The sequence below is a fragment of the Cognatiyoonia sp. IB215182 genome (assembly GCF_033963905.1).
In the GTDB taxonomy this organism is placed as follows: Bacteria; Pseudomonadota; Alphaproteobacteria; order Rhodobacterales; family Rhodobacteraceae; genus Yoonia.
This window is the reverse complement of record NZ_JAXBMB010000004.1, coordinates 1-57,355: the sequence shown is the minus strand read 5'-3', so window position 1 is coordinate 57,355 and position 57,355 is coordinate 1. Positions and strand designations below refer to the sequence as shown.

Here is a 57,355-nt window from a genome sequence, read left to right as displayed (position 1 = left end):
TCCCAACAGACCAATACGGATCATGTCATTCCCCCTTGAACGCGCGCAGCACCTTCCGCGTTGCTGCAACAAGCGGATCATGCGTGTCCTTTAGGATTTGAACCCTGTCAAACCGACCGGGATCTGCATTGACCGCTATACGGAGCGCGGCACCAAATGCCATCCGCAGCTCTGTCCCGATGTTGAACTTACAAATGGCAGAGCCACGGGCAAGCGCAGTCCGCTGCGTGACCGGCACGCCCGAGCCGCCATGGATGACGAGCGGGATGTCTGTCACCGCTTCGATGGCGCGAATGCGCGGCTCGTCCAACCCACCCTCCTTATCCTGTTGCAGATGCACATTCCCGACGGAGATCGCCATTGCATCGACCCTAGTCTGACGGGCGAATGTCGCGGCCTCGTCCGGGTCGGTTCCCGCAGATTTTTCGCCATCTGCGTAGCCAACGAATCCAATCTCGCCCTCGCAAGAGATCGCCGCATCATGCGCCATTTCGGCGATGGCGGCGGTTTCGTCGATGTTCTGCGACAGCGGCTTGCGTGATCCATCGAACATGAGCGAAGTGAATCCGCTTTCCAGGGCCTCCCGGCATTCCTCCATCGTATAGCCGTGATCCAGGTGGGCGACGACCGGCACGGATGCGTTTTCCGCCAGATGCCTGAACATCTTGCCAAGGATCGGCAGCGGCGTATGCGCCCGGCACGATGGCCCCGCCTGCAGGATCACCGGCACATCTTCGGCCTCGGCGGCGGCGATATAGGCGTGCATGTCTTCCCAACCGAGCGTGACAAGCCCGGCAACGGCATAGCCATCGCTGAGCGCAGGTTGCAGGACATCGGCGAGCGAGACAAGCGGCATGATCAGCGGCGTTGATTGAAGATGTTCAGATTGGCGGAGCGCTTCATTTGAATTTCGCGATCATGTCCTTGATGCCGGGGATCGTCTCAAGCTGATCGGCATGGCTGGGCTGGAAATACTGGATCAACGACCGCTGCGACAGCCCGCCCAGGATCGTGAAGTAATACATCTGATACCCCGGCAGCACTGCGCAGGGATGATAGCCGCGATCAAGGCAGATCGTTGAGCCATCGACGATATGATAGGCGTCGCCCGGTTTGCCATCCTCACGTTGCAGCATCTGCACCCCCGAACCATGGTTGGGCTTGAACCGGAAATTGTAGGTCTCATCGTGCCGCGTCTCGTCCGGCAGACGGTCGGTGTCATGCTTGTGGCTTGGGAAACCCGACCAACCGCCTTCACCGACGGTAAAGAGTTCCGAGACCAGCAGGCGGCCCACCTTGTCGTGATACTTGGTACCCAGGATATGCTTGATCTTACGGTGCGTCTTGGTGTCGTCGGACCCGTATTGGACCAGATCCAACTCGTCCGCTCGCACGGCGAATGCCTCGAGCACCTTGTCGTAGCGCGCACCACAGATGAACACCTCGGCCTCGTCCGACTGGCAAACCATCTCGGCCTTGGCGGCGGTCGGCACATAGACGCCTTCGGGCTCTCCGTCCCAGACATCTTCAACACGATGCCCAAGTGCGCCCACCTTGAACCCTTCGATATCGACATCCACTGTGCCGGTCGCTGGAACGATACAGGTCTCGTAGCCCGGCACGCAATATGTGAACGCCTCGCCCTTTTTCAGCTTCACGATGTTGAAGTAGTTCAGCGGCACCGTGGGGTCATCCACATCCACGATGGGTTTATTCTGGTTGTCAAAAGGGGGGATATGCATCGGAAAGCTCCTTTATGACGGGGTGGTTGGGCCGGGGTGGCGGGCCAGAAAATCGGCAAGGTCGTTGGGGTAGGGCATGGCGGGCGCACAGCCCGGTTTGCCCACGACAATCGCCGCACAGGCCGACCCGCGCATCACTGCGTCTGGCACACTTAACCCCTCGGCGATGCCGGTCAGAAGGCCCGCCATGAAACTGTCACCCGCCCCGGTGGGTTTCAGCGCATCGACTTGATAGATGCCTGTGCGGGTCTCGCCTGCCCGGTCGATGGTGATGGCGCCTTCAGGACCCATTTTGTAGATCACCAGGCTCGCGGTTGTGGCGGCCAGCTCGCGCGCCTTCTCAAGTCCCTTGTCGATCCCGCCTGCCATGAAGCCGAACTCTTCATCATTGCCGACAATGATATCGGACAATGCGCCTGCGCGCGACAACACATCTGCGGCGACCTCTGCGGAGGGCCAGGAGTAGGGGCGGTAATCAATGTCGAAGATCACGGGCAAACCTGCCGCGCGCGCCAATGCAAAGGCCCTGAACGCTGCACTGCGCGACGGTTCAGCGGCAAAGACCGTACCCGCCGTCACAAGGGCACCGAATTGACTGTAATCAACAGCCGCCACATCATCCTCAGTCATATCGAAATCCGCCGCACCATTGCGGTAGATAACCGATTGATGATCCACGACGCGGCTTTCATACATCGCAAGCGAGGTCCGCGCCTCGCCACCTACGACCCGCACATGGGTTCCATTGACGCCGTAACGTTCAAGCATTTTCTGGCAGGCGCGTCCGACCGCATCATCCGACACGCAGGTGACTAGGGCCGCCTGACCGCCGAGTTTTACGATCCCCGCCGCAATATTGGCAGAGGATCCGCCCATATCCGCATGCATCACCGACATATCCTCGATCGCCGTGCCTGGCGGGTCAGGAAACAAGTCAAGGCCGACGCGCCCGACCACCAGAAAATTGTTCTTTTTGACGCCCGCGAAGATGTCCATCAGACGCCTTTGCGCTGCTTGTCGCGGGTGGCTTCCCAGTCCTTGTGGGCGGCAGTCACCTTGGCATTCTCGGACACATGTGGCGTACCGACTTCCCACCAAGTGTGACCTTGGTCCGTCCATCCCTCGTACGGATCAACCTGCATGACAATCACATAAGTCTTGTCGCTCGCCTTCGCGCGCTTGAACGCATCGCCAAGCTCGGCCGGATTGGCCACCGTCTCCGCAGTAGCCCCCATTGCCGCTGCATGGGCTTCGAAATCTACCGCGAATTGCGAGGTTGCGGTCGGCGTATCAGCGATCAGGTTGTTGTAGCTTTCGTTGCCCGTGTTGTTCTGCAGCTTGTTGATGACCGCAAAGCCACCATTGTCGAGCACCAGAACGATCAGCTTTTTGCCTGTTAGCACCGATGAATAGATGTCCGAATTCATCAACAGATACGATCCGTCCCCTGTGAACACGATGGTATCCTTATCCGGCTCCTGCTCAGCCTGCGCGATCCGCGCACCCCAGCCGCCCGCGATCTCGTAGCCCATGCAGGAAAAGCCGAACTCCACATCAACCGTTCCGATATCGAGCGTCCGCCAATTGGCCGTCACTTCCGCGGGCAATCCGCCCGCAGCGGCGACGATCCGGTCGCGCGGATCGCAGAGATCATTCACCACGCCAATCGCTTGCGCATAGGAATTCGGGCGATTGCCGTGGGCCACATTCTCGGCCACATAGGCATCCCACTTGGCCCGTTCCGCCCTGGCGAAATCAACCCAAGCCTTTGGCGCGCTGTAGCTATCCCTCTGCAACAGCTCTAATCCTCGCTTGGCGTCGCCGACAACGGGCAGTGACATATGCTTGATCGCGTCGTGCCTCGCGGCATTCAGCCCAATGAATTGCGCGTCCTTGGCAAAGGCGGTCCAGGAACCAGTGGTAAAGTCCTGCAGCCGCGTGCCGACCGCCAATACAACATCAGCCCGTTCCGCCAGCGCGTTGGCGCTGTCTGATCCCGTGACACCAATCGGGCCGATATTCAGCGGATGATCCGCCGTCATGTTTGCCCGCCCGGCAATGGTTTCGACAACGGGGATCTGGTGATCTTCGGCAAAAGCAGTCAACTCGGCGACCGCGCGGCTATATTGGACGCCACCACCAGCGATGATCAGCGGGCGTTGGGCACCATGCAATGCATCCATTGCGGCAGCGACCTCGTTTTGATCCGGGGTTATCCGGCGAATGTGGTGCACCGTCTTGGCAAAAAACGCCTCTGGATAATCATAGGTCCAGCCCTGCACATCCTGCGGCAGCCCGATGAAGGCGGGGCCGCAATCGGCGGGGTCGAGCATCGTCGACAGCGCGGCAGGCAGCGACTGGATGATCTGTGCCGGATGCGTGATCCGATCCCAATAGCGGCTAACCGCCTTGAAGGCATCGTTCAGCCCATAGGCGGGGTTGCCGAAATGCTCCAATTGCTGCAGCACCGGGTCGGGCAGCCGGGTCAGGAACGTATCGCCGCAGAGCATCAAAACCGGAAGGCGATTGGCATGGGCCAACGCTGCACTGGTCAGCAGGTTCGCCGTACCCGGACCGGCACTCGCGGTGCAGAACATGAACCGCTGGCGCAGCCAGGCCTTGGCATAGCCCGCCGCAGCAAACCCCATCCCCTGTTCATTCTGCCCACGATAAAGCGGCAGCGTGTCACGATGGGCATAAAGCGCCTCACCCAAGCAGGTCACATTGCCATGACCGAAGATGCCGAAACCGCCGCCGCAAACACGCATTTCCTGTCCATCAATACTGATAAACTGGTTGTCCAGATAGCGGATGATCGCCTGCGCCGTTGTCAGGCGAATGGTCGTATCGCTCATCTGATGGCTCCCCCCAAAGCGCGGGATGGCGCTTTTGCCGCTTGCGTGTTTTCGAATCCAAGGATACAAATTTTGCAACCGGTTGCAAACGGTTTTCGGGGGAGGAACTTGAATGGCCGAGATCGGCATCGGAATCGTGGGCGGCGGCTACATGGGCAAGGCCCATGCGGTGGCCATGTCCGCTGTCGGTACCGTCTTCAACACCGCACTGCGACCCCGGCTTGAGATGGTTTGTGCGACCAGCGCCGCATCCGCCGACCGCTATCGTGCGGCTTATGGTTTTGCCCGGGCCACCGACGACTGGCAGGCGCTCGTGAATGATCCGCAGGTCGAGGCTGTCATCATCGCCAGCCCGCAGCACACGCACCGCCCCGTGGCCGAAGAAGCCTTCGCCCTGGGTAAACCGGTCTTCTGTGAAAAGCCTCTCGGCCAGGATGTCGATGACAGCCGCGCCATGGTTGCCGCCGCCGAGGGCCATATCAACATGGTCGGCTTCAACTATATCCGCACGCCCGCCAGCCAATATGCCTATCAATTGATTCAGTCCGGTGAGATCGGCAAGATCACTAGCTTTCGCGGCGAGCATACCGAAGACTTCCTCGCCGATCCCCAGACCCCAACAAGCTGGCGGACTGCAGGTGCGGCGAACGGCACGATGGGCGATCTTGCCCCGCATCCCATCAACTGCGCCCTGCGCCTGATGGGCCCAATCCACAGCCTTCTGGCAGAAATCGAAACCGTCCATCAAGAACGGCCCGGCGGCAAGGTTACCAATGACGACCACGCGCATATGCTCGTCCGGTTCGAAAGCGGCGTGCTGGGATCGATCTATGCCAGCCGCGTCGCGACCGGGCGCAAGATGGGCTATGCCTATGAAATCACGGGCACAAAAGGTGCGATCCGCTTTGACGGCGAAGACCAGAATGCGCTGCATCTTTACAAAGCGACGGGGCCAGAGGCGCAGCGCGGCTTCACCAAGATCCTGACCGGCCCGGCCCATCCCGATTATGAGCCCTTCTGCCAGGGGCCTGGCCACGGCACTGGCTATCAAGACCAGATCATCATCGAAGCGCGGGATTTCCTGCGTGCGATTGAAACACGCCAGAACGTCTGGCCCACGTTCCGTGACGGGCTGGCAGTTAATCAAATCATCGCCGCCGCGCATGCCTCATCCGCCGCAAAAGCCTGGCGCAATGTCAGCGATTTCTAAGGGACACATATGACCATCCAAATTGGCAACGCGCCCTGTTCCTGGGGTATCGAATTCGCCTCTGACCCGGCTTATCCTGCCTGGCAATCGGTGCTGCATCAATGTGCCGAGGCGGGATATAAAGGCATTGAACTGGGTCCTATCGGCTACATGCCCGAAGATCCAGCCGTGCTGCGCGCAGAACTGGACAAGCATGACCTGTCCATCATCGGCGGCGTGGTTTTCCGCGCCTTCCACGACCCTGCCATGTGGGACGATGTCATGGATGCCTCGGTGCGCACTTGCAAGGCGTTGGCGGCCCATGGTGCCGAACATTTGGTGCTGATCGACAGTATCTCACCCCGCCGCGCACCCACCGCCGGCCGCGCGGATGAGGCCGAGCAGATGGACGCCGCCGAATGGTCCGCCTTCCGCGACAGGATCGCCACCATCGCCAAAATGGGGGCAGAGGAATACGGGCTGACCGTCGGCATGCATGCCCATGCGGCGGGCTTCCTCGATTTCGAGCCGGAACTCGAACGGCTGCTGGACGAGGTGGATGAAAGCATCCTGAAAATCTGCTTTGACACCGGTCATCATTCCTATGCGGGCTATGATCCGGTGGCCTTCATGAAGCGGCATATCGACCGGATCAGCTACATGCATTTCAAAGATATCGACCCGATCGTGAAGGCCGATGTGGTCGCCAACCGCACGGATTTCTACAAAGCCTGCGGGCAGGGTATTTTCTGCAATCTCGGTCAAGGCGATGTGGATTTCCCCGCCGTGCGGCAGGTGCTGCTGGACGCCGGTTTCGAAGGCTGGTGCACGGTTGAACAGGATTGTGACCCATCCCTGCCCGGCACCCCGCTGGAAGACGCGCGAGCGAACCGGCACTATCTGGAAAGCATCGGGTTCTAAGGCCCAAGGGAGGATGCGATGACACGGCTCAAATGGGGCATGATCGGCGGCGGTGAAGGCAGCCAGATAGGACCGGCGCACCGGCTGGGTGCACGGCTTGACGGGCTCTTTGAATTTACCGCCGGGGCGCTTGATCACCGCCCTGAACACGGCATCGATTATGGGCAAAGGCTTGGCCTTGGCGACCGCGCCTACGGCGGCTGGGAAGAGATGCTGGAGGGTGAGAAAAAGCGCGATGACAGGGTCGATCTGGTCACGGTAGCCACCCCCAATGCGACGCATTTCGAGATCACCAAGGCCTTCTTGGAAAACGGGTTTCACGTGCTTTGTGAAAAGCCGATGACCATGACCGTTGAGGAAGGGGAAGAGATCGTCGAAATCGCCAAGAAGACCGGCAATATCTGTGCGGTGAACTATGGCTACACGGGCTATTCGCTGGTGCGCCACATGAAGGCGATGATCGCGCGCGGCGATATCGGCAGGGTCCGTCTGGTGAAGGCGGAGTTTGCCCATGGGCATCACGCAGATGCCACCGATGCCGACAACCCGCGCGTCCGCTGGCGTTACGATCCGGCACAGGCCGGGGTCTCGGCTCAGTTCGCCGACTGCGGTATTCACGCGCTGCATATGGCAAGCTTTGTCACCGGGCAGGAGGTTGAAAAATTGTCAGCAGATACAGTGTCTTGCATCGATGTGCGGACGCTGGAAGACGACGCAATGGTCAATTTTCGCATGGATGGCGGGGCGGTCGGGCGGCTCTGGACCAGTTCCATCGCCATCGGGCGGCAGCACGGGCTGACGATCCAGGTCTTTGGCGAAACGGGCGGGTTGCGCTGGAGCCAGGAACACCCCAATCAGCTTTACTATATGCCCCTGAACGAACGGCTGCAGATTATTGAGCGAGGCGAGGCGAACCTCTCACCTGAAGCGGATCGGACCACTCGCGTGACCATTGGTCATGCCGAGGGTATGCCGCTTGCCTTCGCCAACATCTACACTGATCTGGCCGAGGCGATTTCTGCCCGCAAAGAGGGTCGGGTGATGGACCCAGCAGCCAATCTCTACCCACGGGCAGAGGATGGCTTGCGGTCCATGGCGGCCGTCTATGCAGTGGCGGAGTCGGGCAAGGCCGATGGCGCATGGCGCGATGCCCGCCCTCCAATGTTCAGGTAGGTAGAGGACGCAAGGTTCCGCGCTCGACCACTTCGCAAGGGAACAATCGTGCTTCGGGATAGCGGTCCGGCTCATCCAGCATGGCGACCATTAGCTCCACCGAGGAGTTGATGATCTGGGCGATGGGCTGGCGGATGGTCGTGAGGTTGATGTTTTGCCACCCGGCCATTTCCATATCGTTCAGGCCGATCAGTCCTACATTTTCAGGCACACGCAATCCTGCATCCTGTACGGCGCTCAGCACGCCGATGGACAAAACGTCATCGCCACAAAAATACGCCTCGGTCTGCGGGTTACTCGCCAAGAGACGCTGCATTTCGGCCCGGCCCGCGTCAAAGGAATATGCCGTGGCGAAAGAGTATGAGACGGCAATGTCAGGATGCATTGCCATTTCTTCCTGAAACCCCGCAAAACGGTCCTGCGTTGAGGTGGCCGATTCGGGGCCGCCCAAAAACGCCACGTTCTTATAGCCGCGCTCAACCAGTGCGCGGGCAGCCATGCGGCCACATTCGCGGTTGTCGATCCCCACTACATGCACCTGCGGCGTGGATGAGTAACGGCCAAAGCTGTTGACAACCGGCATGCCCGCATCTCGAAAAGCCTTGGAAAAGCCGGGCGGCAGGGTTGATGAGGCGACGACCACGCCATCAACCGAATATTGCCGCAGCATCCGCACGGAGTTTTCGGGGTCCGTTTCATCCGAAAGGTTGACCAGCAGGGGCCGCAACCCTCGCTCCTGCAGTTTTCGGGTAAAGAGATCAAACACTTCCAGAAAAATGGGGTTGTGAAAGTTGTTTGAAATCAGGCCAATCAGCTTGGTGCGCCGTGTTGTCAAACTTCGAGCAAGGACGTTTGGACTGTACCCGAGCTCAGCCGCCGCCTTTTCCACCTTGCGCCGCATCTTGCCCGAAACGGATGCGCCGTCGGTAAATGTCCGAGAGACGGCAGAGCGTGAAACGCCCGCGCGAGCAGCAACATCTTTGAGCGTGGCGGCCATGGTCTTGCAGCAGTTCCTGTTCTGAACCTTATCTAGATATCGCACCTTACGGTTCAGTGCAGTATCCGATTGATCAGATTCTTTTGCAACCGGTTGCAAAATGATCAGCTTCGTGCTTTGCTGCCCGACGGGAGGCGCAACGTCCGCCTTTGCCAATACGAACGGAATTCTTTGGGAGGAAGACCATGTCATCATTGATGAAAAGCCTGATGGTTGCGGCGACAGTTGTTGCAGCACCAGCGCTGACCGCAACAAGCGCAGCCGCAGAGGGGGAAACCTACATTCTTGTCAGCCATGCGCCCGACAGCGATAGCTGGTGGAACACGATCAAGAACGGCATCGCGCTGGCGGGCGAGCAAGTGGGTGCAGAGGTGGAGTATCGCAATCCACCAACCGGTGATATCGCCGATATGGCCCGCATTATTGAACAGGCGACAGCATCAAACCCTGACGGGATCATCACGACCCTCGCCGATTTTGACGTGCTCAAAGGGCCAATCACCGCAGCCGTGGACCAGGGCATTGATGTGATCATCATGAACACAGGCACACCTGAGCAAGCGCGCGAGGTGGGTGCCTTAATGTATGTGGGTCAGCCCGAATATGATGCCGGTTATGCCGCCGGGCTGCGCGCAAAATCCGAGGGTGTGACGAGCTTCCTTTGCGTGAACCACGCCATCCAACAGCCAACTGTCGGTGAGCGCTGCCGTGGTTACGCCGATGCGCTCGGTGTTGAACTGGGCAATGCCATGATGGATAGCGGCACCGACCCGGCAGAAATCAAGAACAAGGTGCTGGCTTATCTGTCGGCGAACCCCGAAACCGACGGTATCCTGACGCTCGGCCCAGTCTCGGCCGACCCCACGATTGCCGCGCTTGAGGAAAACGGGATGGCCGGTGACATCCATTTTGGCACCTTTGACCTCGGCGAAGAAATCGTGCGCGGCATCAAGGCCGACATCATCAACTGGGGCATCGACCAGCAGCCATTTCTGCAGGCTTACATGCCCGTTGTGATCCTTGCCAATTGGGACCGTTACGGTGTGCTGCCCGGCAACAACATCAACTCTGGCCCCGGCTTTGTCACCAAGGACGCCTTGGCCAAGGTTGAGGAATTCGCCGGCGAGTACCGCTAAGCGCTTGAAAGCAAAGGGCGGCCCTTGAACCTCGAGGGCCGCCTTGCGCGACTAAATCAGGAGTCCCAAGATGGCTGAGACCTCGCAAATTGACGAGCGGATCAAGGACATCTCGCCCCTGCGCCGCGCCCTGATCCGGCCTGAATTGGGCGGTATTGTCGGGACCGTTGCAGTCTTTACGCTTTTCCTGCTCTTTGCGCTCGACAGCGGGATGTTCAATGCGCAGGGCATCATGAACTGGTCGACCGTGTCGGCGCAATTCATGATCATCGCCGTGGGCGCCTGCCTTTTGATGATCGCGGGCGAGTTTGACCTGTCGGTCGGTTCGATGATCGGCTTTGCGGGCATGATGATTGCCGTTTTCGGCGTCGTTCTGGCCTGGCCGATGTGGCTGGCGATCATAGTCACATTCGCAATCTGCGTCACCCTTGGCGCGCTCAACGGCTGGATCGTCGTGCGCACGGGTTTGCCCAGCTTTATCGTCACGCTGGCCTTTTTGTTCATCTTACGTGGCTTCACCATCTACATCCCGCAAACGGTCGAGAACAAAACCATCATTGGCGGCATTCGCGACGCGGCGGAGGGCGATTGGCTCGCCCGGATCTTTGGCGGCAAGATCGGCCAGCCGATTTTCCAATGGCTGGGCGATACGGGTGTGATCGCGGTTTTTGAACGCGGCTCGCGCGCGGGCCAGCCGGTGGTGGACGGCGTCCCGATGCTGATCGTCTGGGCCATCGCCCTGATCATCTTTGGTCATGTGCTGCTCACGCGCACACGCTTTGGCAACTGGATCTTTGCGGCGGGTGGCGATGCGGATGCCGCGCGCAACTCCGGTGTTCCCGTCAATCGCGTTAAGATCCTGATGTTCATGTTTACGGCCTTCTGCGCGACGGTTCTCGCCGTCTGTCAGGTGATGGAGTTCGGCTCTGCCGGGGCGGATCGCGGTCTTTTGAAGGAATTCGAGGCAATTATTGCCGTTGTCATCGGCGGTGCGCTTCTGACTGGCGGCTACGGGTCGGTCATAGGAGCCGCACTTGGCGCGCTGATCTTTGGCGTCGTGCAGCAGGGCCTGTTCTTTGCTGGCGTCGAAAGCTCGCTTTTCCGGGTGTTCCTGGGGGTCATCCTGCTCTTTGCGGTGATCCTCAACACTTATATCCGCCGCATCATCACGGGGGAGCGTTAAGATGGCCGACCCTATTATCCAGATGAAGAACATCGAAAAGCACTTCGGCTCTGTCATCGCGCTGGCCGGTGTGTCGGTCGACATCTTCCCCGGCGAATGCCATTGCCTGCTCGGTGATAACGGTGCTGGAAAGTCGACCTTCATCAAGACGATGTCCGGCGTGCACAAACCCACGAGGGGCGAGATCATTTTTGAAGGCGCGCCACTGGATTTCGCCGATCCGCGCGATGCAATCGCAGCCGGGATTGCCACTGTGCACCAACACCTCGCGATGATCCCGTTGATGTCGGTTAGCCGGAATTTCTTTATGGGCAACGAACCGGTCAGGAAACGCTTTGGCATCCCGTTCTTCGACCACGACTATGCCAATGAGATCACGATGGCCGAGATGCGGCAGATGGGCATCAATCTGCGCGGCCCTGATCAGGCGGTTGGCACCTTATCCGGTGGCGAGCGTCAGACGGTCGCCATCGCCCGTGCCGTGCATTTTGGAGCGAAGGTGCTGATCCTTGATGAGCCGACGTCAGCTCTGGGTGTCCGCCAGACTGCGAATGTGTTGGCGACTGTGGACAAGGTGCGCAAGCAGGGAATTGCCGTCGTTTTCATCACCCATAATGTGCGGCACGCGATGGCCGTGGGTGACAGGTTCACCGTACTCAACCGAGGTAAGACATTCGGCACCGCCCAAAAAGGTGAGATTGCCCCGGAAGAGCTGCAGGACATGATGGCCGGCGGGCAGGAGCTTGCAGACCTCGAAGGCTCGCTCGGCGGTACCGTCTAACCTTTATCCGGGCGTGACCCGTAAAACCTGCCCGCGCCCGGAATCCGTCAGGATCAGCACGCTACCGTCTTCCAGAACCTCAACATCCCGCACGCGGCCCACGTCGGTCAGCAGGCGTTCTTCCCCAACCACGCGACCGTTTTCCATCTTCAGCCGCACCAGCGCGCCAGGGTTCAGCGATGCGATCAGCAGATCGCCCTGCCAATCCGCATAATCGCCATCGTAAAACATCATGCCCCCCGGCGCGATCACGGGATCCCAGTAATAGACAGGCTCTTCAAACCCTTCCGCCCGCGCGATCCCCTGGCCGATATCACTTCCCCGGTAATTGATCCCGTAGCTGACAATCGGCCAGCCATAATTCAGACCCGCCTGCGGCTGGTTCAGTTCGTCGCCACCGCGTGGCCCATGTTCGATTGTCCACAGACCACCGGGACCAATGGCAGCACCCTGAATGTTGCGATGCCCCGATGACCAGACCAGATCATTGCCCGCGCGCCCGACAAAGGGGTTGTCTGACGGCACAGACCCATCGGCATTGACGCGGATCACCTTGCCATGGGTCGTCTCCGGGTCCTGCACAAGCGTGCCTGTGTCACCCGCCCCGCGATCCCCTGTTGTGATCCACACGGTCCCATCATCCATCGGAATAATCCGGCTGCCGAAATGCCGCCCGTTTCGCGCCGGGTTGTCCTGCACGAAAATGTCGGTGGCACCCGTAATCTGCCCGTTCTGTTCCAGCACACCACGCCCGGCTGCGGTGACGAGCCCCCCACGCACCGACTTAGAGTAGGTCCAGTAAATCACCCGATCCTGCGCAAAACGGGGTGATACGGCAACATCCAGCAAACCGCCCTGCCCTTGCGCCGCGATCTCCGGCAGACCCGCCAGCGGCGCGCTGATCGAGCCATCCGCGTTGATCACCCGCATCCGTCCGGGCCGCTCTGTCACCAGAAACTGGCCACCACCCAGGGGCGCAATCCCCCACGGGTTCTCCAGATCATCGGCAAAGACCGTGACGGAGACAGGTGTTGACGGCAATGCGGGCGCGCGGCTTTGTGTCTCAAATGCCGGTGCAAAATCGGCATTGGGCCGGCCCTGCTGCACCTGTGCATAGGCGAAAACACCTGCGGCAATGATAACGGCACTGATGGAAAGAATGCGGATCATGATCGGTCCTCCTTCAGCCGCAAGATAGCCCAGCGTGCCGCATCGGCCACCGCCGGGTCTGGATCATCAACCAAAGGTGAAAGGACTTCGACCAGCGCGGGATCGCCCGCATTGCCGATCGCATATGCGACATTACGCACGAACCGGTCCCGGCCAATCCGCTTGATGGGCGATCCCGCAAACCGCGCCCGAAACCTGGCATCGTCCAGCGTCGCCAGTTCGGCCAAAGGCGGCGCGCGCAGATCGTCGCGCGCGGCATAGCGCGTATCGCGCGCCGCAGTCGCGAACTTGTTCCACGGACAGACCGCCAAGCAATCATCGCAGCCATAAATCCGGTTGCCCATCTTGGCACGCAACTCTTCCGCAACCGGCCCTTTATGCTCAATCGTCAGGTACGAGATACAGCGCCGCGCATCCAATTGATAAGGCGCGGGGAATGCCTCTGTCGGGCAGATGTCCAGACAGGCCGTGCAGGAGCCGCAATGACTGATTTCCGCCTGATCCGGCGGCAGGTCTACGGTCGTAAAAATCGCCCCCAGAAAAAACCAGTTGCCCAGATCCCGGCCCAACAAGTTGGTGTGCTTGCCCTGCCAGCCGAGCCCGGCGGCCTGTGCCAGTGGCTTCTCCATAACCGGGGCAGTGTCGACAAAAACCTTGATCTCCGCCCCTGGCACCTGATCGATTAACCATCGCCCAACGTGTTTCAGGCGCTTTTTGACCACGTCATGATAGTCCCGGTTCTGCGCATAAACGCTGATCGCGGCGCGGACGGACTGCTCCAAAACCTCCAGCGGGTCATGATCGGGCGTATAAGGCTCCGCCAGCATGATGACTGACCGCGCTTCAGGCCAAAGTGCCGTCGGATCACCGCGCCATGCCATCCGCTCCGCCATCCAGCCCATCTGCCCGTGAAACCCCGCATCCACAAATGCCGCCAGCCGTGCCGCAATCTCCGACACCGCATCGGGTCGACAGACACCCACTTTGGCAAATCCCGCCTCATGCGCGAACGAGATCAGCTCTGCCTTCACGCCCTCATTTCTCATGTTCCCAAATACCTTGGGGGAGTCCCGCAGGGACGGGGGTGAAACCCCCTAAAAATCCAGATCGGCATAATGCGCCGCCGGTTGGAACCCCGGCACCTCATCAGCCAGGATGGACCGGAACGCCGGGCGCGATTTGATCTTCGCATACCAATCCTTGACCGCCTCATGCCGGTTCCAATCGACATCGCTGGTGTAATCAAGACAAGACAATTGCGCGGCTGCTGAAAAATCCGCGAATGTCATATCATTGCCAGCAAGCCACCTGCGCCCCTCCAAAAGATAGGCCATGTAATCAAGGTGGTATTTGATCGCCTTCGCCCCCGCCTTCACATTCGTGCTGTCAGGATAGCCCGAGCCCATGACTTTACGGAACACCCGCTCGCCCGTGAGCTTGGTGGTGACTTCGTGATAAAACTTATCGTCAAACCACCCCACCAGACGCCGCGCCTCACACCGGCTTTCGGCATTTTTGGGCAAAAGCGGCGGGTTGGGATGCGTCTCTTCAAGGTACTCACAGATCGCAGTGCTATCAGACATCGTGCGGCTGCCCATTTTCAGCACAGGCACTTTCCCCGCCGGGTTCCGCCGCAGAAAATCCGGGCCCTGTTCCCAATACCGCTCTTCGACCAGGCCAACCTCGATCTTCTTTTCAGCCATGCAAAGGCGCACTTTGCGCGAAAAGGGCGAGAGGGGGTAATGGTAAAGCGTGTTCATCGATGGCGCACCGGTTTTTCAACCCTCATGCCGTATCGGGCTGCCCGGATCAATGGGGCAGGCGGTCATGCGCAAAGCCCTGCCTTTGGGGTCCCGCAATTTTTTGACCAAAAAAATGCCCCACAGCAGACTTTTCGTCACGAAAAGTCTGCCCTCTCACGCTTCAAAACAATCCGCCCGCCCGTCTGCCGCAATCGTCGCGGCCCCGCTCATGATCGCAGCAGCACGATTGCGGGTGAAATTGCTGGGGTTCGCGGCAGACCGGTTTTTCGGCGACGGCAGGATCGCCGCCAGCCGCGCCGCCTGGGTCGGCGTCAAATCCGCTGCATCTACACCAAAATAATGCCGCGATGCGGCCTGGACGCCAAACACCCCTTCGTCAAACTCCGCAATATTCAGATAAAGCTCCAATATCCGTCGCTTGCTCCACGCGGCCTCGGTCAGCGGTGTCCAAAGCGCCTCAATCGCCTTACGCGTCCAGGACCGGCCGTGCCACAGATACACGTTCTTGACGACCTGCTGCGAAATCGTCGAGGCCCCGCCGCGCCCGCGATCCACCGCTTCACGGATCGCTTTCACATCCAGCCCCCAATGCAGGCAAAAGTTCGCATCCTCCGCCGCAACGGCGGAGCGCGCCATGACCGGCGCGATCTCATCCATCGGCACCCAATCATAGGTCACACCACCCAGACGGCGGCTTTCGGACACCATGTAGGGCGTCGTCGGCGGTGCGATCAGCGCATAGATCAACGTGACCAGCAAGACAAAGCCCGCCACCGCAAAGATCGCACCCCAAAACAGACGCTTCAGCGAAAGCCACATCCGCGTCATCAACACGGGACGTTGCTTTTTGCTGCTGCGCTTCTTCGCTGCCGGCTTTCGGGCCGGTTTCTTCTTCGCTGTGCTACGCTCTGCCATCGGCCCCATAAGCCACGGGCAGTGTTAACGGGTCAAGAACGCGCGACGCCCTCGCGCAATTTTTACGCGAGGGCGTTGCCTTTACTCAGCCGGGATCGCCGTATCCTCAACGCTCAGCGGATGCGGCAGATGCACCAGCATCTCTTTCGGGCAAATCTGCAGGAAGTTCCCTTTCTCAAGGTCCCAATGCTGCAGGATATCCGCAGCCTTGCGGCTGCCCGTTTCCTCCAGATGCCGCTCAATCAGGCCTTTCAGCTGATCATGCCAATGATCGACAGTGACCGGGTTCGTCACCAGTGTTTCCATATTGATCAGCGGGGCAGAGGTCCCTTCGGGATCATAAAGATACGCCATACCCCCGGTCATGCCCGCACCAAAATTGGCACCAACTGAGCCGAGGATCACCGCAACACCGCCGGTCATGTATTCACACCCATTGGTCCCGCAGCCTTCGATCACCACATGCGCGCCAGAATTGCGCACCGCAAACCGCTCGCCCGCACGACCGGACGCGAACAGATACCCCGATGTCGCGCCATACAGGACCGTGTTCCCGATGATCGTATTCTCGGCCGCCACCAACGGGCTAACCATCGGCGGGCGCACGACAATCGTACCACCCGACAGACCCTTGCCGACATAATCGTTGGCATCACCAGAGACTTCCAGCTTCAACCCCGGCGCAGCAAAAGCCCCCAATGACTGCCCGGCAGAGCCGCGCAGCTTCACCGTCAGATGATCGGGCTGCAGCGCATTCCGCATCCCGAAATTCTTCACGATATAGCTCGACGTTCGCGTCCCGATGGTGCGCAGCGTGTTCTGCACTGCGTAATCAAGCTGCATCTTCTCACCATCATTGAGGAAGCGCGCGGCATCCTTCACGATCTGCGCATCCAGCGTGTCATCCACCGGATTGCGCGGCTTGTTCCGATCATAGGTGATGCTGGATGCGCCATCGACGGTGATCAGAAGTGGGTTCAAGTCCAGATCATCGAGATGCGCCGAACCACGTGACACCTGCGTCAGCAGATCGGCCCGGCCAATCACGTCATCCAACGACCGGGCGCCAATCGAGGCGAGGATTTCCCGCACCTCGGTTGCATAGAAAGTGATCAGGTTCACAACCTTGTCGGCATTGCCGGTGAACTTCTCACGCAGTTTCTCGTCCTGGGTACAGACACCGACCGGGCAGGTATTCGACTGGCATTGACGCACCATGATACAGCCCATGGCGATCAGAGCTGCAGTGCCGATCCCATATTCCTCGGCCCCCATCATCGCGGCCATGACGATGTCGCGGCCCGTGCGCAAACCGCCATCAGTGCGCAACGTGATGCGTTCACGCAGGTTGTTCATCGCCAGCACCTGATGCGCCTCGGTCAGGCCCATCTCCCACGGCAGACCCGCATATTTGATCGAGGTCGCGGGCGATGCACCTGTGCCTCCATTGTGGCCAGAGATCAAAATAACATCTGCTTTGGCCTTCGCGACCCCTGCTGCGATCGTTCCAACACCTGAACTGGAAACCAGCTTCACAGTGACCTTACAGCGCGGATTGATCTGTTTGAGGTCATAGATCAGCTGTGCGAGATCCTCGATGGAATAGATATCGTGGTGTGGCGGTGGCGAAATCAGCGTCACGCCCTTGGTCGAATGCCGCAGCCGCGCGATGAGGTCGGTGACCTTCATCCCCGGCAGCTGACCACCTTCACCGGGCTTCGCACCCTGCGCAACCTTGATCTCCAACTCCTCGCAGGCGTTGAGGTATTCCGCCGTCACCCCAAAGCGGCCAGAAGCCACCTGCTTGATCTTGGCAGACGGATTGTCACCGTTGGGTTCAGGGTTGAAATGCGCCGGGTCTTCGCCGCCTTCGCCAGAGTCCGACTTCGCCCCGATCCGGTTCATCGCGACGTTCAGTGTCTTGTGTGCTTCAGGCGACAGGGCGCCAAGCGACATGCCCGGTGTCACGAACCGCTTGCGGATCGCGGTGATGCTTTCCACCTCTTCAATCGGAACCGGCTTGCCCAAAGGCTTGATCGCCAAGAGATCGCGCAAATGGATCGGCGGGTTCGATTGCATGGATTTGGAATATTGCTGCCACAAAGCATACGAAGCATTGTTGCAGGCAGCCTGCATCATATGCATGGTCTGCGCTTCCCAGGCGTGTTTCTCGCCCGACCGACGCGCCTTGTAGAAGCCGCCGATTGGCAGGATATCCGTACCGCCTTTCCAGCCCTTCGCGTGCACCTCTTCCAGCTTGGCCTGAATACCGCTGACGCCGATGCCGGAAATGCGGCTGTGCATACCGGGAAAGTATTCGGCGACCATGGCGCGGCTCAGCCCCACGGCCTCAAAGTTCAGACCACCGCGATAGGATGACAGGACCGAAATCCCCATCTTCGACATGATCTTAAGCAGCCCCGCATCAATCGCGGCACGGTAGCGCCGCATCGCGTCGGTCAATGACCCTTCAATCAGACCACGCCGCACGCGGTCAGCGACCGAGTCCTGCGCCAGATAAGCGTTCACCGTCGTCGCACCGCAGCCGATCAGTACGGCAAAGTAATGCGGGTCGATGCATTCCGCCGACCGCACAGCCATCGAACAGAACGTCCGCAAGCCCTGCTTGGTTAGCCCGGAATGCACCGCAGATGTGGCCAAAATCATTGGCATACCGATCTTCGTCGCCGACTGGTTCTCATCCGTCAGCACCAGATGGCCGGCACCTGACCGCACGGCATCCTCTGCCTCTTCCCTGATCCGGGCCAGACCAGCGCTGAGCGCTCCCGGTCCGGGGGCAAAGGTGCAGTCAATGATCGCGACGCGGTCGCCGAAATGGCGGACCATTTCGTCGAACTCAGCATTGCCGACAAAGGGGCTCTCCAGCACGAGGATCTCCGTCTGCGACGAATCCTCATCGAGCACGTTCTTGAGGTTCCCAAACCGGGTTTTCAGCGACATCACCCGGCTTTCACGAAGCGAGTCAATCGGCGGGTTCGTGACCTGAGAGAAGTTCTGACGAAAGAAATGCGACAGCGGGCGATAGGTCTTCGACAGTACAGCCGACGGCGTGTCATCCCCCATGGAGGCGATCATTTCCTTGCCATCCTCGGCCATGGGCGCGAGGACCTGTTCCAGCTCTTCGATGCTATACCCAGCGGCCACCTGCCGCTTGCGCAGTTCTTCACCCTCATGCATCGCCGTTTCAGGAATGTCGCGCAACTGATCGTTCAACGCGACGACCTTGCCAACCCATTCGCCAAAGGGCAGTGCCGCTGCCAGCTTGTCCTTGATTTCGGTGTCGTGGAACAGCTTGCCCTTTTTCATATCCACCGCGATCATCTGGCCGGGGCCCAGCGCGCCCTTTTCAACAACAGTCGCCTCATCCACTTGGACCATACCAACCTCGGACCCTGCGACCAGCAGACCATCGCCTGTGACCACATAACGCAAGGGGCGCAACCCGTTCCGGTCGAGGCCACCGCAAACCCAGCGGCCATCGGTCATGGCGAGCGCTGCGGGGCCGTCCCACGGCTCCATCACCGCGTTGCAATAGCTGTACATGTCCTGCCAGGCTTGCGGCATTTCGACCGCCTGCTTTGACCACGCCTCTGGCACCATCATCGTCTTGGCCATGGGCGCGCTGCGGCCCGCGCGCACCAGTACTTCAAAGACTGAATCCAATGCTGACGAATCCGACGCACCTGACGGGATGATCGGTTTGATGTCTTCTGCCTTATCGCCAAACGCGCTGGAGGCCATGCGGATCTCATGGCTCCGCATCCAGTTCACATTGCCCTTCAGCGTGTTGATCTCACCATTATGGGCGAGCATGCGGAACGGCTGTGCCAGCGACCATTGCGGGAACGTGTTGGTGGAATAGCGCTGGTGATAGATGGCAAAGGCGCTTTCAAACCGCGCATCCGTCAGGTCAGGATAGAACTCCGCCACCTGCTCGGCCAGCATCATCCCCTTGTAGATGATCGACCGGCAGGAGAGTGAGCAGACATACATCCCCCCGATTCCTGCCGCACCTGCCGCTTTCTCAATCCGGCGGCGGATGATGTAAAGCTCACGCTCAAACGCTTCCTCATCCATCTCCTTTTCGCAGCGGATCAGGATTTGTTCGATCTCGGGCCGTGTGGCATTGGCCTTGTCGCCCAGACAATCGTTGTTCACCGGCACATGCCGCCAGCCATAGATGTAGTGGCCCATGCGCAGCACTTCGGCCTCGACAATCGTGCGGCAATGCTCTTGCGCGCCGAAATCTGTGCGCGGCAGGAAAACCTGACCGACGGCGATCAGCTTGTCCTGATCAGGCTCGTGGCCAGTCCGGTGGATCTGGTCGTAAAAGAACGGCACGGGGATCTGCACGTGAATACCGGCGCCATCCCCCGTCTTACCATCCGCATCCACAGCACCCCGGTGCCAGACAGCCTTGAGCGCATCGATGCCTTTTTCCACGACATCCCGCGACGGTGTCCCGTCAATCGCCACGACAAGACCAACCCCGCACGAGGCATGCTCATCCTCATCGCGGTAAAGACCGTTTTCCGCCATCCACTGACGCTTGGCTTCCTCTGCTGCGACCCAGGATTGATCATAGATGGTCATGATGGTTCTCCTTCAGAAAATCAGCGGACGAAATCGCCACGCCGCAGCCATGTTTGGGATTGGGGCTTAGAAAACCCGGCTCACCGGGAAAGATGAATTCAACCGGGCGGTTCGCGCGCTCAAAGCTGCCGTTGGGAGTGGTGACCGTCCCTGTGCCGGATATGAACATGCGCCAGTCACGGCTGATGAACTCATTGCCCTGCGCCGACCAGATTTCGTTGCCGGCCTCGTCATAGGCAGTGATATCATAGGTCGTTTCATCAAGGGTGACGCCGTCGATGGTGATCTGACGGCCCGTGAGCGTGTCTTGCCCGACATAACGTGTGTCACCAATCTCAGACGACAATGTCCGGAAATCGTAATCGTCCACGCCGTATTCAATCAGGTCCGACAGTGAGGCAGGCTCGGCTGGGTCACTTTCCAGCCGTTCACGATGGCCGCTGAGCACCTGGAAGCTGCTAATCCACTGGGTCTCCGCATCGATTTCGCCCACATAGGTCAAACCCTGTTCATCCATGCTCACGCGGCGCTGATGCCCCGCCGGGTCGCCTTCGCAGGTGAAGTGATGGTCGACGCTGCAGCTTTCGCTTTGCACGGTCAGATAGGCGTTGCAGCCGGTCGGTAGTTCAACCGTGCTGCCGCCCGATTGGGCCACGGCGGGACCCGCCAGACAGATTAGGATCACGGCATATCTCATGGGCGATACCCCGCGTCCAACAGGTTGCATTCATATTTTGGCTGGTCCGAGAAGAAGCCCGGTTCATCTGGATAAATGAATTCGACCGGCGACATATCGATCACATCCGACGGATCATCGGCGCTCCAGCTCTCACCGAAGAAGAACAGGCGATGGCGCTCACTGACGAATTGCCGCCCGCTGCCGTCGTCGAGCACATTGCCGTCACCATCAAGGGTCTGGCCGGTATATTCGGTGCGCAAGAGCGTCTCGCCATCGATTTCGATCGTTTCACCCGTCAGCATGTCAAAGCCGACATTGCGTTCGATGCCTTCCTCAGTTTCCAGCGTGAAATCCCAGGTATCAACCTGTGCCGCGAATAGTTCTGTCAGTGATGCCGGATCATCGGCTGGCATCTGCAGGCGTTCATTGCCGCTGATCTTGTAGGCCTCAACCCACTGAAACTCCCGATCCACCTTCTGAACGCTGAACAGGCCACCTTGCCCGAAGACGGCCAGCCATTGATCGCCGGGATCGTCCGCCTCACAGGTCCAGACATTGACCAGAACGCAGCCCTTGTGCTGTACGGTCAGCTTGGCCTCACAGCCCTCGGGTGCGGAAAAACTCTGCTGTGCCGCAACGGGCGTGGCAAGGGTAAGCGCGCTGAGGATCGTCAGAGGTTTGATCATATCTTCACCTGTAGGTCAGTTTTATTGACGTAGCTTGAGAGGTCGGTTTACTCGGCGGCGACCGTCGCCGCTTGGCCGAGATATTCCAACATTGCTGTGGCCGCATCGCGCCCATCCCGGATCGCCCAGACGACCAGCGACGCTCCGCGCACGATATCGCCTGCAGCATAGACGCCTTCCAGGCTGGTCGCGCCCGTGTTGAAATCGGCCTTGATCGTACCCCAACGGGTCACTTCCAGCCCATCCACGCCCCAGAGTTTGGGCAGATCCTCGGGCTCAAAGCCCAGCGCCTTGATCACCAGATCAGCGCCTTCGACATAATCGGAACCTTCGATGACCTCCGGCGCTTGCCGACCAGTCGCATCCGGTGCGCCCAGGCGCATTTTTTGCACCTTCACGCCGGTAACGGCATCACCTTCAAAACCCAGAGGTGCAGAAAGCCAGACGAATTCAACGCCCTCCTCCTCGGCATTCTGCACCTCGCGCTGCGATCCGGGCATGTTGGCCCGGTCGCGTCGGTAAAGACATTTCACGCTGGTGGCCCCTTGCCGCACGGCCGTCCGCACGCAATCCATCGCCGTATCACCGCCGCCAATGACGACCACGCGTTTGCCGTCGGCATTCAGCTCACCGCTATCAAATTCCGGCACATCGTCGCCAAAGCTCTTACGGTTACTCGCCGTCAGATAATCAATCGCATTCACGATCCCATCCGCGTTCGCATCCGGCAGGTCGCGCGTCTTGTAAACGCCGGTGGCGATCAGCACCGCATCATGCTTGCCGCGAATGGCATCGAACGACAGGTCCTCACCCACATTGCAATTCAGCACGAACTGCACGCCGCCATCCTCAAGCTGCGCTATGCGCTGCATGACCACATCCTTTTCAAGCTTGAAACCGGGGATGCCGTAGGTCAGCAGTCCGCCCCCGCGATCATAACGGTCATAGACCGTTACCTGCACCCCCTGACGGCGCAGCATATCAGCGGCAGCGAGGCCCCCCGGACCAGCACCGATGATCCCAACGCTTTCTCCGCGCTCCGCATGCGGGCGGATCGGCTTGACCCAGCCTTGCTCAAACGCGGTGTCGGTGATGTATTTCTCGACCGAGCCGATGGTGACTGTGCCGTGGCCCGATTGTTCGATCACACAATTGCCTTCGCAAAGACGGTCTTGCGGGCAAATGCGCCCGCAAATCTCGGGGAATGTGTTTGTCGCCTGGCTGATCTCATAAGCTTCTTGCAGGCGCCCCTCAGCCGTCAGGCGCAGCCAGTCGGGGATGTTGTTGTGCAGCGGGCAATGGGTCTGACAATAGGGCACGCCGCATTGGCTGCAGCGGCTGGCCTGCTCGGCAGCCTTCTCGCGTGCGTACTCTGCGTAAATCTCCCCAAAGTCTTCTTTGCGTAAATTCGGCGGGCGCTTCTCGGGCATTTCCCGTTCCACAGCCGTAAACTTGAGCATCTTCTGGCCAGCCATGCGGACTCCTCCCGAAATTCAAAGCGAGCCGCCTTTTAAAACGCGCATTGGCAAATGAAAAGGCAGTACTACTGACCTATATAGCAAAAACTGAAATCGGCAACCCGTCTGACTGTCATAAATCCTTAATAATTAGGACCGGTTCGTGACCTATATCCCCTCTTCCCCCTGAATCTCAACGGTTTAGGTTGCGGGCAGCGAATCAACCAAGCGGCCAGCATGTCCACTTTCAATCTTCTTCTGATCGCATTGATCCAGGGCCTGACCGAGTTTTTGCCGGTTTCCTCATCCGGCCACCTGATCCTGTTGCCGAATCTGTCAGGTTTCGAAGATCAGGGCCAGATCATCGATGTGGCGGCCCATGTGGGCACCTTGATCGCGGTCATCGCCTATTTCTGGGCGGACGTAAAACGCGCTTTCGCCGGTTTCCTGCGCCTGACGCGCGGCAAGGTCGATAACCAGGATGCATTCCTCGCACTCTGCCTGATCATCGCGACCGTGCCCGTGATCATTTTTGGGCTCTTCCTGCAACTCACCGGCCTCGCCGATCAGATGCGCGGCATCGCCCTGATCGGTTGGACGATGATCATCTTCGGCATCATCCTTTATTGGGCCGACCAGACCGGGCCAACCACGAAAACGGCGGAAAAATGGACCCTGAAAGACGCGCTACAGATGGGCGTCTGGCAGGCCATCGCCCTGATCCCCGGCACCTCGCGGTCCGGCATCACGATCACAGCAGGCCGCATGCTGGGCTATACCCGCAGCGACGCCGCGCGTCTGGCAATGCTGATGTCGATCCCAACGATCATCGCCTCCGGCACCTTGATCGGAATCGACGTCGCGGGCACCGCCGATGCCAGCGCCATACGCGATATCGCCCTTGTGATCGCCATGTCCTGTGCAGCTGCCCTGTTGGCCCTGACACTGATGATGCGGCTTCTCAAAACGGTCAGCTTCACGCCTTACGTGATCTACCGGGTTGCTCTCGGCATCGTGCTTTTGTGGGTCGCCTATACCTAGGCCTTGAGGTTCTTAGCCGATTCCTTGATCGCGTCATATTGACCCGAAGGCCGGAACCGCCACAGATAATCCGGCAGCACAGCCTCCATCGCCGTCGGGCGAATGCCGAGATCTTCGAGACCCTTCGCCTCGGCGGACACGACATTATCCACCGCAAGATTGCGCACCTGGTCAGCGGTCACCGGCCCGCGGATCAGTCCAAGCGACAGCGCGCGCGCCAAAGTAAAACCTGCCGCCATCATCCGCGCCGCCCAGAACGGGATATTCATGATCAGACGCCGCCTGCGAATGATCACCAGCATTTGCTGCATCAATTCCCGGAAACTGTTCACATCTGGCCCGCCGAGTTCGTAAATACCGCCCTCAGCCTCACCCAGAACGCCTTTGACCGCAGCCGCTGCCACATCATCGACAAAGACGGGCTGAAAACGCGTATTCGCCCCAACAACGGGCAGGATGGGGCCAAGGCGGCTCATCGCGGCAAAGCGGTTAAAGAACTGATCTTCCGGGCCAAAAATGATGGAGGGGCGCAGGATGACGGCACCCGGCATATGCTGTATGACCCCCGCCTCACCAGCCGCCTTGGTGCGGGAATACTGGCTCGCCGCCTGCGCATCTGCACCGATGGCCGAGACATGCACCATCCGCCCCACACCGAGGGACGCAGCAACCCGCGCAATCCGCTCGGCTCCCTCGGCCTGCACGGCGGCAAAGGTGTTCTTACCCACCTCATCCAGCACGCCGACGCAATTAACCACTGCATCCGACCCATCGGTCACAGCAGCCACGCTCGCATCGTCGCGAATGTTGCAAAAGACGGGCTCCACCTGTCCGACAACACCATAAGGCCGGACGAACATCGCCTCATTCACATTGCGCACCGCGACCCTGACACGCCAGCCCTCCTTGGCCATGCGGCGCGCGATATAGCGCCCGACAAAACCGGAACCGCCAAAAATAGTGACAAGCTGGGACATGGATCAGGCCTCGTTCAATGCTGGGCTTGGTTTATCGCTGCACCTCAGCCCAGACAAGGCGCAAAGCCCGGCTTTTGCACTAGCGCTCGGATTTGACGCGGGAATCGCATTGACAGCGAGATGAACCGCCCTTAAAGCCAGCCCTCACGTGACCTGCCCAGGTGGCGGAATTGGTAGACGCGCCAGCTTCAGGTGCTGGTGTCCGTATGGACGTGGAGGTTCGAGTCCTCTCCTGGGCACCACTCCTTCTCGTAAAGCCTTGTAGTTATAGGCTATTTTCATGGGTCACTCACCCGGACCCCTGTTTGAACCCCCGACCCAGCACAACTGACGTTGCCCCCTGATCCGGGCCGTTCGCGTGTAGAATCCTTTCCTGTTTCTTTCTGTTGATAGGGTTGCGGTCAAGACCGGCTGAGCGGAGCCATTGCGGAGCTCAAGCGAGGCCGGTCGGTTGAAACGTAGCCTTTGGGCAAACTCGGTTGAGGTTGATTAGCGCCGTCAGCATTGAGTCATCGAATTCCGTCTTTTTCTTGATCGCATCAATCTCGTTGAAATGGGTGATAAATCTTGGATCTGTTCTTCGCGCCGAAGGAGGAATTTTAAAGCTCGTTGTAAGTATCCAAATAAAGCTGCCAATCAGAACTGGAATTAACAGAGGGAGTAATTCCGCACCTCCACCATATTCCTGCATAGGAAGATGGAGAGCTTTCCAAATTCTAGGGAGGTGAACTTGCTCTTGAAGCGGGTGGTTTGACTTTCGTTTTGAACCAGAACTGAAGCAAAGGTGGAATGGATCAGTCACTTCGAATCGCGAAAGACGGCCTACCCTTCCATAATTGCTAGTACCGAAATCAAAAAGTGGTTGGGATAAAGCGCCTTGTTAGCTTCGCATAGCTGAAGGCGTCACCCCGAACACGCGACGCATCACCACCGTCATATGTGCGTGGTTTGAAAAGCCAGCGTCGAATGCGATGTGCGCCAATGGACGGCGGGTACCGATGATCAGATCCCGCGCGTGTTCTGCCCGCCGGCGCAGGATGAACCGATATGGCGTCTCACCCACCATAGACTTAAACACAGATGAAAACCGCGAGGATGACAAACACGAGGCGTTGGCGAGATCTGCAATAGAAAGCGTCGGGTCGCACAAACGCGCCTCAAGCAAGTCGATGGCACGATCAATCTCCGTCCGTTTTGATCGTCGTGGCCAGGTGTCGATTTCTGCGGTGATGTTTCCGTCCTTGGCCGTCATCTGGGCCAGTCCACGAGTTGCCAGACCCAGCGCGATACCTTCTGCGGTCAGCCGATCTGCTTTCGTATCGGACCATGCCGCGCGCATCAGGTGATGAATACCCGCACGCCCTAGGTCTGCGGCGACGGCATCAGGGCGATAGGAAGTGACATGATTTTGCGGTGACAAAGACAATTCATCAAGTTCACCCCAGCCTGACAGAACGTCATCGGAGACTTCAAGGACCAGACCGGGCAGCGGATTATCCACACGCGCCCAAAAATCGGTTCCTTTGGGATAAAACGCCAGCGTTTCCGCTACAAACCGCTCTTGCGAAATGCGATCCGAGTTGATTGCAATTTCATAAGGCGACGTGCCGAGGTTCACATCAAAGGTCGCCACCGATAACTTCAGGTGAACATCACATCTGCCCGGGGGCAATAGGATCAGGCGAATGCCATCCAGATCAATCTCTTGCGGCATTTCAGGGATACGTGGCGCAGGCTCAGACAGTTGACTGTTCTGGATAATATAAGTCATTGTATCCGTTATGAATACTTTCGGCTTTGGTCTTTCTCATTCATGAAAATATGCGACGGAGTTCTGATCCGCAACACGCTGCGACTAATCGTCGGCCTCAGGTCATAGATGAAGTATGATCCGGTCTTCTGACATCTTTTGACCCATGCCCGGCACACACGCGACTGCCCAAGTCTTCAGCCAAAATGGAACCCGTCCCGTTCAGTCAGATAGGTTTCGAAATAGTCCGAGAACGTCGTGACAAGCGGTGGAAGCGCCTCATACGGCGGGTAAAAGAGTGACAGCCATAAGGGCGGCACCTGCCATTCCGGCAAGACCTGCTCAAGCGTCCCGTCCTGAAGCGCTTTCGAAACGAAAAACTCTGGAAGAACCGCCACACCTACGCCCATTTGCACCATCTCCAATAACATATCGCCACTGTTGCTATTCACCCGCGCACCCGCGTTGACATCCCGGACAATGGCACCCTTCCGAAAGCGCCAGGTTTCGCTGCCACTGCCGCCATAGGACAGGCACAAATGCGGGTCGAGCGCGTCAGGCTGCCCTGGCCTTGCATACCGCTCAAACAAGGACGGTGCAGCGACGGCACACCGGGGCACTTCACATATCTTGCGCCAGATGGTCGATTTGTCCGCGGGCGGATCCGAAATCCGGATGGCCAGATCGCAATCGTCCTCAACCACATCGACCAATCGATCCGTCAGTTGGACGTTCAATGAGATGTTCGGATATGCCAGCCAGAAGCTTTCAATCAGCTTGGGCAGAACACGCAGACCAAATGACATCGGCGCGTTGATGGATAATCGCCCCCGGTGTGGCTGCATATCCCGGTCCAGATCGTCTTTCACCTGATCCAACGCTTCGATCAGGGGACGATAGCGTGCAGCCACAAGCGCCCCTGCAGAGGTGAGCGACACCTGCCGTGTCGTGCGCAGCAAGAGTTGTTGGCCAAGATCGGCCTCAAGCCGCGCCACAATGCGCGTGACTGAGGCTGGTGTCATATGAAGTGACTTTGCGGCGGCAGAAAAACTCTTGCGCGCGGCAACCTCAAGGAAAACGCGAACCGGCTTGATATCCTGCATCACCTATTATTGCGCCAGCGACAATAGATTATGCAAGTTCATTATTATTCATATCCCCAATTAAGGCCCCATCTTTGCTGTCATCGGAACACGGCACGCAGGAGGCCATCATGAAAAAGCACATAAAAGGATTGCATCACGTCACATCAATGGCGGCCGACGCGCAGGTGAACAACGCGTTTTTTACACAAACGCTCGGATTGCGCCGTGTGAAGAAAACCGTCAATTTCGATGATCCTGGGACCTATCACCTTTATTACGGCGATAAGACAGGTACCCCCGGCTCAGTCATGACGTATTTCCCCTTTGGTCAGATGCCCAAGGGCAAACGCGGCAATGGCGAGGTCGGCGTCACCGAATTTGCGGTCGCAAAAGACACGCTTGGATTTTGGCAGGACAGACTGTCGGAACAAGGTGTCACGGGCCTGTCTCGCAGTACCTTTCTTGGTGAGAACAGGCTGGCATTCGACGGCTCCGACGGCGACGGATTTGCCTTGGTCGAGACAGAGCGGTCCGGCCGGACTGCATGGACATCTGCCGGTGTGGACGAAGAGACGGGCATCCTTGGTTTTCACGGCGCGCGCTTTAGGCTGAATGATGCTGCGGCGACGGCCGAACTTCTGACCTTCATGGGATATGAAAAGGACGAAACCGACGGCAATGTCACGCGCTACCGGATTGAGGATGGCAATGCCGCCCGAACCATCGATCTGGAAGAACTTCCCGGCGCCAGCAGTGCCTATCAAGGCGCAGGATCGGTCCATCATATTGCCTTTGCGGTCGAAAACCGCGCTGCACAGGATGAGATGCGCAAGGCGCTTTTGGACACCGGTTATCAGGTCACGCCTGTGATCGACCGGGATTACTTCCATGCGATCTATTTCCGCACGCCCGGCGGCATTCTGTTTGAAATCGCCACGAATGAACCCGGTTTTGACCGGGATGAGGACACTGCACATCTGGGCGAGGCACTGAAACTGCCCGCCATGTATCAACCCTATCGCTCGCGGATTGAAAGCGCGTTGCCGGTCCTGGCTCAAAGGAGATAACACCATGTCACGCGAGAATTACCACACGCGTATGCAGGCCCCGTCGGGAAATGCGCCATTAATCTTTGCCTTGCACGGCACAGGCGGGGATGAGCATCAGTTCTTTGCGTTTGCACAAGGCCTCGTGCCGGGTGCGGGCGTGATATCACCCCGTGGGGACGTGTCCGAAATGGGCGCTGCGCGGTTCTTTCGCCGGACGGGTGAGGGCGTCTACGATATGGATGACCTCGCCCGGGCGACCGCCAAGATGGCTGCGTTTGTTGAAGACTGGAAAACGGCCTTTCCGGGCAGCCCCGCCTATGCGTTCGGTTATTCGAATGGTGCGAACATTCTGGCCGCGGTTATGATGGCCCGTCCCGACCTCTTCGCGCGGGTCGGTCTGATGCATCCCCTGATCCCCTGGGATCCCGCACCTGTCCCGGCGTTGGCAAGCACCCGGATACTGATCACCGCCGGCGAACGCGATCCGATCGGGCCGCTGCCACGGACCAAAGCGCTTGCTGACTGGGCGCATGCCCAGGGTGCAAGGGTACGGCTTGTCACCCATGAGGGTGGTCACGAACTGCGCCCCGAAGAGGCGGTTGCCCTGCAAGAGGAGTTTGCCCAGGCGCCGCAGCCCATCGGGGCCTGAACCAGCGAATACGCCTAATCTTTTTTACAATCCTCTCATCCGCTTGATCGCGGGTGAGACCGACACATCGTGCAAATGAACACGTCGCAAAAACCCGCTCGAAGGAGGTTCTTTCATGTCCAGACCTGATCAACCAAAGGCCGGAAACAAAGGGCCGCACGCGGCCCGGGCAGATGCACAATGAGTTGGATGCCTTATCTGCTGTCGCTTGCTGCGGGCATTGCTGTCGGCGTTCTTTACGGGCTTGTTTCCGTCCGGTCGCCTGCACCACCGATCATCGCGCTTCTTGGATTGCTCGGCATGCTGGCTGGTGAGGCCGCTGTGCAGTGGCTGCGCGGTCATCCCGGTGCCGTGACAGAGGCCCTTCACCTCAAATCCTTCTCAGTGGCCAGCCGCCATGATGAAGACCAAAACCCGAAAACCTGACCCCACTATCGGAGATACGACCCATGTCAAAAACAGAAGTTCTCACACCTGACAACAGCCAGCTGATCTTTATCGATCATCAGCCGCAGATGGCATTTGGTGTCCAATCCATTGATCGCCAGACGCTCAAGAACAACACCGTGGCGCTGGCCAAAGCTGGCAAGATTTTCAACATTCCGACCATCATCACCACCGTCGAAACCGAGAGCTTTTCGGGTCATACCTACCCAGAGCTTCTGGATGTTCAGCCGGACGCGCCGTTGTTGGAGCGGACCTCGATGAACTCTTGGGATGACCAGAAAGTGCGTGATGCGCTTGCCAAGGGTGCCGCTGAAGGCCGTAAGAAAATCGTCGTGTCCGGCCTGTGGACTGAGGTTTGTAACCTGACCTTTGCGCTGAGTGCGATGAACGACACCGATTATGAAATCTACATGGTCGCTGACGCCTCGGGCGGGACATCTCTTGATGCCCACAACTATGCGATGGACCGCATGGTACAGGCTGGTGTTATCCCGGTGACCTGGCAGCAGGTGCTTCTGGAATGGCAACGCGACTGGGCGCGCAAGGAGACCTATGATGCCGTGATCGCCCTCGTGCAGGAGCATTCGGGCGCCTACGGCATGGGTGTCGACTACGCCTATACGATGGTTCACAAGGCCCCCGCCCGGACCAAGCACACCGGCGAGACGCAGGCGCCTGTTCCTGCCGACACGCCCGTCGCAGCTGAATAAAAACAACAAAGGTCGCGCCCGTCGACAGGGCGCGACCTTCCCCAAAAAACCACCTAGATGATGGAGGACGGCACCGATGGCCGACACGATTCTGTATAACGGGAAGATCACCACGATGGACCCCGAAAGGCCGGAAGCGACGGCTGTGGCCTTGAAAGACGGGCTGATCGCAGAGGTCGGCTCGGACACCGATATCCTGCGCCTGAAAGGGGCTGAGACCAAGGTCATCGACCTTGGCGGCCAGCGGGTGATCCCGGGCCTGATCGATAGCCACACTCATATCATCCGGCAGGGCAACAATTTCGCCATGGAGCTGCGGTGGGATCATGTCCCGTCGCTGGCGGACGGTCTGCGTATGCTCAAGGAACAGGCGCAGCGGACGCCTGCAGGGCAATGGATTCGCGTTGTGGGCGGCTGGTCCGCCGATCAGTTCGCCGAAAAACGCCTGCCCACGCTGGACGAGATCAACGCGGTCGCCCCTGATGTGCCGGTCTACGTCCTCCACCTCTATGACCGCGCCTGGCTGAACAAGGCCGCGTTGCGCGCGCTTGGCATCGACAAGCATTTCTACGAACCCTTCGTGTCCGGCCGTCTGGAACGTGACGATCAGGGCAATCCAACGGGTCTTGCCATGGCGCGCCCGAACGCGCAGCCGCTTTACGCGCTGCTCGACATGGCGCCAAAGCTTGACTTTGAGCAGCAGGTGACATCGACCAAGCACTATTTCCGAGCGCTCAATGGCCTCGGCCTGACGTCAGCGCTTGACTGCGCAGGCGGGTTCCTGAACTACCCGGATGATTACGGCGTCATTACCGAACTCAACAAGCGCGGCGAGCAGACGGTGCGCATCGGCTATCAGCTTTTTGCGCAGCGCCCGATGTTCGAATTGGACGACTTCAAGCGCTGGAATGACATCGTGAAACCCGACGAAGGTGACGATTACCTCAAATGCGTCGGCGCGGGCGAGATGCTGGTGGCGTCAGCCTATGATTTTGAGGATTTCAGCTATCCACGCCCTGAACTGTCCAAACGAATGGAGGGCGACCTGCGCCCGGTGCTTGAATTCCTGTTCGAAAACCGTTGGCCGATCCGGTTCCACTGTACCTACGAGGAGAGCGCGCATCGGTTGCTGAGCGTCGTTGAAGAGGTCGGGCGCGACAAGGGCCTGGAAGAACTGAACTGGATCTTCGATCACGGCGAAACGGTTAGCGAGGCGACGATGGAGTGGGTTGCCCGTCTTGGTGGCGGGATCAGCTACCAGAACCGCATCGCGTTTCAGGCAAGTGCCTATCGCGACCGCTATGGTGAGGATGCGCTGCACGACGTGATGCCGGTCAAGAAGATGATGGCCGCAGGCACGCCGCTTGCCGCCGGGACGGACGCAACACGGGTCAGCTCTTACAATCCATGGCTGGCCATCCATTGGGCTGTGTCCGGGAAGGGTCGTGGCGGCGATGTTATCTGGCAGGCGAATAACAGGCTCAGCCGCGAAGACGCCTTGCGCCACTGGACGGCGGCGGGTGCCTGGTTCAGCCGCGAACAGGGCAAGAAGGGCCAGATCAAGGCTGGTCAATTCGCCGATTTGGCAGTGCTGGATCGCGATTACTTTGCGATCTCCGAAGATGACATCGTCAATGTCGAAGCTGACCTGACCTTTACCGGCGGCAAGATCGTACATGCCAAGGGCAACTTTGCCGATCTCGCGCCAGCGCCACTTGCCGAATTGCCCGATTGGTCCCCGATCCCGGTTTTTGGCGCCCCTGGCGCGCCCAAGCCGGCGGATGCATTCGCGCCTGCCTGACGCAAAAACAAACCAAGCGGGCCAGCTATGGCCCGCATCAAAAATTTCCAAAGGAACTCCCATGTCAGAGATTACGATTACCCGCACCGACACCGACACCAAGGCCAGCTACACAGCGACCATCGACGGTGTCGAAGGCGCAGGCGAACTGACGCTGTCGAAAGTGTCAGACACCCTGATCATCGCAGATCACACCGCCGTGCCAGACACGATGCGTGGCATGGGCGTTGCCGCAGCCCTGGCCGAACGGCTTTTTGCCGATGCACGCGCGGCCGGCCAGCGGATCGTGCCGCTCTGCCCCTTTGTGCGCGGCTATGCCGATAAAAGGCGAGAGGAGACATCCGATGTCATCCAGTGGTGAAGTAGCGGGCAAACCGGGCGCTTTTTCGCCATTTGGCCACAGGGCTTTTGCGTTGTTATGGATCGCCACGCTGATCTCCAACATCGGCACATGGATGCACGATGTTGGCGCGGGTTGGTTGATGACCACGCTTGATCCGAACCCCGCTGTCGTCACGCTGGTGCAGGCAGCGACAACGCTGCCCATCTTTCTGTTTGCGCTTTTTGCCGGCACCTTGGCCGACCGGCTGGACAAGCGGCGTATGCTGATCACCATCAACGTCATTCTGACAACGGTGATCGCGGCGCTGACCGTGCTGGTCTGGCAAGAATTGATGACACCGCTTTTGCTGATCCTGTTCACATTGGCCATCGGAACTGGTGCCGCGTTCATGGCGCCTGCATGGCAGTCCATTGTCCCGCAACTGGTGCCGCGCGACGTGTTAAAGCCTGCGATCAGCCTGAATTCCATGGGGATCAATATCAGCCGCGCGATCGGCCCGGCTTTGGCGGGCTTGCTGATTGCGAGCGTTGGCCTGGCCGCCCCATTTGCATTGAATGCGGCAAGCCATGTCGTGATCATAGCGGCACTCCTGCTTTGGCGTCCTGCAATCACAACAACGCCACGATACCACGGACCTATTCTGTCTGAAATGGCAACCGGCTTGCGGCATGTGCGGCATAACCCGCCGATGGTGGCCACATTGATCCGCGCGGTGGCATTTTTCATCTTTGCATCGGCCTATTGGTCGCTGTTGCCGCTGATCGCCAGAAACGCGGATGGCGGTGGGTCAGAGCTTTATGGCACGCTGATGGCGCTGATTGGGGTGGGTGCTGTGACCGGCGCTTTGCTCTTGCCAAGGCTGCAAGATGTGCTGTCCTCGGACCAGACCGTGCGGGCAGGCACCATCGGTACTTCGCTATCGCTGGTGGCGATGGCCATCTTTGGAACGCCAACGGCGCTGATGGGGGCGGCATTCCTTGGCGGGCTTAGCTGGATTGCGGTGCTCACCTCCTTCAATGTGTCCGCGCAGATGGCCCTGCCGAATTGGGTACGCGCCCGGGGGCTTGCCGTCTTTCTGATGGGGTTCTTCGGATCGATGGCCCTTGGGTCGGTCTTGTGGGGACAGCTTGCAGCGGCAACAACGCTCTCCGTGGCTTTGCTGACAGCGGCTGCGGGATTGATCCTGGGCATGTTTGCAACGGCCAGATACTCGGTCGGACAGGGTGAAACGCTGGACCTGACTGCGGCGTCGATCTGGCCTCAGGCACCTGACTTGCAGCAAGTCGACAGCATGGATCGTGGCGCCATGGTCAGCGTCGAGTACCGCATCGCCGCTGAAAATACCGATGCCTTTCTTGCAGCGCTTCATGACTTTTCCAAAGAACGTCTGCGAGACGGTGCGTCACGCTGGCATATTCACCAGAATGTCGAAGACCCTGAGATCTGGATCGAGACGTTTCATCTGCCAAGCTGGGCCGAGCATCTTGAGCAGCATGCGCGCGTCACCAAAGCCGATGCTGACCTGCAATCAAGGGTGAAGGCGTTTGACACAAATCCCGACGGCCCTGTTGTACGTCATTTTCTGACACCGCAAAGCAAAGGAGAAGGCTCATGACAACAAAGTTCAACCGGCGGCACATTTTGAAACTGACCATTGGCAGCACTTTCCTTGCGCCATTTGGTTACGCGCAGGATCGCAATTTGATCAGCGAACTGCAGGGCGGCGGCCATGTGATCTATTTTCGGCACGCCGCCACTACGTGGTCGGGCATTGATCGGATTGAATGGCCGCGCGAACGCCAACGCCTTTTGTCGGCAGACGGCATCGCGCAATCCGAACGGATCGGGCAGGCCTTTGCACAGGCGCAGATTCCCGTTGGAGAGGTCATCGCAAGCCCTTTTGCCCGCTGTCGCGACATGGCCGAAATCGCCTTTGGCCGCGTAGAAGAGCGGATGGAGTTGCTTGGCTTGCTGTCCGATGATGCAGGGCGCGCTGCCCGCGTTGCGTATTTGCGGGAGAAGCTGGAAACGCCTCCTGCGGCGGGTCTGAACCGTATCATCGTCGCCCACCGCTCTAACATTGGTGAGGTCGCCAATGTTTCACTTGCTGAGGGAGAGGCCGTCATCACGCGTCCAACCTCAGACGGGTTCGCAATCATCGATCAGTTGATGCCGGACGATTGGCCGGTCGGGTAATCTGCAGCGCGCGAGCCCCTCTCATGCGAAATGTCATGCTCCGTTGATCGAAGTGCCGCGACACCCTATGAAGAGTGTTCAGGCGCCATCGTTGCTGGACGCCCAGACGACGAAGAATGCATTACGCGTGCGACCGTGCGCTGCGTTAGCGAAGACCCAAAACTGATTGACGATTGAGTCCCGCAGACCTCCGGTTCGTGCAGCGCCATGTTTCCCGCCTGCAGCGAATGGCAAGTACGACGGGCCGCCCGCAGCATCGGTGACCTGTTGAGATATCGGCTCTGGGCCGTCTCCTTGTCGCACGATGGGAGCACGCCATCGCCACCTGATGTCTTAGACTGACCTCCGTATACTCTCCGAAAGACCCCTAACGACTGACGGCGAGATTAGCGTAGATGCCCGTCAGATCGACAAAATTGATCGATCTAGCGCAGCATGTGATCCTCCCGCTCATTGAGAGAATTTGATTAGCGACATAGCTCCGATCAAATCGGAGCTTTTTTACGAAGAAGCTAGGGTTCGCCGCCTCGCCTACTGTTTCGATCTGTTACACTACACTTGCATTTCTTGCAATTAACCGCTCGATTATTTCATTTTTTTCGACACAATTGAAACAGAATTGGCTCGGAGAAGAAGTGATCACGACACTTGGCCAGAATTCCTGTGGCCAGTGTCGAAGGTCATCAGGAGTCAGTAAAATGCGACATCTTCAAAGAAAAAATCTGCTTATCGGGACGGCGATGTCCCTTTTGGCGACATCAGTCTGGGCGCAGGATGTGCGTCTGACAGCGCTGGATGGGGATGTGACGATTTCGGGCGAGTTGCTGGCATTCGATGGCAACAGCTACACGATAAGCACCGTTCTGGGCCGGCTGGAACTGGACGCCAGCATGGTGCGCTGTGACGGAGAGGCCTGTCCGGCGGTTACGGCGCAGATTTCTGAATTCCGGATATCGGGCTCACCGACACTGGGTAAGGATCTGATCCCCGGTTTGTTGAGCGCCTATGGCTCCAGCAAGATCGACGCCTTTGCTTCCGTCACCCAATCAAACGGCCAACGCGGCGCCGTGAGTTATGAAGTCATGGACATTGCGGGTGACAAGATTGCGGCGGTCGACATTGGGGTGTCGAACACGACAGACGGTCTTGCAGATCTCTTACAAGGTGAGGCAATGATCGCGCTGGCATCGCGTCCCGCCCGCAACCGTGAAGCCCGCGCGTTTGAGGAGGCGGGGTTTGGCGATATCCGCGCGCCCCAGAACGAACATATCGTGGCCCTTGACGGGCTTTTGCTGGTGACCTCGCCCGACAATCCGGTCCGCGCAATCACCGAACAGAACGCCGCATTGGCCTTTGCCGGACGGATCACCAACTGGGCTGAACTGGGCGGTCGTGACGCACCGATCAACATCTATGTCCGGGACACCGATTCCGGCATTCGCGAAGTTTTCGACAACCTCTTGATGCGGCCAAATGGACTGCAGATTGGCCGCAACGTCACACTGATCCAAAGTGACGAAGTTCTGTCACAGGTCGTGGCGAACGATCCCAATGGCTTGGGCTTTACGAATTTTGCCGATGGCGAAGGGGCCAAGGCGCTAGCTATCGAAGGTGTCTGCGGGCTGCAGACCCCGCCAAACGCCTTTACGATCAAGACCGAGGAATACCCGCTGACCCGCCTGCTTTACATGTACACAGCTGATGAGCGTCTGCCCGTTCATGCCAAAGGCATGCTGGACTATGCGCTGTCCGAGGACGCACAGGCGTTGATTTCCGATGCAGGCTTTATCGACCAGACGATCCGCCAGGCATCGGTGGACAGTCAGGGCCTGCGCGTCGCATCAGCCGTGGTCGCCAACCGCGACTTTTCGACATTCCCGCAACTGCAAGAGATGATGAGCCAGCTCATCAGCTCTGACCGGTTGTCGACAACATTCCGTTTTGAGACCGGCTCCAGCCAGCTTGATGCGCGCGCGCAGGACGACATTGTGCGTCTGGCCAAGCTGCTCAGCAGTGATGCCTATCGCAACACAGAGGCGGTGTTCGTTGGTTTCACAGACTCGGTTGGTGATCCGGAACTGAACCGACAGCTTTCGGAACGCCGTGCTGGGCAGGTGGTACAAGCCCTGCTCGACGAAAACCCGAACCTGCAAGAGAATGTCGCCTTGCGTACTATCGGTTATGGCGAGATTTCCCCACTGGGATGCAACGAGACCAATACTGGCCGCCGGATCAACCGCCGCGTCGAAGTCTGGGTTCGTGATGTCGTTGCCAGAAACTGAATGCGGCGGTCACCCAACTGCACGCAAAACTTCACGGATTTGACATATCAGTGTCGCGATATCCGTCCAGCATCCTTCCAGATGAGGACATAACGATGAAATTTCTACGAAACCTACTGGCTGCGGCGGTGACCGTACTGCCTGCGCCGCTGATGGCAGAGTCGGATGCCTGCGACCCTGGTGAACAGGTCACCCGCTTTAGCCTTGTGACATCTCTTCAGGGCCATCCCAAAGGCGAAGCCGCCCTGGCCTTTGCCGAGCAGGTCAATGAACAGCTTGATGGCATCATGTGCGTCGAGGTCTATGGCAGCAGTGAGCTCTATAATGACGACGATGTATTCCAGGCCATGCTGGACGGCGACGTGCATTTTGCCGCCCCCGGTCTTGCGAAGTTCCAGCCCTATACCGACCAGTTTGAGCTGTTCAATCTACCGTTCCTCTTTGACGGCCCATTGCAGGTCATGGCCTTTCTGGAAACCGACATGGCCCAAAGTCTGACAGCCGGCATCAGCGATGACGGCTTTGTCGGGCTGGGGTATTGGGCCAACGGGATGCGGCAATATTCCGCGTCTGTCCCGATGCGCTTGCCCAGCGATGCCAGTGGTCTGAGTTTCCGTGTGTCCTCCAGTTCGCCGGTCACCGCCGAAGTGCTGCGTAGGATGAATGTGACCCCGGTGAAGCTGTCCTTCAGCAAGGTCTACGATGCGTTGGCCTCGGGTGAGGTGCAGGGCCAGGAAAACACCTGGGCCAATATCCAGACCAAGGAGTTCTATCTCGAACAGGCCGCCGTTACAGAGACAAACCATACCTATATCGGCTATCTGGTGGTCACGTCTCAGGCCTTCCTCGATAGTCTGGATCCCGAAACACGGCAGACCATCATCGACATAATGGACCTGACAACACATGAGCGGAACCGCTTTGCCTTCGAGATCAATCAGGCGCGCCGTCAGGATATTCTGGACGATGACGGGGTGATCATTACCCTGACGCCCGAAGAACTGGCAATCTGGCGGGCGGAGATGCTGCCTGTCTGGGATCAGTTCCGGTCGTCCATTGGCGGTGAGTTGATCGATGCAGCGGTCGAAATCAACGCGACGGTTGATCCGTTCAACTAAGTGCAAGGGCCGCGTTCTGCGAACCCTGCTCCATTTAACGCAGTTGTCGGGTCCTTGGACCCGACATTTTCATTTCAGCGGTCGCCGGGTGGTTCGAGCCCAAGCTCTGCCAGTATTGCCGCCGTATCCGCGCCAAGGTCCCTGGGCGGATCCTGTGGATGATGCGCCGTGTTGCCAATCCGGAAGGGCAAGGTAGGCGCCCGTCCACCCCCTGGCAGATCACAGAAAAACCCCCGCGCCTCAAGTTGTGGCACGGCGACAGCGGCGTCCAGCCCCCGCAGGGCGGCTGCGGCGACACCTGCCTTTCGTAATCGGATTTCCCAGTTTTCCGCCGTATCATTCTGCAAGGCGGTCAGCAGCGCCTGTTCCAGTTCTGCGGCATGGGAAGACCGGCCAGCATCCGTGGCAAAACGCGGGTCATCCAGCCACGCAGCCTGATCTAGCGCTGTAGCAAGTGCATTAAACTGATGAGGTTCGTTGACGCCGAGCGAAAGCAACCCGTCCTTGCAGGGAAAGGTGCCGGATGTGGGACTTCTGGAGTTCGCCGCGTTCCCCCGTGGTTTTGGAACGCGGCCCGTTGCGGTCATGTCTGTGACAGCCGAAGCCATCAGGACCATGGCTGTTTCATACATGGAGACATCGACCAATGTGCCTTGTCCTGTGCGCTCTCGCTGCAGCAGCGCTGCGCAAATGGCGAAGCCTGCGGCCAGTGCTGTGCCGTAGTCCATCACTGGCGCGCCGGCGCGGAGTGGGCCGGTGTCCGCAGTGCCCGTCATGGTCATCAGACCGCTGGCGGCTTGAATATTCACGTCGTAGGCGGGAGCGTTTTCCAATTCGCCGCCACGACCGTAGCCGGTCATCGCGCAATGGATCAGCTTTGGAAACCGTTGGTCGAGGTCTGCGAGGCCAAGCCGCTCCAGCGTCTGCGGCAGATGGTTTTCCACGAGCACGTCGGCTGTAGCCAAGAGCTTGTCCATGGCATGGCCTCCAAAATCGGTTTCGAGATCAAGAACGATAGACCGTTTCCCGGCGGCCTGCGTTTGCCACGCGGTCGAGCGGCCTTCTGAAGCTGCCTCCTTGTCAGTACCGCCGCGCCAGCGCATGGCGTCGCCACGCGGGCTTTCGACCTTGATCACCTCGGCCCCCAGAAGCCCCAGCATATAGCCGCAGGCGGGACCGGCCAGCACATGGGTGAAATCGATCACCCTGTACCCGGCGAGCGGTTGATGTGTCGCGTCTGTGGTCATGCAGCGACGGTGCGTCCCTGTCTGCGTTGCCCGATGATCCGCAGGATGACGACCAGCGCGCCGACAGCGAGGAAGCCGCCCGCGACCGGTTCCTTGAGGAAGATCAGCGCGCCGTCATCGCTGAGCAGGAGCGCCTGGCGGAAGCTTTCTTCCATCGGGCGGGCGAGCACGAAGGCGATGACAAAGGCCGCAGGTGCGAAATCGGTCCGCCGCATAGCATAGCCGATCACGCCGAAGAGAAGCGCGATGGCAACATCCAGAATGGATGCGCGGGCCGAGTAGCTGGCGGCGACTGCTGTGAGAAAGATGAACGGGTAAAGGTAGTTGGGTGGAATGCGCGCGATGGTCTTGCCGATCAGCGGCCCGCCCCAGAACCCCATGATCCCATAGGCGGCGATGCCCAGGAGGCCCGCAGCAAAAAGCGCGAAGACCAGTTCGCGGGATGAGAAGAAATCACCCGTATCGGTGATGATCATGTTACTGTCACTGAACAGAAGCGGGCCGACCTGAATACCGTGGATCAGGAAGACCCCGATCAATACCGCAGCGACGGTTGATCCGGGGACGCCGAGGGTCAAAAGCGGGATCATCGACGGGCCGGAGACGGCGTTATTGGCCGATTCCGGTGCGGCGATCCCCTCAATCACGCCTTTGCCCCATTTGTCCTTGTTGGCCGCACGACGCTTTTCTTCGCCATAGGCGACAAAACAGGCCACCGAGGACCCGAGCCCCGGCATCATCCCGATAAACGATCCCATGACCGATGAGCGGAACATGAGCGGGATGAGGCGCCGCACCTCGGCAAAGCTGAGCCGATCATTCTTGTGTTCATCGGCCAGACCGGCATCGACCAGCGTTTCCTTCCCCATGCGTTCGGCCTGGATGATGATCTCGGAAATCACGAAAACGCCGATCAATAGCGGTACCAGTGACATCCCGTCGCGCATATCCTGCGAACCAAAGGTCAGCCGGGGGGTGTTGGTGATGACGTCGGTTCCGATCAGTGCGACCAGCGCGCCAAGGATGGTGGACAACAGCCCCTTGACGATGGATTTGCCTACCACCGATCCGATAACGACAAAGGCCATGAGGTAGATGGCGAAGTATTCGGTCGGGCCGAAGGTCCGGGTGTATTGGGCGATCCAGACCGCACCGAAGATCAGGATGATTTCACCGGTGTAGTCGCCGAAAACGGAGGCCACGGTCGCTGTGCGCAAGGCGCGGTTTGGTTGCCCGCGTTTTGCCATCGGGTGGCCGTCCATCATGGTGGCCGCACTGGCCGCCGTCCCGGGCGTGTTGAAGAGGATCGCGGCGATAGACCCGCCGTAGCGCCCGGATTTGCCGATCACGTAGAGGAACGCAAGCGCGGGCAGAGGGCCGAGGTAGAATGACAGTGGGAGGAGCATCGCGATGGCCGCACTGGCCGTCAGACCTGGCAGGGCGCCAAAGACGATACCGACGAAGGCTGCCAGAAGGGTGAAGAAGATCGCCTGCGGGTCGCTGAAAAGCATCTGAAAGCCGCCGATCAGGTCTGCAAATGCCTCCATAATCAGGATCCCGGGGTGATCAGGCGCGATAGCCAGCGCAGATCAATCAGTGCACCGCGCGGGTCCAGGAGCCCCATCAGCCCCATGAAGACAAACTGATACACCACACCAGCGGCAAGCGCCGCAAAGATCAGCACCAGCGGGGAGCGCACCCCGAATACCCATAACATCAGCAAAGTGCCAAGGATCATCGCGACCAGGTAACCGGCTGCCCAGAATACAAACGTGGTGACCGCGCCTGCGCCGATAACGGCAAGAACACGGCTGACATCGCTGTTGCGGAAGCCGAAATCGGCCGGCTCCAGTTGCTCGGTCTGCTGGCGGGATCCGAATGCAGAAACGCCGATCAGCGCGCCAAGGCCCATCATCAGGCAGGCAAGGAAGACAGGCACGGCCCTTGGCCCGATTGCCTCGTATGATGCGGGATCAATGCGCCAGGCTTCCACTGCGAAAACGGCACCGACGGTCATGACAGTGGCGGCGACACCAAGGTCGATACGGCTGCGATAATTCATGATATTTCGAACAATCAAAATGTGCCGGGGCCCCGAAGGGCGCCCGGACACCAGGGAGAAATCATTCCTGGGCTTCTGCGATCTCGGCGATGACAGGCGCAAAGGTCTCCATCAGGCGGTTGAGGTTTTCTGTCCCATCTTCGGGGGACAGATGCATCGCGGCAAGGCCGGATCGACCCATGAACCGACCAAAGCCTTCCAGTTCAACCACAGCCTCGACAGCGGCGGAGACATCCCCGACCACTTCATCCGGCAGGCCGACCGGGCCATAAAGGCACATTGGCCCCGTGACGTTCAGCGCATCAAGCCCCTGTTCGGCAAAGGTCGGCACATCGGGATTGGCCGGATCCCGTTCAAGCGATGGGACACCGAGCACCTTGATATCCTCTTCGAATCCTTCAATCAGCTGGTTGCCATTGAAGCTCGCGGTGACGTCATCAGCGACCAGCGCATTGCGCGCGTTTGATCCGCCACGGAACGGCACGACCTGATGGTCGATCCCGTTCGCGTTCATGAACAGATGGCCCACAACCGCATGCATGGTGGCCGCGCCCGAGGTGGACCAGCGCACCGTTTCGCCATTTGCGCGCATCGCCTCAACCCATTCGGCGGCTGTCTGCGCGGGGTGTTCGGTCGGGATGTGCAGACCAGTGACAAGCTGTGTCATGCAACCAAGGTTTACCAACCTTTCGCGGGGATCGAATTCCGCCTCGGGCGTCGACAGGGACGCCCCCGACATGGTGCCGTTGTTGATGATGTAGAGTGTGTACCCGTCGGGATCGGCATCGGCGACGGTTTGCGCCGCCTGCAGGCCGGAACCGCCGGGTTGATTGACGATCACCATCGGCATGCCATTCATGCTCGGCGCCTCAGCGGCAAACGATCCGAAGCCGCGGGCGGATGTATCGGTGCCGCCACCAGCAGAAAAGCCGACAATCAGGCGAATGGGCCGTTCAGGATAGTCTGCGAAAGCTGCAGTTGTCATGGCTGCGATTGCTGTTGAAAGCAAAAAAGTCTTCATTCTTGATACTCCCTTGCAGGCCGCGTCTTGGGTGCGCAATGCCTGATTTTTAGAGGGTTACATGCCACCAACCCATTTACAATTGCTAAGTTTTTGGTTTTTCTTGCGCAAAATGCAAGAAAGGTAGACGGCATGAAACCTGATGCGCTGCGTGCCTTTGAAACAGTGGTTGAGCTTGGCTCATTGAATGCGGCGGCGCGGGTTCTGAACCTTTCTGAACCGGCGCTGTCACGCAAAATCGCAGCGCTGGAGGCAGAGCTCGACCTTGTTCTTTTTGATCGGTCGCGGCGCCAATTGCGTCCAACCGAGACTGGACGTGCCTTCCTGCAAGAGGTGCAACCGATCCTCTCCGGGCTTCGGCGCATCACCGATTTCGCCGATGAGATCCGCGCCGGTGCGCGGCGGCGATTGCGGCTGATTTCGATGCCACGTCTCAGCACGGCGATCACCGGCCCGGTCATCGCTGCATTCAAGAAGGCGCATCCCGACGTGGCGCTTTCGGTCGACATTCAGCCGCGACGCTTGCTGGAAACCTGGATCACCGGGCAGCGCTTTGATCTGGGCCTGTCAACGCTGCCGGCGCAGCACCCGGACATCGATACACGGCTCCTATTTGAGTTGCCCGCCGTTGCTGTCTTGCCGGTTGGTCACCGGCTGGCGGGCGCGACCGCCTTGACGGTAGAGGATCTGGCCGATGACCCATTCATTGCGCTGACCGTCGGCACGGCGTTGCGGCGGCAGGTCGAAGCAATCTTCGGTCATGCCAATGCCGTTCTGAAACCTGCGGTCGAGGTCAGCCAGACCCATCTGGCCTGTCAGCTAGTATCACTTGGTGCGGGCGTGACGATCTGTGATCCGATGGTGCCGACCGGTTTTCCGGGCCGCCTGGCGGTTGTGCCCATCACGCCATGGTATCCGATGGCCTTTGGGATGCACTTCCTGCGCGGGCGTCCCAGCAGCCCGGAAGCAAAGGCGTTGGAAGCGATTGTGCGTGAACGCGCTGACGCTTTTCTGGAGGAGACGGGGTTCACCCAATGATCGCGATCCGAAAAAAGTTCAACCCGCCGAAGATTGTAAGAACATCAATGGCGATCTGATGCCGCGCATCGCCCATGCCGCGCAACAGCTTTTGCCCCACCCAGTTGCCGGGTAGCGTTGCCAGACCGCACAGGACACCCAGCGCAAACCAACCGTCGCCCAAAAGGTCAGCCGAGCCATAAACGCTCGTCCGGGTGATGTTCATGGTCAGCGCGATGGCCGCCAGCGTCCCCACGAATTCCCGCCGGTTCAGCCCGTGGCCCGTCAGAAACGGGATCAGGAGCATGCCCGCCCCGATCGATGCGCCGGATGCAAGGCCATAGACACTCCCCGCGCCCATCAGTGACCGCCGCCCGGCCTTGATCTGTCGCCGTGCCGCCCAGTGGCGCAGCGGGACCGAGGCGAGAATGGTCGTGCCCAAAATGATGGCGATGACCGTCGCATTCAGAAAGACATAGATCGTGGCGGCGATGACGACGCCGGGAATTGTTGTCAGCATCACCGCGCGATAGGCGCCCCAGTGTAGCGCGTCGCGGTTAAAGAACACCCGCGCCACGCCGCTGATCGTCAGCGCCACCGCAAGAACCGGCACGGTCGCGACCACACTGATCAGCGGCGCGAGGATGATCGCCATCAGAAAACCGCCCCCAATACCGGTCGCCCCGTGGATTGCCGATGTCACAAATGCCGCGGCTAAAACCGCCGACAGGATCACCGGATCAAGGGCAAGGATGGCCGTCAGATCCATCGCGCGGCCTTCTGTTTGGCCGCGGGTCTTTGGTCAAGCCACATCATAGATCAGCCGCAGCCGGGCGCGGTGGGCGGCGCGGATGTGGGCGCGGGCCGCTTCCTCAGCGGCATCGGCATCACGGGCGGCGATGGCTGACAGGATCGCCTGATGTTCGGTGCGCGCGGCGTCGATCCGGCCTTTCATGGCGAGTGTCGTTGGCCCCAGCAATGTCAGCGCACTTGCGATCCCGTCCATCGCGGACAGAAGAAAGCGGTTATGTGCCGCCTGTCCGATGGCGCCGTGAAAGATCGCGTTGCGGCGGCTGGCCTCTGCCGCGTCCAGATCATCACTTTCGGGCGGCTGCGTGGCCAGCACCTCTTCCAGCGCTTCGATCTCGGTCTCTGACGCGTGCTGGGCGGCCAGCCTCGCGGCTGTCCCCTCCAACACCTCGCGGATTGTATAAAGTTCGGTGATCGAGCTTTGATCGAGCAGCCGGACAACCGCACCTTTATGCGCGGCATGCTCGACGATCCCGTCCTGTTCCAGCCGCCGGATCGCCTCGCGCACCGGGGTGCGGGACAGGCCCAGATCTTCGGCCAGTTCAACCTCGCGCAGCCGCTCGCCGGGGCGTATCTCGCCGTTCAGGATGCGCGCGCGAAGCTGTTGGTAAGCGGAGGTCGGGGCGGATGTCTTGGTCATGCGCTCAGAATTGATACTTTCTCAGCCCGCCGTCCACCGCAATCATCGTGCCGGTGATGTATGCGGCAAGAGGTGAAGCCAGAAAAACGGCAAGTGCCGCCAATTCCTCGGGCTCGCCGTAGCGGCCCACTGGAATTTCGGTGCGGGATTGTTCGGCGCGGTATTCTGGCGAGTAGTTCCGGCGGATCTGGTCGGACATGATCCGGCCTGGGGCGATGCAGTTCACGGTGATCCCGTCATTGCCCACCTCGCGGCTGAGACCCTTGGACCAGGAATGAATACCCGCCTTGGCGCAGAAGGCCCCGTTGACGCCTTCAGGTTCGGATTTGCCGGTGATGTTGATGATCCGGCCCCAGCCTTTGCTCTGCATATCCTTCAGGAAAGCATGGGCGATCTGCCTGGGGCGCGTGAAGTTCAACATGATCGCTTCGTCCCATTGTTCTTCGGTCGCGTCCTTGCCGAAGGGGCGGGATCCGCCTGCATTGTTGACGAGGATATCGATATGGCCGAGCGTTTGCTTCGCGCCATCGTAAATCGTTTGTGCGACCGCATCATCATAAAGGTCGGCGATCATTGTGTGCGCCTCGCCACCTGCGGCGGTGATCTCGGCCTTGGCGCTGGCCAGTGTCTCTTCATTCCGGCCTGTCAGCAGGACGCGCGTTCCCTCATCCGCCAGCATGCGGCCAATGGCCCGGCCTATCCCCGCATTGCCGCCCGTCACCACAGCGGCCTTGCCGCGCAAATCCAGATCCATCGACTCTCTCCGTTGCATTAAATTGCATACATCTGTATCCAATCTGAGAATCGCTGACAAGGAGCCACCCGCATGAATCTGTCCGAAGCCACGGTACGTGTGCTGCAAGCTGCTGGAACCAAAACCATTTTTGGGTATCCGGGCGATCCTTCGGTTGGTTTTCTGGAGGCGTGCCGCACCGAGGGGACAGAGTTCATTCTAGCCCGGCGTGAAGGCACTGCCGGGCTGATGGCCGAGGCCTGGGGTATGCTGACAGGACGTCCGGGGGCGGTACTTTCGACGCTTGGACCGGGCTCCACCAACCTTGTGAATGCGGTGGCTAATGCGCATCTGGACCGCGTGCCGATGGTAGCTATTTCGGGCCAGATCGACACGCAGCGGGTGGCGACATTTACCCATCAGGTGGTTGACCAACGCGCGCTGTTTGCACCCGTCGCAAAATGGGCGGCCGACCTGGCGCCCAACGCCGCCGACCCGGTTTTGCGCCGCGCGCTGCGTCTGGCAATGGCCCCGCGCCCCGGCCCGGTACACCTGACAATGCATGCCGATCATGTCACCGCAGAGGTCGAGGGCGACATTACCCCACCGCCATTGCAGGCCATGACCATGGCGCAGCTTGTCCATGCAGGCACCCCGCCTTCTGCAATGATTGCCAAGGCCAAACGCCCGATCATCCTATTCGGGATTTCCGCCATGCAGGAAGCTGCAGGCGCCGAGATCACTGGGCTTGCCGACCGGATCGGTGCCGCGATTGTCGCCGCCCCGATGGCCAAGGGGACGGTTGATGAAAACCATCCCCGCTTTGCCGGAACGCTCGACATGGCCTGTCAGGCGGTGATGTGGGAGTTTATGCAATCTGCCGATCTGGTGATCTGCGCTGGCTTCGACCCTGTGGAGTTGATCAAACCATGGTCCGTCAAGGCGCCTGTGCTGCATATCGATCAGGTGCCCAATATCGATCAGGTCTATGCCGCCGAGACCGAGATTGTCGGGCCGATCCGGCAAGCCCTTTCCATGCTGACGGATGCAGCCGAAGAAGCACCCGGCTGGCCCGAGGCCGATATCGCCGCCCATCGTGACAGGCTTGCTGCCGCCTTTGATGATGGTCGCGTGAGCGGCACGCTGAACCCGTCCGACGTGATCCGCATCGCACGGGATGTGCTGCCTGCCGATGCGATTGCCAGTGTCGATGTGGGATCGCACAAGCTGCTGGTCGGGCAGGGCTGGCGACCATCCGCGCCACGCCGGTTCCTGATGACAAACGGGCTGAGTTCCATGGGGTTCAGCCTGCCTGCCGGGATCGCGGCGAAGCATCTGCATCGTGATGCGCCGGTTGTGTCATTCACCGGTGACGGGGGTTTGGCCATGGTGCAGGGTGAGCTGCGCCTTGCCGCCACTTTGAAACTTGGGCTGAAGGTCCTTGTCTTTGTCGATAACTCCCTGAACCGGATCGAGTTGAAACAGATGGCCAAGCAGGTTCCATCCACCGGCACGATCATCGAAGAGACGGCCATCGAAACGCTCGCCGCCTCAATGGGCTGCAATGGTGTGATGGCCGATACTGAAACCGCGCTGGCCGATGCGCTGGCCGCTGATCCGGGCGATACGCCGCTTGTCATTGGCGCGCGGATCGACCCCGCCCAATACGCCGCGCAGTTCTGATGCAGATTGCGAGCCTGATCAACGGTGACTGGCGCGGCGATGGCACCGCCATCCCCGTGTTGGACAAATATCACTTGACGGAGGCGTTGGCGCTGCCCGCCGCGACCGACCGCGATGTCACCGACGCGATCGATGCCGCAGCGGCTTACAAACCTTTGCCACCGCCGGAACGGGCCGCCTGCCTGCGCCGGGCGGCGGACCTGATTGCTGCCTGCCGCGAGTTGATCCGGAAATCCATGGTGGTCGAGGCCGGTTTCACGCTGAAGGATGCCGATGGCGAGATTGACCGCGCGCTGGCCACCCTGCGCCTGTCGGCGGAAGAGGCGACGCGCATCACCGGCCACATGGTCCCCTTCGACGGGGCCATCGCCGGGCGCATAGGATTTACCATCCGCGTCCCGGTCGGCATCGTCGCGGCCATCACCCCCTTCAACGCCCCGCTGAACACGCCCTGTCACAAGGTTGGTCCCGCGCTGGCTGCCGGGAATGCGGTGATCCTGAAGCCCTCGGAAAAGACGCCAAGTGCTGCGGTCTATCTGGCGGAGGCGTTGTTGGATGCGGGCTTTCCTCCAAGCGCGGTCCAGGTGGTGCAGGGTGGTCCCGACGTGGCCAAGGCGCTGCTCGCCGATCAGCGCCCTGCCTTTTACGCGTTCACCGGTTCCACGAATGTGGGCGCTGCCATTCATGCAGCTGCCGGGCTGCGGCGCACGCAGATGGAACTGGGTTCCATTGCTTCCACCATCGTCCTTGGTGACGCTGACCTTGACTTTGCCGCCCGGAAATGTGCCGCCGCCAGCTTTCGGAAGGCGGGGCAGGTCTGCACCTCGATCCAGACGCTTTATGTGGCAGAGGACGTGCATCAGGAATTTCTCGACGGCTACATCACCGCCGCGTCGGGCCTGAAACCCGGCGACCCCAGCGATCCCTCCATCAATGTCGGCCCCATGATCTCGGTCGCCGCCGCCGAACGTGTCGGCACAATGGTCGAGGGCGCCGACATCCTGATTGGCGGCACGCGCGACGGCGCGGTGATGTCCCCCACCATCATCGCCAATCCGACCGACACCTATCTGGGGCAAGAGGCGTTCGGTCCTGTCGCCGCCGTCATTCCGGTCAAATCCGCAGCCGAGGCTGTCGCCCGGGTCAACGCCACGCCCTATGGTCTGGCCACGGGGCTATTCACCCGCGACATCACCGCCGCGTTTGATGCGGCACGGCAGTTGGACGTGGGCGGCGTGCATATCAACGAAACCTCGTCTTCACGCGTTGACCTGATGCCTTATGGCGGGGTCAAGGCGTCTGGTTTCGGACAGGAAGGCCCGCGCTACGCCATTCGCGAAATGACAGAGGAACGGCTCATCACCGTCTCGGGTCTCACATGACCTATGACGTGCTGATCGCGGGTGGCGGCAATGCGGCCCTGTGTGCCGCCATTTGCGCCGCACGGGAAGGGGCCAAAGTGCTGATCGCCGAGGCAGCGCCGATGGCCATGCGCGGTGGTAACACGCGGCACACGCGCAATTGCCGTGTTGCTCATGATGAGGGGAACGGCATCCTGACCGGCCCCTACCCCGTTGAGGAATATCTGGATGATCTGATGCGGGTCACCAAGGGCAATACCGATCCCGAACTGGCCGAGATGACGCTGCAACGCTCAAAGGAGGTGTGGGATTTCCTTGAGGAACAGGGCGTCCGGTTCCAGCCCTCGCTTGGCGGTACGCTCAGCCTGGGCCGGACCAATGCGTTCTTTCTGGGTGGGGGGCGGTCGATGCTGAACGCGCTGTACCGCACGGCAGAGGATCTGGGGGTCGAAGTACGCTACGAGACGCGCGTCGCTGAAATCCAGGTCGAAGACGGGTTTTTTCTGGGGGCAACATTGGAGGCCGATTGGGAGACGAATGCGCCACGGCGTGACGAGGTGCAAGCGCGGACTTTTGTGGCGGCAGCGGGCGGCTTTGAGTCCAATATCGAATGGCTCAAGGAAGGCTGGGGCGAGGCGGCCGAAAACTTCCTCATTCGGGGCACGCCCTATAACACCGGGGGTGTGCTGCGGCTCATGCTCGATGCCGGGGCCGACCAGATCGGGAGCGTGGATCAGTTCCATTCCGTCGCCATTGACGGGCGTGCGCCGAAATTCGACGGGGGGATTATTACCCGGCTGGATTGCGTGCCCTTCGGCATCGTGCTGAACGAAGACGGTGACCGCTTCTATGACGAAGGTGAGGATTTCTGGCCAAAGCGCTATGCCATCTGGGGGCGGCTGGTCGCCGCACAACCGGGGCAGGTGGGGCATGTTATCATCGATGCGAAATCGGCTGATCTGTTTATGCCCTCCGCCTTTCCGCCTGTCGTGGATGAGACAATCGAAGGGCTCGCCGCGAAAATCGGGCTCGACACCGACCGGGTCAGAAAGACGATCGATGCCTTCAACGCTGCCTGCCAGCCCGGCAGTTTTGACCATACCACGCATGACGATTGCCGTACCGAGGGTCTGGATCCGCCCAAGACCCATTGGGCCCGGCCGATCACGGACCCGCCCTTTCAGGCCTACACCCTGCGCCCCGGCATCACCTTTACCTATATGGGCGTCCGCGTGAACCGCGATGCGCGCGTGCTGTTCGATGGAGCGCCGTCCCCCAACATCTTTGCCACCGGCGAAATCATGGCGGGGAACATCCTGGGCGAGGGGTATCTCGGCGGGCTGGGCATGACCATCGGGACCGTTTTTGGCCGGATCGCCGGGGAACAGGCCGCTAAATCGCTGACTAACAGAAAGGCCGCTGAATGAGCCGCGTTGACCTGCCCAGCCTTGCCACCGCGTCGCAGGACGAGGTCGCCCGGCAGATGACGATCTGCAACGCCTGCCGCTATTGCGAAGGGTTGTGCGCGGTATTCCCGGCTATGGAACTGCGACGTGTGTTCGAAGGGCCGGATGCGGATTACCTCGCCAATCTCTGCCACAATTGCGGGGCCTGCTATTACGATTGCCAATATGCCCCGCCGCATGAGTTTGGTGTGAACGTGCCGCAGGCGATGACCGAACTGCGCGAAGAAAGCTATGCGCGGTTTGCGTGGCCACGAGCCTTGGCACCGATCTTTGCCCGCAACGGGCTTTGGATCGCGCTCATTTCCATGATCTCGGTCGCCGGGTTCATTCTGGGCTTCGCGCTCTGGTCCGATCCGGGCGCGCTGACGGCCAGCGGCAATTTCTATGCGGTCATGCCCCACAACGCGATGGTGGCCCTTTTCGGGCCGATCTTCCTGTTTTCGCTCTTCGCGATGGGGATGAGCGTGCGGCAATTCTGGCAATCCGCCCACATCGGCAACCGCACACCTGTCACGCTCCGCGCGCTCTGGCAGGCGATGCGCGACGCGGGCAAGCTGCGCTATCTCGACGGCGGCGGCATGGGCTGCATGACCCAATCGACACGGCCCGACCGGCACCGGCGGGTGTTCCATCACTTCACCTTCTACGGGTTCCTCCTCTGCTTTGCCTCAACGTCATCGGGCACGATCATGCATTACCTTCTGGACTGGCCGGCGCCCTATGGGTTCTGGACGCCACCAAAGCTCTTGGGCGTGCCGGGCGGTTTGGGTCTGGTCATCGGGGCGGCAGGGCTGATCTGGTACGACCTGAAACGGGATGATGCGCTGCGGCCCAAAGACAAAACCGGTATGGGCCCAGCATTCACATGGACCTTGCTTGCCCTCGGCGCGACGGGCCTCGCACTTTACTGGCTACGGGAGACGCCCGCGATGGGCGTGCTGCTGGCGCTGCATCTGGGCACGGTCTTCGCCTTCTTCCTGACCATGCCCTACGGCAAATTCATGCACGGGCTCTATCGCTTTGCGGCCCTGACCCGACATGCACATGAACAAGCCACGCACACCACCACCATCGCAACGGCGCCAATAGAAGGAAGGACACGCGCATGAATATCACTTTCATCGGATTTTCCGAAGCCGGACCTGCATTTGCCGATGTCATGATCCGTGGCGGCGCAACCGTAACGGCATTCGACCTCCGCTCGCTTGATCCGGAAAAGGCGGCCGACCAGCGCGCGCATACCGCACGTGTCGGTGCCCGCCATTCCGGCAGCATGGCAGCAGCAATCACCAATGCGGATATCGTGATTTCAACGGTAACTGTCAGCGCGGCACTCAGCGTCGCCCATGAAGCCGCCAAGCACCTGAAGCAGAATCAGGTTTTTTGCGACCTCAACTCGGTTTCACCGGAAACGAAATTGGCCATCCGGGATGCGATAGGGCCCTCAGGCGCGTCATTTGTCGAGGCTGTCGCGATGGGCCGAACGGCAGAGGGACGTTTGCCCCCCTTGCTTTTGTCCGGTCAATTCGCGCCTGCGTTGGCGCGTGACCTTGGCAAAGTTGGTGTTGACGTGACAGTGGCAAGCACGGAATGGGGCGCAGCACCCGCCGCAAAACTGCTGCGGTCAGTCGTCGTTAAAGGGTTTGAGGCCGTCTTGTCCGAAGCGCTAGAAGCGGCCGAAAAGACCGGCGCGCGCGAGCCGCTTCTGGCAACCCTCGCGGATTGGTTACCCGGTGTCGATTGGCCGGATTTCAGCAAGTATCATTTGGGGCGTATGCAGAAGCACGGTAGGCGCCGCAGCGCCGAACTGCGCGAATGTGCAGCCTTTCTCGAAACCCTCGAGGTATCGTCGGGCACGACAAAAGGCGCTGCGCAACGCCAGGAAGAGATGGCGTCAGGTCAGAACTTTGTTCGTTGAAAACGAGCAGCAGAAATCCAGTTTTTGGCCCTTGATCACAGGATCCGAACGAATTGGTTTGATGCGTCATCGCAATATGGTCGTAGGATCACACTGCGAATTGGACACTGTTCCTGCAACTTTTTGATAGCTCTGCCTTGGCTAGAAGCGCTTGAACGTAAGTGCGCGACGCAAAGCAAGGCTAGTGTGTCATGCGTTGCACTACACTCGATGGTCGTCTGTTTGGCATGCAACTCATCTCGATAGTGACGACGGTACTCCAGGATTGATGTTGCGACAATTGCTCGCCAAATCGCGTAGACCTGTGCCCGAGGCTGCGGTCATCGCGACGCGAATTGACGAATGCGTTATGATCGAAGCGGGACATGCTGAACTCCTGTGCCTGAGTTCAACCAGTTCGTCAAAGGCGGTTCTGTGCTCCGAAATCGGCCTTACTGCGGTAACGATGGTGGGACCCATTATCACTTTTTGTGTGAGAGTTGCCGTTGGTGCTGTAGCTTTGAATGGCAGCTGCGCGTCCACAGTAACCGTTTAGACCATGAAGGCCAAAAGCGGTTTGCCCAAACATGTTTTGGTTTCAGTGGGCGCTTCTGTCCGACGATGCGACCCTTGTTCCAGGCCGGTCGAAGCGCGCGAATAGCTGGCAGATTTGGTTTTTATGTGACTGATCCTGCGATCCGTCATGCCGTCCCATATCGGCAACCTGAAGTTGACAAATCATCATAACCCAAGAAAGCTACACTGGTCTCGATGTGCATGACGAGCGCAAAGTTCCAAATGCTGCATACCGCAGCAATGACAGGCAAGGCACACTAATCCGCCATTGAAGCACCCGGCCAAGTCAGGTTTCGCCCGAGAACTGTGACGACTATTTCGTTAGTCATCTTAGCGAACTTCCTGTGGGTCTGGGGGTCCCCCCTGCTTCATTCAATCAGCCTTTCAAGGCTTGAGGCGACATCCATGACTGACTTGACGTCGCCGATATCCGTATCTGCCAGCACATTTCCGTCTTCCAGAACAGCCTTGAGAACCGCAAATATTTCGGTCGCGGTTTTCGCGAGTGAGATTTCATCGTTCTTGATGACATTCGCTTCGGCTTTAGCCAAATCAACCGATAGCTTCATCAGGTCAATGCGTTGTGTAACGTTCAGCATTTTTTCTCTCGATTTGCCTTGTTCGACAAAACGATAGGCCAGCGCGAAGGCAAAAATGAGTGAGTCACTGTGAAGTTTGAGGGACCGACAATGCGCCAACAGCATTCAGACCGGTGTGAATACTCTTGGCCATGTCGTCTGGGACCTGCCAAATCTGCAACATTCCATCGACATACCGTCGGGGGTCGCCGACCTTCTGGTGGAAAACAGTAACAAGGTCCTGTATGCCCTCTCCGCCTTTCTGCCGATCAACTTGGCCGAGGCACATCAGGATCAGCATCTCTGATCCATTCCACATGGCCCGACCAACTTGCAGGGCACAAGCAAGTGCGGCCCCATAATTGCCAGTTCGAAAATGCAAAAGACATGTCCCTGCATGATACCAGCCGGGCGGATGGGGGCACAGTTCGATCGCCCGAGCATTCAGGCTGAAGCCCTGTTCCACATCGCCGCGCAGCGCCTCGCAGGCCGCCATGTCAGCCAGCATATCGGCGTAGTTCGGGTTCGCCTTCAGCGCTTTTTGCGCCGCATCGCGATACCCCTCAAACAGACCCAGATGAAAGCGCGTCAGAAACAGGGCATGTTGCCCGGTGGCGTTCAGCGGATCGAGCCTGACCGATTTCTCGGCGGCCTCCAACGCCCGCGTAAGTGGCGGCGGGTCTTGCCGGATATTGAACCCGCCGCGCAACTCATCGCCATAGACGATGGCGAGCATACCCCAGGCGCCAGCATAGTCCGGATCAATCTGAACGGCGCGTTCCAAAAGGTCGCGAACACGCGCGTGTTGTTCCGGCGTCGGATGGCGCCAATACTCGCTAGCCAAAAGCCTGCACTGGTAGGCGTCAAAGGCGTGGGTTTCTGCCTTACGCAGCGCCCTGCCGGTGCGATGGATCACGCCATGTGGATCGGCGATCTCGGTTGCGATGCGGGCGGCGACATCCTCCTGCACGGCGAACAGACTTTCCGCGCTCAGATCACGATCATAGGTCTCCGCAAAAATCTGTTCGCCGGTTTCGGCATCAACCAGCTGCGCCACAACACGCAGGTTGCCATCCCAATGCCGGATGCTGCCTTCGACCAGATAGCGGACCCCCAACTCCTGCCCGACAACGCGCGGATCGCGCGCCCGATCTCTGAAACGATAAGTGACATGGCGCGACAGCACGCTCACCTCGCGGAACCGGCCGATGGCGGCGATTAGCTCTTCCGTCAATCCGCTGGCCAGGTATTCCTGCGCCTTGTCACCGCTCAGATTGTCAAACGGCATAACGGCCAGCGATGTGCGCTTTTCGGGTTTTTTGCCGTCGTCCGCAGACGGACCGGAGTTTGCAGGATCAAACGCGATCTCAAATATCGGTGCATATGATCCGTTCGGGATATGAATGCGGACCGGGTCGTCATGCCCGTCCTGACTGTAGTAAAGATCAAGGCGGGTCCGCAACTTATTGGCCTGAACCCGCACAATGGTATCGATACCGGGGTCAAAATCATCCGGCTTGTCAAAGACATCGACACCCAGCGCGTATCCTTTGAGTTCGTCGGCACGCCCGGCAAGCGCTTCGTTCACCAGATGAGACAAGAACCGTTTCGTGCGTGTGGTGTCGCTAAACTGTGGACTGGCCAGAACACGTTTGAGCTGTTCAGCAACCACTTTGGGGTCGATGGATGTTGTGATGGCCGCTGACACGGGGGCGCCCTCCCTTGCCCGCAAATTCTAGTTCCGGCGCATAGGTTAACGCAAGGTTACCGTGACTCACTTAGGGCAAGCGGCGCGTTCTGGCAGGTTTGCGATGTGGCCCGGAGCTGCGGGTCAACGCAAACATCCAAACCCAACAAAGGAACACGCTATGACCACTTTTTCCGATTTTATCCAGAAAGCCAAAGACGACTACAACCGCGTTGAGGCTGAACTGAAAGCAACCGAACAAAAGATCAAGGACGCGGGCGAAGCGGCCGACACATGGACCAAGGATCAGGCCGCCAAGTTGAAAGCCGATCTTCAGGATGCGAAGCAGAAAGTCACTGATCTGGCTGAGCGGATTGACCGCGAAGGCGAGGAAGCCGTCACCGAAGCGCATAACCAGGCCAAGCGTCACTGGGATGCCCTGCACGCCGCCGTCGCGACCTATCGCGAACATGTCGCCAAAACTGTTGACGCATAAACCACTCAAATGGGGGATAGTAAAATGAAGAGGATTGCATTTGCATGCATCGCGCTGCTGGCGGCATCATCCGCCACAGCCGACACCAATACGCCCATTGCGGGGCAGACCGTGCTGGGGGTTGAGGTGAACGTCGTCACCATCAACGCCAATGGGCACAGCGCCAACAAGTTGCTTGGTGCCGATGTCCACAATGGCGCTGATGAGGTCATCGGATCAGTTCATGACCTGATTGTCGGCGTCGAAGGCGAAGTCAGCCTGGCCATCCTTGAGGTGGGCGGTTTCCTTGGCCTCGGCTCAAAATGGGTCGCCGTGCCAGCCCATCTGTTCGAGGCGGACGCTGACAGCAAAGTCATTTTGGCAGATGCGAGCGAGGCGGCGCTGAAAGCGATGCCGCCCTTCGCCTACGCAAACTGACGCGATCTGGAGGATGAAACCATGACAGTTTCTGAGACGAACGTTGACGGTGTCGATGCTGCTTTCACAGTGACGATGAAGAATATCCAGCCCGACTGGATGATCGCCCTCGGCGTTCTGACCGTTCTCACTGGAATCGTGGCGATCGCCTTCCCGCTTACCTCCACACTTGCGGTCGAACTCCTGACCGGCAGTCTCTTTCTCACTGTCGGCGCGTTCACAACCGTGCACGCCATCATGGACCGCAAGGCCAAGGGCATGTGGTGGGAACTGCTGATTGGCCTCGTGCATATCGTGGCCGGTGTCCTTTTCCTGGCAAACCCTCTTGGCGGCATCTTGGCCCTGACAATTATACTGGGGGCCACGTTTATGGCAGAGGGCATTCTGCGCATCATCATGGCTACGCAGATGGAAAGATCGCGCCATCTATTCCTGCTTATCGCGTCCGGGGCCTTATCGATTCTGCTCGGCATCGTAGTTTTTGGTGGCCTGGCGAATGGAGCTTCGCTCACACTCATTGGTGTTTTGCTCGGGGTCAATTTCATCTTCTCGGGCACGGCCGCAATCGTAATTGGCGTGGCGGGTGCCCAATCAGATAGCGAAGACCTACAAGCATGAGTTCGTAGGAGATAATCGCGCCCGGAAGCAACCTACGCTTCCGGGTGTGGTGCTATTGGCAGGTTTCTTTGAGCCTTGGTCGGCGTGACACGCCGCCCAACAAGTCGCGGGGACCGGACACTGGGATAGCCGCAGTGATGGGCAACAAAGTCAGCTGACCGACCGGCCCGGTCCGAAAACAAAGGTCCGCTCAGGGCTGGCTGGGGTCGTTGACAGAGCCCAAACATGGGTCATCTTGCTGCGGACCTTCCATGGCACCGTCGCATGTCGACTTTGAGCCAAATTTCAGAATGCAGCGGTGTGCGCAATTCTCAAAGATGCGCAGAGAGGGAGTTTT

Annotated in this window: 53 protein-coding genes, 1 tRNA gene and 1 pseudogene (1 of these 55 cut by a window edge); 27 read left to right on the top strand and 28 right to left on the bottom strand. The window is 59.3% G+C overall.

The features are described from left to right. The 5 genes in view from iolG to iolD are tightly spaced (at most 43 nt apart) and all read right to left on the bottom strand, a layout consistent with a single transcriptional unit that may run on beyond the window. Positions 1-24, bottom strand: partial view of an inositol 2-dehydrogenase gene (iolG, locus tag SLH47_RS08985; RefSeq protein WP_320239148.1) — the 5' end (the start) only. 963 nt of this gene lie to the left of the window's left edge; only the first 24 of its 987 coding nucleotides appear in the window; its start codon is at positions 22-24; its stop codon lies beyond the left edge, outside the window. 1 nt (position 25) lies between these two features. Beyond that, complete coding sequence (locus SLH47_RS08980; protein ID WP_320239147.1) at positions 26-856, bottom strand: class II fructose-bisphosphate aldolase; 831 nt, start codon at positions 854-856, stop codon at positions 26-28. Positions 857-899: 43 nt separating this feature from the next. Beyond that, the gene (locus SLH47_RS08975) at positions 900-1,742 is read right to left on the bottom strand and encodes a 5-deoxy-glucuronate isomerase (RefSeq protein WP_320239146.1); all 843 of its coding nucleotides are present in this window, start codon (positions 1,740-1,742) and stop codon (positions 900-902) included. 12 nt (positions 1,743-1,754) lie between these two features. Next, positions 1,755-2,738 (bottom strand): 5-dehydro-2-deoxygluconokinase, encoded by a 984-nt coding sequence (gene iolC, locus SLH47_RS08970; RefSeq protein ID WP_320239145.1) that lies wholly within the window; start codon positions 2,736-2,738, stop codon positions 1,755-1,757. Beyond that, entirely contained in the window at positions 2,738-4,597 is a 1,860-nt protein-coding gene (iolD, locus tag SLH47_RS08965) for a 3D-(3,5/4)-trihydroxycyclohexane-1,2-dione acylhydrolase (decyclizing) (protein WP_320239144.1), read from the bottom strand. Before iolD ends, iolC begins: the two co-directional genes overlap by 1 nt. A gap of 112 nt (positions 4,598-4,709) precedes the next feature. Between iolD and SLH47_RS08960 the strand changes: the two genes are divergently transcribed. Genes SLH47_RS08960 through SLH47_RS08950 form a run of 3 tightly spaced genes read left to right on the top strand, consistent with a single transcriptional unit; the run spans position 4,710 to position 7,880 of the window. Continuing rightward, on the top strand, positions 4,710-5,807 hold the full coding sequence (locus SLH47_RS08960; protein WP_320239143.1) for a Gfo/Idh/MocA family oxidoreductase: 1,098 nt from the start codon (positions 4,710-4,712) through the stop codon (positions 5,805-5,807). A 9-nt stretch (positions 5,808-5,816) separates the two neighbouring features. Next, complete coding sequence (locus SLH47_RS08955) at positions 5,817-6,707, top strand: TIM barrel protein (RefSeq protein ID WP_320239142.1); 891 nt, start codon at positions 5,817-5,819, stop codon at positions 6,705-6,707. 18 nt (positions 6,708-6,725) lie between these two features. After that, positions 6,726-7,880, top strand: a complete 1,155-nt coding sequence (locus SLH47_RS08950; protein ID WP_320239141.1) for a Gfo/Idh/MocA family oxidoreductase — start codon at positions 6,726-6,728, stop codon at positions 7,878-7,880. Here the strand turns inward: SLH47_RS08950 and SLH47_RS08945 are convergent. Further along, positions 7,873-8,877, bottom strand: a complete 1,005-nt coding sequence (locus tag SLH47_RS08945) for a LacI family DNA-binding transcriptional regulator (RefSeq protein WP_320239140.1) — start codon at positions 8,875-8,877, stop codon at positions 7,873-7,875. The genes SLH47_RS08950 and SLH47_RS08945 overlap by 8 nt on opposite strands. A 185-nt stretch (positions 8,878-9,062) precedes the next feature. Between SLH47_RS08945 and SLH47_RS08940 the strand changes: the two genes are divergently transcribed. From SLH47_RS08940 to SLH47_RS08930, 3 genes are all read left to right on the top strand, one after another. Next, entirely contained in the window at positions 9,063-10,013 is a 951-nt protein-coding gene (locus SLH47_RS08940) for a sugar ABC transporter substrate-binding protein (protein ID WP_320239139.1), read from the top strand. A gap of 70 nt (positions 10,014-10,083) precedes the next feature. Next, positions 10,084-11,196: an ABC transporter permease gene (locus SLH47_RS08935; protein ID WP_320239138.1), complete on the top strand. Its 1,113-nt coding sequence runs from the start codon at positions 10,084-10,086 to the stop codon at positions 11,194-11,196. Between the two features lies 1 nt (position 11,197). Next, positions 11,198-11,977: an ATP-binding cassette domain-containing protein gene (locus SLH47_RS08930; protein ID WP_320239137.1), complete on the top strand. Its 780-nt coding sequence runs from the start codon at positions 11,198-11,200 to the stop codon at positions 11,975-11,977. Positions 11,978-11,980: 3 nt separating this feature from the next. Here the strand turns inward: SLH47_RS08930 and SLH47_RS08925 are convergent, their stop codons facing one another. From SLH47_RS08925 to SLH47_RS08890, 8 genes are all read right to left on the bottom strand, one after another. Continuing rightward, entirely contained in the window at positions 11,981-13,147 is a 1,167-nt protein-coding gene (locus tag SLH47_RS08925; RefSeq protein WP_320239136.1) for a PQQ-dependent sugar dehydrogenase, read from the bottom strand. Continuing rightward, the gene (queG, locus tag SLH47_RS08920) at positions 13,144-14,193 is read right to left on the bottom strand and encodes a tRNA epoxyqueuosine(34) reductase QueG (protein WP_320239135.1); all 1,050 of its coding nucleotides are present in this window, start codon (positions 14,191-14,193) and stop codon (positions 13,144-13,146) included. Before queG ends, SLH47_RS08925 begins: the two co-directional genes overlap by 4 nt. 48 nt (positions 14,194-14,241) lie before the next feature. Further along, positions 14,242-14,907 (bottom strand): glutathione S-transferase family protein, encoded by a 666-nt coding sequence (locus SLH47_RS08915; protein WP_320239134.1) that lies wholly within the window; start codon positions 14,905-14,907, stop codon positions 14,242-14,244. A 156-nt stretch (positions 14,908-15,063) separates the two neighbouring features. Continuing rightward, complete coding sequence (gene mtgA, locus SLH47_RS08910) at positions 15,064-15,825, bottom strand: monofunctional biosynthetic peptidoglycan transglycosylase (RefSeq protein ID WP_320239133.1); 762 nt, start codon at positions 15,823-15,825, stop codon at positions 15,064-15,066. Positions 15,826-15,906: 81 nt separating this feature from the next. After that, the gene (gene gltB / locus SLH47_RS08905; RefSeq protein WP_320239132.1) at positions 15,907-20,439 is read right to left on the bottom strand and encodes a glutamate synthase large subunit; all 4,533 of its coding nucleotides are present in this window, start codon (positions 20,437-20,439) and stop codon (positions 15,907-15,909) included. Then, on the bottom strand, positions 20,426-21,136 hold the full coding sequence (locus SLH47_RS08900) for a hypothetical protein (RefSeq protein WP_320239131.1): 711 nt from the start codon (positions 21,134-21,136) through the stop codon (positions 20,426-20,428). Before SLH47_RS08900 ends, gltB begins: the two co-directional genes overlap by 14 nt. Beyond that, a complete protein-coding gene (locus tag SLH47_RS08895) occupies positions 21,133-21,804 on the bottom strand; it encodes a hypothetical protein (RefSeq protein WP_320239130.1) in 672 nt (223 codons plus the stop codon). Before SLH47_RS08895 ends, SLH47_RS08900 begins: the two co-directional genes overlap by 4 nt. 47 nt (positions 21,805-21,851) lie before the next feature. After that, positions 21,852-23,279, bottom strand: a complete 1,428-nt coding sequence (locus SLH47_RS08890; RefSeq protein ID WP_320239129.1) for an NAD(P)-dependent oxidoreductase — start codon at positions 23,277-23,279, stop codon at positions 21,852-21,854. A gap of 219 nt (positions 23,280-23,498) precedes the next feature. Between SLH47_RS08890 and SLH47_RS08885 the strand changes: the two genes are divergently transcribed. Continuing rightward, on the top strand, positions 23,499-24,302 hold the full coding sequence (locus SLH47_RS08885) for an undecaprenyl-diphosphate phosphatase (protein ID WP_320239128.1): 804 nt from the start codon (positions 23,499-23,501) through the stop codon (positions 24,300-24,302). On the opposite strand, the gene SLH47_RS08880 is transcribed toward SLH47_RS08885, so the two are convergent. Then, complete coding sequence (locus SLH47_RS08880) at positions 24,299-25,279, bottom strand: complex I NDUFA9 subunit family protein (protein WP_320239127.1); 981 nt, start codon at positions 25,277-25,279, stop codon at positions 24,299-24,301. The genes SLH47_RS08885 and SLH47_RS08880 overlap by 4 nt on opposite strands. 155 nt (positions 25,280-25,434) lie before the next feature. On the opposite strand from SLH47_RS08880, the gene SLH47_RS08875 reads away from it, so the two are divergent. Continuing rightward, a tRNA-Leu gene (locus tag SLH47_RS08875) sits at positions 25,435-25,521 on the top strand. Between the two features lie 191 nt (positions 25,522-25,712). On the opposite strand, the gene SLH47_RS08870 is transcribed toward SLH47_RS08875, so the two are convergent. The 3 genes from SLH47_RS08870 to SLH47_RS08860 form a co-directional block, all read right to left on the bottom strand. Beyond that, on the bottom strand, positions 25,713-25,970 hold the full coding sequence (locus SLH47_RS08870) for a hypothetical protein (protein ID WP_320239126.1): 258 nt from the start codon (positions 25,968-25,970) through the stop codon (positions 25,713-25,715). Between the two features lie 189 nt (positions 25,971-26,159). After that, positions 26,160-27,050 carry an AraC family transcriptional regulator gene (locus SLH47_RS08865; protein WP_320239125.1) on the bottom strand — a complete coding sequence of 297 codons (891 nt, stop codon included), beginning with the start codon at positions 27,048-27,050 and terminating at the stop codon, positions 26,160-26,162. 176 nt (positions 27,051-27,226) lie between these two features. Beyond that, positions 27,227-28,132 carry a LysR family transcriptional regulator gene (locus SLH47_RS08860; protein ID WP_320239124.1) on the bottom strand — a complete coding sequence of 302 codons (906 nt, stop codon included), beginning with the start codon at positions 28,130-28,132 and terminating at the stop codon, positions 27,227-27,229. Positions 28,133-28,242: 110 nt separating this feature from the next. On the opposite strand from SLH47_RS08860, the gene SLH47_RS08855 reads away from it, so the two are divergent. The 10 genes from SLH47_RS08855 (at position 28,243) to SLH47_RS08810 (ending at position 38,709) form a co-directional block, all read left to right on the top strand. After that, positions 28,243-29,181, top strand: a complete 939-nt coding sequence (locus SLH47_RS08855) for a ring-cleaving dioxygenase (RefSeq protein WP_320239123.1) — start codon at positions 28,243-28,245, stop codon at positions 29,179-29,181. Between the two features lie 4 nt (positions 29,182-29,185). Beyond that, positions 29,186-29,812 carry an alpha/beta hydrolase gene (locus tag SLH47_RS08850; RefSeq protein WP_320239122.1) on the top strand — a complete coding sequence of 209 codons (627 nt, stop codon included), beginning with the start codon at positions 29,186-29,188 and terminating at the stop codon, positions 29,810-29,812. A gap of 189 nt (positions 29,813-30,001) precedes the next feature. Beyond that, positions 30,002-30,238, top strand: a complete 237-nt coding sequence (locus SLH47_RS08845) for a DUF1427 family protein (RefSeq protein WP_320239121.1) — start codon at positions 30,002-30,004, stop codon at positions 30,236-30,238. Between the two features lie 23 nt (positions 30,239-30,261). Then, positions 30,262-30,969 (top strand): hydrolase, encoded by a 708-nt coding sequence (locus SLH47_RS08840; RefSeq protein WP_320239120.1) that lies wholly within the window; start codon positions 30,262-30,264, stop codon positions 30,967-30,969. Positions 30,970-31,045: 76 nt separating this feature from the next. Then, positions 31,046-32,770 (top strand): amidohydrolase, encoded by a 1,725-nt coding sequence (locus SLH47_RS08835; RefSeq protein ID WP_320239119.1) that lies wholly within the window; start codon positions 31,046-31,048, stop codon positions 32,768-32,770. A gap of 61 nt (positions 32,771-32,831) precedes the next feature. Continuing rightward, the gene (locus tag SLH47_RS08830; RefSeq protein ID WP_320239118.1) at positions 32,832-33,131 is read left to right on the top strand and encodes a GNAT family N-acetyltransferase; all 300 of its coding nucleotides are present in this window, start codon (positions 32,832-32,834) and stop codon (positions 33,129-33,131) included. Beyond that, positions 33,115-34,728, top strand: a complete 1,614-nt coding sequence (locus tag SLH47_RS08825; protein WP_320239117.1) for an MFS transporter — start codon at positions 33,115-33,117, stop codon at positions 34,726-34,728. The genes SLH47_RS08830 and SLH47_RS08825 overlap by 17 nt, the downstream gene beginning before the upstream one ends. Beyond that, entirely contained in the window at positions 34,725-35,309 is a 585-nt protein-coding gene (locus tag SLH47_RS08820; RefSeq protein ID WP_320239116.1) for a histidine phosphatase family protein, read from the top strand. The genes SLH47_RS08825 and SLH47_RS08820 overlap by 4 nt, the downstream gene beginning before the upstream one ends. Before the next feature lie 698 nt (positions 35,310-36,007). Further along, positions 36,008-37,591: a phosphate ABC transporter substrate-binding/OmpA family protein gene (locus SLH47_RS08815; protein WP_320239115.1), complete on the top strand. Its 1,584-nt coding sequence runs from the start codon at positions 36,008-36,010 to the stop codon at positions 37,589-37,591. A gap of 95 nt (positions 37,592-37,686) precedes the next feature. Beyond that, positions 37,687-38,709 (top strand): DctP family TRAP transporter solute-binding subunit, encoded by a 1,023-nt coding sequence (locus SLH47_RS08810; RefSeq protein ID WP_320239114.1) that lies wholly within the window; start codon positions 37,687-37,689, stop codon positions 38,707-38,709. Positions 38,710-38,783: 74 nt separating this feature from the next. Here the strand turns inward: SLH47_RS08810 and SLH47_RS08805 are convergent, their stop codons facing one another. From SLH47_RS08805 to SLH47_RS08790, 4 genes are all read right to left on the bottom strand, one after another. Then, positions 38,784-39,956, bottom strand: coding sequence for a CoA transferase (locus SLH47_RS08805; protein ID WP_320239113.1), 1,173 nt, complete (start codon positions 39,954-39,956; stop codon positions 38,784-38,786). Continuing rightward, on the bottom strand, positions 39,953-41,503 hold the full coding sequence (locus SLH47_RS08800; RefSeq protein WP_320239112.1) for a tripartite tricarboxylate transporter permease: 1,551 nt from the start codon (positions 41,501-41,503) through the stop codon (positions 39,953-39,955). The genes SLH47_RS08805 and SLH47_RS08800 overlap by 4 nt, the downstream gene beginning before the upstream one ends. Positions 41,504-41,505: 2 nt before the next feature. Then, a complete protein-coding gene (locus SLH47_RS08795) occupies positions 41,506-42,018 on the bottom strand; it encodes a tripartite tricarboxylate transporter TctB family protein (protein ID WP_320239111.1) in 513 nt (170 codons plus the stop codon). 61 nt (positions 42,019-42,079) lie between these two features. After that, positions 42,080-43,039, bottom strand: a complete 960-nt coding sequence (locus tag SLH47_RS08790) for a tripartite tricarboxylate transporter substrate binding protein (RefSeq protein WP_320239110.1) — start codon at positions 43,037-43,039, stop codon at positions 42,080-42,082. Positions 43,040-43,171: 132 nt separating this feature from the next. On the opposite strand from SLH47_RS08790, the gene SLH47_RS08785 reads away from it, so the two are divergent. Continuing rightward, on the top strand, positions 43,172-44,077 hold the full coding sequence (locus SLH47_RS08785; protein ID WP_320239109.1) for a LysR family transcriptional regulator: 906 nt from the start codon (positions 43,172-43,174) through the stop codon (positions 44,075-44,077). On the opposite strand, the gene SLH47_RS08780 is transcribed toward SLH47_RS08785, so the two are convergent. The 3 genes from SLH47_RS08780 to SLH47_RS08770 are packed head-to-tail and all read right to left on the bottom strand — an operon-like array spanning position 44,067 to position 46,260. Next, entirely contained in the window at positions 44,067-44,825 is a 759-nt protein-coding gene (locus SLH47_RS08780) for a sulfite exporter TauE/SafE family protein (RefSeq protein ID WP_320239108.1), read from the bottom strand. The genes SLH47_RS08785 and SLH47_RS08780 overlap by 11 nt on opposite strands. 33 nt (positions 44,826-44,858) lie before the next feature. Further along, a complete protein-coding gene (locus SLH47_RS08775; RefSeq protein ID WP_320239107.1) occupies positions 44,859-45,506 on the bottom strand; it encodes a GntR family transcriptional regulator in 648 nt (215 codons plus the stop codon). Between the two features lie 4 nt (positions 45,507-45,510). After that, entirely contained in the window at positions 45,511-46,260 is a 750-nt protein-coding gene (locus SLH47_RS08770; RefSeq protein ID WP_320239106.1) for an SDR family NAD(P)-dependent oxidoreductase, read from the bottom strand. Positions 46,261-46,332: 72 nt separating this feature from the next. Between SLH47_RS08770 and SLH47_RS08765 the strand changes: the two genes are divergently transcribed. Genes SLH47_RS08765 through SLH47_RS08745 form a run of 5 tightly spaced genes read left to right on the top strand, consistent with a single transcriptional unit; the run spans position 46,333 to position 52,667 of the window. Continuing rightward, a complete protein-coding gene (locus SLH47_RS08765; RefSeq protein ID WP_320239105.1) occupies positions 46,333-47,922 on the top strand; it encodes a thiamine pyrophosphate-binding protein in 1,590 nt (529 codons plus the stop codon). Next, entirely contained in the window at positions 47,922-49,304 is a 1,383-nt protein-coding gene (locus SLH47_RS08760; protein ID WP_320239104.1) for an aldehyde dehydrogenase family protein, read from the top strand. Before SLH47_RS08765 ends, SLH47_RS08760 begins: the two co-directional genes overlap by 1 nt. Beyond that, a complete protein-coding gene (tcuA, locus tag SLH47_RS08755; RefSeq protein WP_320239103.1) occupies positions 49,301-50,710 on the top strand; it encodes an FAD-dependent tricarballylate dehydrogenase TcuA in 1,410 nt (469 codons plus the stop codon). Before SLH47_RS08760 ends, tcuA begins: the two co-directional genes overlap by 4 nt. Next, positions 50,707-51,858, top strand: a complete 1,152-nt coding sequence (tcuB, locus tag SLH47_RS08750) for a tricarballylate utilization 4Fe-4S protein TcuB (RefSeq protein WP_320239102.1) — start codon at positions 50,707-50,709, stop codon at positions 51,856-51,858. The genes tcuA and tcuB overlap by 4 nt, the downstream gene beginning before the upstream one ends. Then, on the top strand, positions 51,855-52,667 hold the full coding sequence (locus tag SLH47_RS08745) for an NAD(P)-dependent oxidoreductase (protein WP_320239101.1): 813 nt from the start codon (positions 51,855-51,857) through the stop codon (positions 52,665-52,667). Before tcuB ends, SLH47_RS08745 begins: the two co-directional genes overlap by 4 nt. A 551-nt stretch (positions 52,668-53,218) precedes the next feature. On the opposite strand, the pseudogene SLH47_RS08740 reads toward SLH47_RS08745, so the two are convergent. The 3 genes and pseudogenes from SLH47_RS08740 to SLH47_RS08730 all read right to left on the bottom strand — a co-directional run. Continuing rightward, positions 53,219-53,314 (bottom strand): annotated as a pseudogene (locus SLH47_RS08740) (integrase); the annotation flags it as partial. 276 nt (positions 53,315-53,590) lie between these two features. Further along, positions 53,591-53,821: a hypothetical protein gene (locus SLH47_RS08735; RefSeq protein ID WP_320239100.1), complete on the bottom strand. Its 231-nt coding sequence runs from the start codon at positions 53,819-53,821 to the stop codon at positions 53,591-53,593. A gap of 64 nt (positions 53,822-53,885) precedes the next feature. Next, positions 53,886-55,508 carry a hypothetical protein gene (locus tag SLH47_RS08730; RefSeq protein ID WP_320239099.1) on the bottom strand — a complete coding sequence of 541 codons (1,623 nt, stop codon included), beginning with the start codon at positions 55,506-55,508 and terminating at the stop codon, positions 53,886-53,888. Between the two features lie 160 nt (positions 55,509-55,668). Here SLH47_RS08730 and SLH47_RS08725 point away from each other — a divergent pair, with 160 nt between their 5' ends. Genes SLH47_RS08725 through SLH47_RS08715 form a run of 3 tightly spaced genes read left to right on the top strand, consistent with a single transcriptional unit; the run spans position 55,669 to position 57,018 of the window. Continuing rightward, positions 55,669-55,983, top strand: a complete 315-nt coding sequence (locus SLH47_RS08725) for a hypothetical protein (protein ID WP_320239098.1) — start codon at positions 55,669-55,671, stop codon at positions 55,981-55,983. Positions 55,984-56,007: 24 nt separating this feature from the next. Continuing rightward, positions 56,008-56,400: a PRC-barrel domain-containing protein gene (locus SLH47_RS08720; RefSeq protein WP_320239097.1), complete on the top strand. Its 393-nt coding sequence runs from the start codon at positions 56,008-56,010 to the stop codon at positions 56,398-56,400. A 21-nt stretch (positions 56,401-56,421) separates the two neighbouring features. Beyond that, positions 56,422-57,018 carry an HdeD family acid-resistance protein gene (locus SLH47_RS08715; protein WP_320239096.1) on the top strand — a complete coding sequence of 199 codons (597 nt, stop codon included), beginning with the start codon at positions 56,422-56,424 and terminating at the stop codon, positions 57,016-57,018. The last annotated feature ends 337 nt before the right edge of the window (positions 57,019-57,355 follow it).

Coding starts and splice junctions, on each gene's coding strand:
- SLH47_RS08715 (WP_320239096.1), top strand. CDS start 56,422: ATGACAGTTTCTGAGACGAACGTTGACGGTGTCGATGCTGCTTTCACA.
- SLH47_RS08870 (WP_320239126.1), bottom strand. CDS start 25,970: ATGCAGGAATATGGTGGAGGTGCGGAATTACTCCCTCTGTTAATTCCA.
- SLH47_RS08805 (WP_320239113.1), bottom strand. CDS start 39,956: ATGACCACAGACGCGACACATCAACCGCTCGCCGGGTACAGGGTGATC.
- SLH47_RS08925 (WP_320239136.1), bottom strand. CDS start 13,147: ATGATCCGCATTCTTTCCATCAGTGCCGTTATCATTGCCGCAGGTGTT.
- SLH47_RS08785 (WP_320239109.1), top strand. CDS start 43,172: ATGAAACCTGATGCGCTGCGTGCCTTTGAAACAGTGGTTGAGCTTGGC.
- SLH47_RS08885 (WP_320239128.1), top strand. CDS start 23,499: ATGTCCACTTTCAATCTTCTTCTGATCGCATTGATCCAGGGCCTGACC.
- SLH47_RS08960 (WP_320239143.1), top strand. CDS start 4,710: ATGGCCGAGATCGGCATCGGAATCGTGGGCGGCGGCTACATGGGCAAG.
- SLH47_RS08800 (WP_320239112.1), bottom strand. CDS start 41,503: ATGGAGGCATTTGCAGACCTGATCGGCGGCTTTCAGATGCTTTTCAGC.
- queG (WP_320239135.1), bottom strand. CDS start 14,193: ATGAGAAATGAGGGCGTGAAGGCAGAGCTGATCTCGTTCGCGCATGAG.
- SLH47_RS08825 (WP_320239117.1), top strand. CDS start 33,115: ATGTCATCCAGTGGTGAAGTAGCGGGCAAACCGGGCGCTTTTTCGCCA.
- SLH47_RS08975 (WP_320239146.1), bottom strand. CDS start 1,742: ATGCATATCCCCCCTTTTGACAACCAGAATAAACCCATCGTGGATGTG.
- SLH47_RS08940 (WP_320239139.1), top strand. CDS start 9,063: ATGTCATCATTGATGAAAAGCCTGATGGTTGCGGCGACAGTTGTTGCA.
- SLH47_RS08865 (WP_320239125.1), bottom strand. CDS start 27,050: ATGACTTATATTATCCAGAACAGTCAACTGTCTGAGCCTGCGCCACGT.
- SLH47_RS08820 (WP_320239116.1), top strand. CDS start 34,725: ATGACAACAAAGTTCAACCGGCGGCACATTTTGAAACTGACCATTGGC.
- SLH47_RS08895 (WP_320239130.1), bottom strand. CDS start 21,804: ATGATCAAACCTCTGACGATCCTCAGCGCGCTTACCCTTGCCACGCCC.
- SLH47_RS08860 (WP_320239124.1), bottom strand. CDS start 28,132: ATGCAGGATATCAAGCCGGTTCGCGTTTTCCTTGAGGTTGCCGCGCGC.
- SLH47_RS08855 (WP_320239123.1), top strand. CDS start 28,243: ATGAAAAAGCACATAAAAGGATTGCATCACGTCACATCAATGGCGGCC.
- mtgA (WP_320239133.1), bottom strand. CDS start 15,825: ATGGCAGAGCGTAGCACAGCGAAGAAGAAACCGGCCCGAAAGCCGGCA.
- SLH47_RS08775 (WP_320239107.1), bottom strand. CDS start 45,506: ATGACCAAGACATCCGCCCCGACCTCCGCTTACCAACAGCTTCGCGCG.
- SLH47_RS08815 (WP_320239115.1), top strand. CDS start 36,008: ATGCGACATCTTCAAAGAAAAAATCTGCTTATCGGGACGGCGATGTCC.
- SLH47_RS08980 (WP_320239147.1), bottom strand. CDS start 856: ATGCCGCTTGTCTCGCTCGCCGATGTCCTGCAACCTGCGCTCAGCGAT.
- iolC (WP_320239145.1), bottom strand. CDS start 2,738: ATGGACATCTTCGCGGGCGTCAAAAAGAACAATTTTCTGGTGGTCGGG.
- SLH47_RS08780 (WP_320239108.1), bottom strand. CDS start 44,825: ATGGATCTGACGGCCATCCTTGCCCTTGATCCGGTGATCCTGTCGGCG.
- SLH47_RS08955 (WP_320239142.1), top strand. CDS start 5,817: ATGACCATCCAAATTGGCAACGCGCCCTGTTCCTGGGGTATCGAATTC.
- SLH47_RS08795 (WP_320239111.1), bottom strand. CDS start 42,018: ATGAATTATCGCAGCCGTATCGACCTTGGTGTCGCCGCCACTGTCATG.
- SLH47_RS08890 (WP_320239129.1), bottom strand. CDS start 23,279: ATGGCTGGCCAGAAGATGCTCAAGTTTACGGCTGTGGAACGGGAAATG.
- SLH47_RS08810 (WP_320239114.1), top strand. CDS start 37,687: ATGAAATTTCTACGAAACCTACTGGCTGCGGCGGTGACCGTACTGCCT.
- SLH47_RS08880 (WP_320239127.1), bottom strand. CDS start 25,279: ATGTCCCAGCTTGTCACTATTTTTGGCGGTTCCGGTTTTGTCGGGCGC.
- SLH47_RS08845 (WP_320239121.1), top strand. CDS start 30,002: ATGCCTTATCTGCTGTCGCTTGCTGCGGGCATTGCTGTCGGCGTTCTT.
- SLH47_RS08840 (WP_320239120.1), top strand. CDS start 30,262: ATGTCAAAAACAGAAGTTCTCACACCTGACAACAGCCAGCTGATCTTT.
- SLH47_RS08930 (WP_320239137.1), top strand. CDS start 11,198: ATGGCCGACCCTATTATCCAGATGAAGAACATCGAAAAGCACTTCGGC.
- SLH47_RS08935 (WP_320239138.1), top strand. CDS start 10,084: ATGGCTGAGACCTCGCAAATTGACGAGCGGATCAAGGACATCTCGCCC.
- SLH47_RS08790 (WP_320239110.1), bottom strand. CDS start 43,039: ATGAAGACTTTTTTGCTTTCAACAGCAATCGCAGCCATGACAACTGCA.
- tcuB (WP_320239102.1), top strand. CDS start 50,707: ATGAGCCGCGTTGACCTGCCCAGCCTTGCCACCGCGTCGCAGGACGAG.
- SLH47_RS08720 (WP_320239097.1), top strand. CDS start 56,008: ATGAAGAGGATTGCATTTGCATGCATCGCGCTGCTGGCGGCATCATCC.
- SLH47_RS08760 (WP_320239104.1), top strand. CDS start 47,922: ATGCAGATTGCGAGCCTGATCAACGGTGACTGGCGCGGCGATGGCACC.
- SLH47_RS08945 (WP_320239140.1), bottom strand. CDS start 8,877: ATGGCCGCCACGCTCAAAGATGTTGCTGCTCGCGCGGGCGTTTCACGC.
- SLH47_RS08850 (WP_320239122.1), top strand. CDS start 29,186: ATGTCACGCGAGAATTACCACACGCGTATGCAGGCCCCGTCGGGAAAT.
- SLH47_RS08735 (WP_320239100.1), bottom strand. CDS start 53,821: ATGCTGAACGTTACACAACGCATTGACCTGATGAAGCTATCGGTTGAT.
- SLH47_RS08770 (WP_320239106.1), bottom strand. CDS start 46,260: ATGGATCTGGATTTGCGCGGCAAGGCCGCTGTGGTGACGGGCGGCAAT.
- SLH47_RS08915 (WP_320239134.1), bottom strand. CDS start 14,907: ATGAACACGCTTTACCATTACCCCCTCTCGCCCTTTTCGCGCAAAGTG.
- SLH47_RS08830 (WP_320239118.1), top strand. CDS start 32,832: ATGTCAGAGATTACGATTACCCGCACCGACACCGACACCAAGGCCAGC.
- SLH47_RS08950 (WP_320239141.1), top strand. CDS start 6,726: ATGACACGGCTCAAATGGGGCATGATCGGCGGCGGTGAAGGCAGCCAG.
- SLH47_RS08745 (WP_320239101.1), top strand. CDS start 51,855: ATGAATATCACTTTCATCGGATTTTCCGAAGCCGGACCTGCATTTGCC.
- gltB (WP_320239132.1), bottom strand. CDS start 20,439: ATGACCATCTATGATCAATCCTGGGTCGCAGCAGAGGAAGCCAAGCGT.
- SLH47_RS08765 (WP_320239105.1), top strand. CDS start 46,333: ATGAATCTGTCCGAAGCCACGGTACGTGTGCTGCAAGCTGCTGGAACC.
- iolD (WP_320239144.1), bottom strand. CDS start 4,597: ATGAGCGATACGACCATTCGCCTGACAACGGCGCAGGCGATCATCCGC.
- SLH47_RS08900 (WP_320239131.1), bottom strand. CDS start 21,136: ATGAGATATGCCGTGATCCTAATCTGTCTGGCGGGTCCCGCCGTGGCC.
- SLH47_RS08835 (WP_320239119.1), top strand. CDS start 31,046: ATGGCCGACACGATTCTGTATAACGGGAAGATCACCACGATGGACCCC.
- tcuA (WP_320239103.1), top strand. CDS start 49,301: ATGACCTATGACGTGCTGATCGCGGGTGGCGGCAATGCGGCCCTGTGT.
- SLH47_RS08725 (WP_320239098.1), top strand. CDS start 55,669: ATGACCACTTTTTCCGATTTTATCCAGAAAGCCAAAGACGACTACAAC.